The organism is Acinetobacter sp. 18QD2AZ41W, from assembly GCF_009829025.1.
GTDB lineage: Bacteria > Pseudomonadota > Gammaproteobacteria > Pseudomonadales > Moraxellaceae > Acinetobacter > Acinetobacter pseudolwoffii.
Genome location: NZ_WURP01000006.1, coordinates 114,445 through 172,115, shown reverse-complemented (window position 1 = coordinate 172,115; position 57,671 = coordinate 114,445). Strand labels below are relative to the sequence as shown.

Sequence of the window (57,671 nt, the reverse complement as noted above, 5' to 3'; positions counted from 1 at the left end):
AAACGATTTGAGACAGTTGTTGCTGGATTTCAAAATAATCATGTACATCGGTCAGGGAAACCGCCCACTGCAACACATCTTCCAGATCATGATGGAATTTTACCGCCAAGTTACACATACGATAATGGGTATCGCTGCGTTTGATCCGGCACTGGGTTTCAAAATTCTGATGCTGATCCAGCGCAGCATGCCATTGCCCCGAAAACAGCTTTAAGTCCTCGGCATGAATAAAACTCTGCCATGGTATATTGTCCGGTTGATTCAGATTGACACCAAGATAACTGGTCATGGCGGCGTTAAAATATTGCAGATGTGTTTTGGTACTGACCCATAGCGGCTGGGGTAAGGCATCAATCAGTTTTTGAAGCTGAATTAATTCAGACAGATGAACAGGGGTTGAACTCAGTGATGTTGCCAGCAGAGGTTCCGACTGGCTCACAGCTCCCTGTTCAAATTTATCATGCTTCATGCATTCACCAATACAACCCAAAAAATACCCAAAGGGCGACATAAGTTTCTTTTAATTAGAATAAACAATATGAAAATTACACTGTAATTAATTCACAATTAATCATGTTCAAATTACTTGCTTTTATGAAGATTAATTCATTCAGAATTAAAAAAATAGAGGATTTCTACATAAATTAATTTTTTATGCTTTATGTTTGCAATCTTGGAATCAAAACTGCTGGTGTTAGAATGAGATCAGAATTTAGTTTGAGCCAATAATAACATGTCAGATAGTCATATCCCGCTTCCAGAACGCTTAAGACCACGTGACCTTGCAGAGATTATCGGGCAGGAACATTTGCTGGGGGAACAGGCGCCCTTACGCCAGATGATTGATCAGGGTCATCTACCGTCGATTATTTTCTGGGGACCACCCGGCGTTGGAAAAACCACCATTGCCTTACTGTTGGCACAAGCGGTAGATCGGCCTTTTATCAGTCTGTCTGCCCTGAATACCGGAGTGAAAGAGCTGCGTGAAGTGATTGCCGATGGTGGTGATCTGCTGACGCCAGTGGTCTTTATTGATGAAATTCACCGCTTTAATAAATCCCAGCAGGATGCACTGTTAAATGCAGTCGAAAAAGGGAAAATTACCTTAATTGGTGCCACTACCGAAAACCCGTCTTTTGAAGTGAATAGTGCCTTATTGTCACGTTGTCAGGTGTATAGCCTGAATGCGTTGAGTGCGGAATCGATTCAGACTCTGCTCACACAAGCCTTGCAAAATGACCGTTTTTTGCAGGAACGACATATCCTGATTGAAGAATTTGATGCCTTGGTGCAGTTCGCAGCAGGTGATGCCCGTAAAGCATTGAATTTACTTGATCTGATTGCCAGTACTTTTGAACCGGATATGGAAAATATCATCACCAATGCAGGGGTGGTGAAAGTGGCACAGCAAAATATTGCCCGTTATGACAAGTCCGGTGAACAGCATTATGATCTGGTCTCGGCTTTTATAAAATCAATTCGCGGCAGTGATCCCGATGCAGCGCTGTACTGGATGGCACGCATGCTCAAAGGCGGTGAAGATCCGGTATTTATTGCCCGCCGTATGCTGATTGCAGCTTCTGAAGATATCGGTAATTCCAATCCGAATGCCTTATTGCTGGCGGGTGAATGTTTCCGTTCGGTGCAGGCCGTCGGCATGCCGGAATGCCGGATTATTTTAGGACAATGTGCGGTGTATTTAGCCACCAGTGCCAAAAGTAACAGCACCTATCTGGCAATTAACAAGGCAATGGAGCTTGCAGATAAAACCTCGAATTTGCCGGTGCCTTTGCATTTGAGAAATGCACCGACCAAGCTGATGAAAGAACAGGGCTACGGGGTGGATTATCTGTATCCGCATCATTATCCTGAGCATTTTGTGCTGCAAGACTATATGCCGCCAGAACTGAAGGATACCAAACTGTATGAGTCGGCACGCAATAAACGTGAAGTTGAAGGAGAGCGCTTACAGCAACGCCGTTGGCAACAACAGCAACAGCAGCAATAATATCAGTACACAAATAGATTAAACTCAGGCAAAAAAAAGCCCAATTCAAGGCGAATTGGGCAGAAATTAGGATGTTTTTTAAGGGAGAGAACATCCTAGAGGGTAGGCGATCAATCTGGTCGGCAAACCTTGAGTTAAATCAATCAGCTCACTGATTTGCCTGGTATGTGATGATATTAGACCATAGGCTTGCCAATGTAAAAGCGTTCATTTTTATCTGTAATATTTATTTTTTCGATTAAAGCTTAAAAGGTTAATCTGGCCCAGCCAAAAAATCAGGGATAAAAAAACCGAGCTGTTGAGCTCGGTTTTTTTGAAGCAATGGACTACACCATTAGATGTTGTCGAGGTTAATACCTAAACGGCCCGCAACTTCTTCATAGGCTTCAACCACACCGCCTAAACCTTGACGGAAACGGTCTTTGTCGAGTTTTTTCTTGGTGTCTTTGTCCCATAGACGGCAACCGTCTGGAGAGAATTCATCACCCAAAACGATACGGTCATGGAATACACCGAATTCAAGTTTGAAGTCGACCAGAATCATGTTACCGGCATCAAACAATGCTTTCAGCACGTCATTGACTTGGTAAGTCAATTCTTTCATTTTTTCCAGTTGCTCAGCAGTCGCCCAACCTAAAGCAATCGCTTGCGATTCATTGACCATTGGATCGCCAAGCGCATCGTCTTTAAAGAACAATTCGAATGTAGATGGAGTCAGTTCTTTACCTTCTTCAACACCTAAACGGCGGCATAAAGAACCTGCTGCATAGTTACGAATCACACATTCAACCGGGATCATATCCAGTTTTTTCACCAGCACTTCATTTGGAGTCAGCAGCTTTTCAAAGTGAGTTTCAATACCCGCTTCTGCCAGCTTTTCCATGATGAAGGCGTTAAAACGGTTGTTCACCTTGCCTTTACGATCTAGTTGCTCGATTTTTTCGCCATTGAATGCAGAGGCATCATCTCGAAAGACTAAAATCAGATGGTCTGAACTGTCTGTGGTGTAGACAGATTTCGCTTTACCAGTATAGAGCAAGGTTTGTTTTAACATGAGGGAACCTTTTACAAAAAAAAATGCCTAGAAATGTCTAGGCTGGCCAATTTTGGTAAATCTGGTTGAGCAGTTCTGCGGCTTTTTCACGGTCGGCAAAACTGTTATCGGCATTGAACACAGCGAGGTTATTACTTGAACCGACAGAAGATAATCTTAATACATAGGTTTGCTGGTCGACCCGAATCGTGACTTCGTAACGGTTTTTATTCTGCGCAACGATGCTATGATTCAGGCTGCTGAGGGTGGCAAGCGTATATTGCCAAATTGTAGCAGAATTTCCGTCAATTTTAAGCAGCGGATTAAGATTTCCGTCTGTGACCAACTGTGGTTTACCAACAGCATTGCTTTCAGTCAGCTCAGCTTGAGCGGTGTTCTCAGTCTGGGCCTGAGGGCGTGGCAAGGCAAAACGGTTGCCACGCTGGTTTTCAAGCTTCGGTGCATTTTCAATTGCAAGCGGATCGACTGTTGGAGCAGGATACAATGGCGTTGCAGGACGTACCATGGCGCCTTCAGGATATTGTAAAGCGTCCAGAGTTGTAGTTTCTTTATAGTCTAAAGTGCCGTTATTAAAGGCCATTGAACTACAACCTGCCAAACTGAATACTGAAAGTGTAAGGCTAAGTCCTAAACGTAATTGCATAATCTTGTGCTCTTTTATTTAATAACGCCCGCTTCGACCAGTGCTTCATGAAGCGGAGCGCGATATTGTTCTGCAAGTGGTGTTAATGGAAGGCGAATGCCAGTACCAATTAAGCCCATGTCATGGAGTGCCCATTTCACAGGAATTGGGTTTGATTCGCAAAATAAAATATTGTGTAAATTTGCAACCTGAGCATTTAACTGTTCAGCGTCTGTAGCATTACCTGTAATGGCAGCGGCACACACTTCACTCATGGCTTTCGGAGCCACATTCGCTGTGACCGAGATATTGCCTTTGGCGCCATGACCCATCAGCTGATATGCCGTTGCATCATCACCTGAGTAGACCACCATGTCTTTGTCTTTCAGACCTTGCAAGAGTTCAGCACCACGCGGTACATCACCCGTCGCATCTTTAATCCCGACGATTTGTGGAATATCGGCCAGACGAATCACGGTTTCATTCAGCATGTCGACACCGGTACGGCCAGGGACATTATACAGAATCTGCGGAAGATCGACCGCTTCAGCCACAGCTTTATAATGCTGGTACAAGCCTTCCTGGGTCGGTTTGTTATAATAAGGCGTCACCAGAAGAGCAGCATCGGCGCCGAGCTCTTTGGCTTCACGGGTAAGTTGGATGGCTTCACGGGTCGAGTTTGCGCCTGTGCCGGCAATAATAGGAATACGTTTGTTGGCCACACGAATGATTTCTTTGATCACCTGGGTGTGTTCACTCATGCTCAGGGTCGAGGCTTCGCCTGTCGTTCCAACGGCAACAATACTGTTGGTGCCCTCTGCAATATGCCATTCAACCAGCTTCTCGAGACCCTTCCAATCTACGCTGCCATCTTCAAACATAGGGGTGACGATTGCGACTATGGAACCTTGAATGGTCTGTGCTTGCTGAGTCATTTTAAAAAACTATCCTATTTGTCCATCCGAAAGGAATGAGAAAACATAAATTGGGATGGATTTGTATTTTGATTTATAGCAAATTCAATGGACTTGCGCTGAATTGAAGATTGCTTATGCAAATTATGACTGATCAAACGCATAAGAACAATATGCTTTAGTCAAAGCCACTCAATTCTTTATACAAAGCCTTTTGAAAACAATCAAGTAATAAATTAGATGATTTATCCGGCGAAATACTGTGGTCAAACTGCGACTTAAGTCCCGGCTCAGCAAGATATTATGGAATTTTGTCTGCAAAATTAGCTCGATTTGAGTAAAAATCTCGGCCAAGTCGTGAATTTCGTTGTTTTTAGCTGCTGAATTAATATTTTTATTGGATGAATCTATATGTAAAACATCTTTGTCTGGAGGCTAAGCTGATGTAAACAGGTTGAAAAATTGAATCTATTAATCTTTTTTTAATATCAATGAATTGCATAATATTTTTCTAATCGGTTGGTTTTTTAACTTGATGTATAAGTCTTAAAGCATAAATTGTGAATTTTAAAACTTTTTGATTAATTGCTTTTGCGACTTTATCTCAAGGTCTATTGCATGGAGCTGCTTCAGCTGCTGTGGGGATATCCAAGTAAAACGTTCAACTTATTGATAGTTATTTCTGCGCTCAGGCTCATAGATGATGGTCTTTCTTTTGTAACGCTGATTGAACAAGGATAATCCAATGGAAAAATCAGACAATAAGCATGCTATCGTCACGGTCGCCATCTGTTTTCTGATAGCGGTGATTGAAGGCTTGGATATTCAGGCTGCTGGTATTGCTGCAGCCGGTGTGCGTGAACACTTCGGTCTCGATAGTTCCCAGTTGGGTGTGTTTTTTAGTGCAGGGATTCTGGGTTTATTACCCGGTGCACTGATCGGCGGTCGATTTGCAGACCGTATCGGCCGTAAGAAAGTGTTGATCTGGTCGACAGCAACATTTGCCATATTCACTTTATGTACAGTTTGGGTCAATAGCTTTAACAGTCTGCTGGCAGTACGTTTTCTGGCCGGAGCAGGTCTGGGCGGTGCGATGCCGATTCTCATCACACTCGCTTCTGAAGCGGTATCGCCGCAAAATCGTGGTCGTGCAGTCGGCTTGATGTATTGCGGTATGCCTGTGGGTGCTGCGATTTTATCTTTAATTGCTGCGACTGAATTTGGTGCCAACTGGAAAAATGTTTTCTATCTGGGCGGCTTGTTACCGATTTTTGCAATTCCATTGATGATGCTATTTTTGCCTGAATCGAAGGAATATCTGAAAACACAGAACAAAACTGCAGCAGAACTTGCCGTTGCACCACAAGGTTCATTTAAGGACCTGTTTAATTCGGACAACCTGTTACGTACCATGTGCATCTGGATCAGCTACTTCTTTACGCTGATGGTGGTTTACATCATGTTGAGCTGGTTACCCTCATTGTTTATGGAACTTGGCTTTAGCCGTAAGGATGGTTCAACCGCACAGTTCTACTTCATGGTCACGGCGACGATTGGTACAATTATCCTGGGTATGCTGACCGATCGCTGGAAAAAAGCGTATGTGATCCTGTTGATGTACGGCGGTATTCTTGCAGGTCTATTGGCACTAAATGGTGCAAGCTCACTGAACCAGATGTATATGGCAGCAGCATTGGCAGGTGCCTTCGTAATTGGCTGTCAGGGTGTACTTTATGCCTTCGGTAGTATCGTGTATCCAACAGAAGTGCGCGGTACCGGTGTCGGTGTTGCTTCTGCAGTCGGTCGTATTGGTGCCATGCTAGGCCCAGTCATCGCAGGTCAGCTCCTGGTGGCAGGTTTTGGTGCCGCAGGGGTAATTACAGCCGCAATCCCATGTATCATCATCTCTGCACTGTGTATGCTATTCCTGGTGAACCGTACCAAAGTGTAATAGGCCAAGATTTGAAAAAGCCTGCTTTTGCAGGCTTTTTTGTGTTTAAAATTCAAGGAATCAGATCCGCAGTGCGGTTAAAAACAGGCAGAATCAGAATATGCAGTCACAGGGTTTTTAGCAGCCGCTCTAAAAATCCGATAACAATTTGCGCTATGCTTGGACATAAATCGAGATTTCAATGGATGAAAATACATGCAAAATAATATCGCATTGCTGGTCGTAGATGTACAAAGAGGATTTACCCCAGGGGGTAATCTGGCAGTGGCCAATGCTGACCAGATTATCCCCAATATCAATTTATTGGGGCAGTATTTTCAAAATATTATCCTGACGCAGGACTGGCATCCAGAAAACCATATTTCTTTTGCAGACAATCACCCCGCTAAAGCGGCTTATGACAGCATTCAGCTGGATTATGGCACTCAGGTTTTATGGCCAAAGCATTGTGTGCAGGGGACAGTAGATGCCGAGTTGCATCCGGATTTAAATTTACCGCAAGCGCAACTGATTATTCGCAAGGGTTTTGATTCCCGGATTGACAGTTATTCCGCCTTTATGGAAGCAGATCAGAAAACCACAACCGGTTTGGCCGGTTATCTGCGTGAACGTGGTATTGATACGGTATTTGTGGTTGGGATTGCTACTGATTTCTGTGTGGCTTGGACCGCCATCGATGCCTGCAAACTGGGCTTTAAGACCTTTGTCATTGCCGATGCCAGCAAGGGCATTGATCTCAATGGTTCCTTGCAACATGCTTGGCAAGATATGCTGGCGCATGGGGTAAAACGCATCTATACCAAAGATATCGTTCAGCCGGTTTAAAATTTTATCATGATGCGCTTCGGATATTTATTTGATCTTCGGCGCATTTAAATCTTCAGATTTCTGGTATTGAGAGATGCCTGTTTTATCTTGTTATTATTCTCCCTTTGTACCCCTGGATGAACCCCATGTCAGCCTTGCTCCAGTTTAGCCAATTTGTCCAAAAAACCTTTGCTTTATGGGTGCTGCTGTTTTCCGGCATTGCCTTAATGCTGCCCGAGGGCTTTGTCTGGTTACGCGCTTATATTGCATGGATGCTGGGCATCATCATGTTCGGTATGGGCATGACCATGACCGTAGGCGATTTTAAAAGTGTGCTACAAAGTCCGAAAGCTGTCGGGATTGGGGTCGTGGCCCAGTTTGTAGTGATGCCGGGTCTGGCTTTTCTCTTGTGTCAATTGTTCCAGTTGCCGCCGGAAATTGCGATCGGGGTGATACTGGTCGGTTGCTGTCCGGGTGGTACTGCCTCCAATGTCATTACCTATATGGCCAAAGGCAATACTGCTCTGTCTGTGGCCTGTACTTCCGTCTCAACCTTATTGGCTCCGATTCTGACCCCTGCGATTTTTTATCTCTTGGCCAGCCAATGGATCGAGATCAATGCCTTATCCATGCTGGTGTCGATTCTACAAGTGGTGCTATTTCCAATTCTTCTGGGCTTGATTGTACGGAGTCTGCTCAAGCAAAAAGTAAATGCCTATATTCAGGTGATGCCGCTGATTTCTGTGATTGCCATTGTCGCGATTGTGGCAGCAATTATTGCCGGCAGCAAAGCTCAGATTCTGCAATCCGGACTACTGATCTTGGGGATTGTGGCCTTGCATAATGGTCTCGGTTATTTGCTGGGTTATTGGGCCAGTCGTATCTTTAAGCTGGTGGAAATAGACTGTCGTGCGGTATCGATTGAGGTGGGAATGCAGAATTCAGGTCTGGGTGTGGCTTTGGCTGCGACCCATTTTGCAGCTTCTCCACTTACGGCTTTGCCCAGTGCGATCTTTAGCTTGTGGCACAATATTTCAGGGCCAGCTCTGGCCACCTATTGGGCAGCCAAAAGCAGGGTAACGACATTAGAGCCAAAGCAAAATCTGGATACAGACAGCTAGAATTTTAAAATGCGGCAGTGATTTTAATTGCTGCAAGGCGCTGAATAATAGAACTTGACGAGTAACAGCTTAAAAATTCTGCGCACAAAAAAGCCCGATTTAAAATCGGGCTTTGTACTGTACAACCTTTATGAGGCTTTGGACTGTTTGGATTTTAAAATCTCGGTTCTAAAAGTCTGTGCCAGTTCAGCCGTTTCTGCATCCATGCCATTCACTACAAAGGCATGACGGGTCAGGACATTGGTTGGATTCGGCATACTGACCAGCTGGAAATGTTCGCTCACATCTTTTAGCAAGCTATTCGGGACATGTAAGGCACTTTCTTTTGCGACCAGGTGCTGGCTAAGACGCTCAGAGGCCTGCACCGAGCTGAGCTGCATCTCCTCGACTTTAGACGCAATTGCACTACGGGTTTGTAGTACAAAACGTTTTTCTTCACGATAGCGTTTATACAGTACCTCCGAGAGTAACTGGAATACCGCACTGATCATGGTCAGGCAGGCCAAGGCATTTGGCTTGTCTGCCGCAATGCTGATAGTGGCACCTTTTTCATCAAATTTATGCACAGTACTAATATCACTGCCATTCAGTTTGTAGCGCTGCACACAGAGTTCAGTGGCTTTATTCAGGAAAATCTGACACAGGTTGAAATAAGGCACCGATACGGTTTTATTCACGCTATCGAGTAACTGTTTTGGATCATAGAACTGGATATTCAAGCTCAGGCTATCGCTTTCCAGTACAGCTGGCTTATGTTCTTTTTCTTTGGCTTTATTTTTTACTGCCTGCTGGGCTTGGGCAATGGCCAGCGCAGCATTGTGCTTTTCCTGTTCCAGAGCTTGGGTCAGGGTCTGAATCTCGAATTTTAAACGGGATTCATTGTTAATGCGTGCCAGATATTCGGTTCGGCTAGGACGCGCGATCGCGCGGTACGCCACCCAAATCAAAGCATGAATAATGAAAGAGAACAGAATCGCCAGCCATTGCGTCCGCAGAATTTCACCCATACTTGGCTCAATCAGGGTGATTTCAATCAGACCAACTTTTTTCTCGTTTTGCAGTGCATCACGGACAAAAACTTCACCATCGCGAGTTTTGGTCAGTCCGCCGGTTGCTAAAACCTGACCTTTCGCATCCAGAATTCGAATCGAAGCCACACTCGGGTTGGTCGCATAACGATTTGCCAGCAAAGCCAGAGAAACACGATTGGCCGGTTCCAGCTCGGACAGGCTGTCTGTCACCAGTTGACTGGTGATCAGCTGCCCCTGACTGGTGCGGTTTTCATTCAGTTGGTGAGTGGTTGCCAATACCAGTAAAAAGGTATGCAGAGCAAAACTTACAATCAATAGGCTAGCAAATAGCCCTTGTCTAGGCGCATTCAACGTAAACTTCCAAGGCAATTCTGTTCAATTTCGATTATGATTCTAACAATAGTTGTAGCTCAGACCCGAGTCAATTCATGCGAGAAATCATTCTTATATCATTTTTAGGACCTGACCAGCCTAATCAATTTACACGATTAATGCAGGTTTTGTCCGCCCATTCCCTACAGATTTTAGATGTGGGGCAAGCGGTTATTCATAATCAGTTAACCTTAGGTATTGTTGTAGCGTCTGATGACCAGACGGCGACAGCATTAGCCATGAAGGAAATCCTGATTCTAGCACATGATATCGGGTTAACTGTGCGCTTTAAACCGATCTCTGCGACTGAATATGATCAGTGGGTCAAAGAGGGTGGGCGCACACGTTATATCGTAACGGCATTGGCCCCTGAATTAAATGCCTCTCATTTGCAGGCCGTGACCCAGATTGTCTCGGCTCAGGGTTTTAATATTGAAACCGTAACCCGTCTGTCTGGCCGTCCGGCCCTGGATGGCAGCAGTACCGGTCCGAAACGTGCCTGTATCGAATTTGGTTTAAAAGGACAAATGCTGGATGCCGCAGCCATGCGTGCTGCCTGTTTGCGTTTGTCCAGTGAACTGAATGTCGATGTTGCGGTTCAGGAAGACAATGCCTATCGCCGTAACCGCCGTCTGGTCTGTTTTGATATGGACTCGACCCTGATCGAACAGGAAGTGATTGATGAACTGGCGATTGAAGCAGGGGTCGGTGCGCAGGTTGCTGAAATCACCGAACGCGCCATGCAAGGTGAACTTGATTTTCAGGCCAGTTTCCGTGCCCGTGTGGCTTTATTGAAAGGCATGGATGCATCGGTACTGCCGAAAATTGCCGAGCGCCTGACCATTACCGAGGGTGCTGAACGCCTGATTTCGACTTTAAAAGCATTGGGTTACCGTACTGCAATTCTGTCGGGTGGTTTTCAGTACTTTGCCGAATATCTGCAAGGCAAACTGGATATTGATGAAGTACATGCCAATGCGCTTGATGTTCAGGATGGCGTAGTCACGGGTGAAGTCAAAGGTCATATTGTCGATGGCGCGCGTAAAGCTTTATTGCTTGGCGAAATTGCCAAAGAGATGGGAATTTCCCTGGAACAGACCATTGCAGTCGGTGATGGTGCCAATGACTTGCCAATGTTATCGATTGCAGGACTCGGTGTGGCTTTCCGTGCCAAGCCACTGGTGCGTCAAAATGCCACGCAGGCGATTTCCAGTGTCGGTCTGGATGGCGTGCTGTATCTGCTCGGGGTACACGATAAAGACCTGAATCAGGCATAAACACTATTTTTGATAGAATAAACGCGACCTCAGGGTCGCGTTTTTTGATTGCCTTTGAACCAGGGTGACCAAGCCAGCAGAGAAGGTTGACTATAAAAACATCGATCATCTTAAACGGAAAAATAATTTTTTCAGTCAATAACAGCCCTGATAATTTTGTAATGACACGCCAACATTGACGCAGTCATTGATCCACAAAAATGCCAAAAGCAAAAAATGTAATGACAATATAATATCGCGACAAAGTATGTCGTGAGACCAGATCACAGGACTTTTTTTATGCAAAAAACTCAGCATAATGCAGGCATAGAGATACAAATCAACAGATTCCATTTTATTGATTGAACGAAATTCAATAGATAGAACCGTTGCAATATCAAACAGGCAAACTATCTATTTGGATGGAGGGGTTTATATGGTAACAGCGAATTTAGCAACGATCGTGGGCTTCAGTTTAGTCGCTGCAGCTGTAGTTGCTGTGTTCTTCTCGCCTTATCGTCGCTGGTTGAGTTTTATGGCAGCCGGGATGTTGGTCTGGGGCTTGATTGAGATGATTCGTGTAGGCACACAAGCCTGGTTTGATCTGCCAATGACCTATAGCTATCTGAGTGCATTGACAGCAGTCATGATGGTGGTCACTTTCTTATTATTGCGTGAAGACCGTCGTGCAGAGCGTGCCTTGGCAAAACGCCGTTGTATCGAACATACGCCAGTCTATGAAGATGATCAGCAGCAGCTTTCGAGCCGTTAAGTCTACAAATCGCAAAGAAAAAATGCACCCACGGGTGCATTTTTTAGCTTAGAAATATGATACAAACTGCTTAATCAACCTAGCCAAGAATTATGCTAGGATATTTGTCAATTTTCGTACAATTAGAATAGGCATCCTCCATGAAACTGTCGTCCATTCCTGTGTTAAAACTTCCTCTTATTGATATGAGTACAGATCCACTGGACTTGTTGGTCGCGGGTCTGGCTTTACGTATGAAGCAATTGGCACGTACCAGCCCAAAATTTATTGAACTGGTACATGAGCGTCAATTCCGGATCCAGATTGGCACAGATGAAGGTATGGCACGTCAGATCATTGTCAATAATGGCCAGATTGATACGGTTTCAGGTGATGCAGAGAAAGCAGATTTTGTATTGCAGTTTGCTGATAGTGAGCAGGGTGTAAAGACCTTGGTCAAAGGTGACCCGACAGCATTCATGACGGGTATGCAAAGTGGTACCATCAAAATGGAAGGTGACTTTGGCCTGCTGGTCTGGTTTAACCAGGTGGCGAAGATGATTCCACCCAAATTGCCCAAACCGGTCAAAGAAAAAATTAAATTTGCCCGGGCGTTTATTAAAGAAAAAACGGGTAAATAAAACTCTGCTCCTGACTTCCTCTCCTTTTTCAAGGAGGGCTGAGGGCAGGATTCAGCCAGTTTCAATCTGGGTAATGCCAGTCAGTTAGGGAGTTTAGATCTAAGCTCCTTAATTTTTTAAATCTTTTGCAGAAACAATTATTTTCTAATCTTGCGGTACAATACACCTGATGCCCCAGACCGTTGGGGATGAGGTTTCCAGCTACCCCATATCATTATGAATAACAATAATAAAAAACCAGACAGTTTCCTGCCTGATCTCGATTACTGAATCTGAGGGCTTTTTAATGTGGAAAATAATGTCGCTATTCAACTTCTAAATTAAAGGTCACCGGCCCATCATTGACCAAATGTACTTTCATATCCGCTGCAAAAATACCAGTTTGTACATGTTCAAATTGTGACTTTGCATAGTCAACCAGTTGCTCATACAGCTCTTTTGCAGCAGCAGGTGGCATGGCAGGGCCAAAATCTGGACGTAAACCTTTTTGGGTTTGCGCCATCAGGGTAAATTGCGAAACCAGCAGTAAACCACCTCCGGCCTGACCGACATTCCAGCCCATTTTGCCTTGTTCATCATCAAAGAATCGGTATTTCAATATCTTATCAATCAGCTTTTTACCTTTTTCCAGATTGTCGTCCTTGCTCAGACCCAGAAAAACCAGAATTCCTTTATTTATTTCACCAGTGGTTTCACCCTCGACCACGACTTTAGCTTCTAAAACTCTTTGTAATAAGGCACGCATTTTACATATTGACTGATAACGATAGATGGGCGTGATTGTAACAAGAATAAAACCTGAAGCAGTATCAGATGCTAATTTTTATGAGTTTTAAATATTTGAAAATCAATTGATTAATTTTTATAAATTCATTAAAACGATTGAAGTGATAAAAATAATCTGTTTTAACAATTTTTAGTTTTTATATATCTTAGCACCTGCAGGAAAGGTAATAAATTGAGAGATTTAGAAATGTTTAAGCGTTCATTACTGGTTGCAATGCTTGCAACTGTCACAGCCACACAAGCTGCTCCTCTAACTAAAGACAATGGTGCGCCAGTCGGTGATAACCAGAACTCAATCACAGCAGGCCCAAATGGTTCAGTCTTGCTTCAAGACGTTCAATTGGTACAAAAACTACAACGTTTTGGTCGTGAGCGTATTCCGGAGCGTGTGGTACATGCGCGTGGTACAGGGGCTTATGGTGAATTCGTTGCAACTAAAGACCTGTCTGACTTAACAATTGCTTCTCTATTCAAGACCGGTACTAAAACTCCAGTTTTTGTACGTATGTCTACGGTAATTCATGGTAAAGGTTCACCGGAAACCCTGCGTGACCCGCACGGTTTCGCGATCAAGTTCTATACTCAAGAAGGGAATTGGGATCTGGTCGGTAACCAGACACCGGTATTCTTCATCCGTGATGCGATCAAATTCCCGGACTTCATTCATGCAATGAAGCCAAGCCCGGTGACAAACGTACAAGATGCCAACCGTGTATTTGACTTCCTGTCGAGCCAGCCATGGGCTACCAACATGCTGACTTATGTGTACGGCAAACAAGGTGTGCCCACCAGCTACCGCGAACAGGACGGTTTCGGGGTACATGCTTACAAGCTATATAACGACAAGGGCGAATACAAATATGTGAAATTCAACTTCCGCTCGCAGCAAGGCGTGAAGGGTTTGAATGTGAAAGAAGCTGCCGTGCAACAGGGCAAAGACTTCAATCACTTGACCAATGATCTTTATAACAACATTTATGCCGGCAACTTCCCGAAATGGGATCTGCATATCCAGGTACTGGATCCAAAAGATCTCGGCAAATTTGATTTTGACCCACTTGATCCCACCAAGATCTGGCCAACTGACTTAGTTCCAGAAGTGAAAGTGGGGACATTGACCCTGAACCGCATGCCAAAGAACTTCTTCAATGAGACTGAACAGTCGGCATTTGCACCAGGTAATCTGGTTCCGGGTATTGAGCCATCGGAAGACCGTCTGCTACAAGGCCGTATCTTCTCTTACTCAGATACGCAAATGTACCGTCTGGGTGTGAATCACCAGCAAATTCCGGTGAACCGTCCAGTGGTTGCTGTAAATAACAACAACCAGGAAGGTTATATGAACGTGTCTGAGCGTGACTCGGATGTGAACTATGAGCCAAGCCGCAAAGAGCCAAAAGCTGCAACTGCAAAAGCACGTGCGGTACAAACACCATTATCGGGTCATGTACAGCAAATCGGTGTGAAAGAGCAGAACTTCAAGCAGGCAGGTGAGCTGTACCGCTCGTATACTGCCAAAGAGAAAGATGACCTGATTATGAACCTGGCTGCGGACTTAGGTGCAGTAAAAGATTCAGAAACCAAGCACATCATGTTGTCTTATTTCTACAAGGCAGATGCCGACTACGGTACACGTATGACCAAAGCGGTAAATGGCAACATCGCAATGGTCAAAGCCAAAGCAGCACAACTTAAAGACTGATTTCGATTGGTCGATCAGGATTGGTGACTAGGGTTTAAGAATTCACCTCCGCAAAGTCCTGTAGAACTCCAAACCTTTCCTGCACCCTAGGGGGAGTTCTACAGGCACTCCGTTTTACTCATCTTATCTAATCTGAATAGAATCATTTTCGATTCATGTCTCTATTTGATTTCTGTTGGAGTTCATCATGAAAGCTATGCAGCATGCAGTTTTAGCCAGTATTCTCGCGATAGGTTCCATGTTCGCAAACGTGGCCACCGCCAAGGAGATCTCCTCCCCCGCTAAAAATGTGGAAAATGTTCAGATGAGCTCACAACAGGAATTAGTTGCATTGTTTTTTGCCGCAGCCAAAACCGGCAATGACGAAGTGATTCATGAATTTCTAAAGTATGGTTTTCCGGTTGATGTACGCAATAGTGCCGGTTTTACCCCACTGATGATGGCGACCTATTATGGCCATCAAACTATTGTGACGACCTTGCTCAATCATGGGGCTGATCGCTGCGCCCGCGACAATAAAGGCAATACCGCATTGATGGGGGCACTGTTTAAAATGGAATTTGCGATTGCCAAACAGCTGCGTCAGGTCGACTGTGATGCCCAAGCCAAGCAGACCGGGCAAAAGACCACAGCCGAATTTGCCAAGGTGATTGGTCAGGAAAAACAGCTGCAGAAAATTATTCAAGAACAGGGGAAAACCCCAGGCCAGTTGCCGAAATAATACCCCTTATACTCTGATACTTTTGTCGCGAATTCAGCTAGCTGTACGTAAATCCTGCAATATTGCATAAAATTTTATGCTTTAATGTTGAGATAAGCACAGCGATATTTCCTTAGTTATGGCTCCAATTATCCGTTCCCTGTTAGATACTGACTTGTACAAATTCACCATGTTACAAGTGGTATTACACAAGTTTCCGCAAACGCATAGTGTCTACCATTTCCGTTGTCGTAATCTGGAAGATACAGTCTATCCACTGACGGATATTCTGGATGATCTCAATCATCAACTTGATCTGTTGTGTCAGCTCAACTTCAAAGAAGACGAGTTGCAATATTTAAGAAGTCTGCGTTTTATCAAGAGTGATTTCGTCGATTATCTGGAACTGTTTCAACTGAAACGCCGTTTTATTCAGGCCAGTATCGATAGCGAAGGTCGTTTAGATATCACCATTGAAGGCCCGATGGTTCAGGCGATGATGTTTGAAATCTTCGTACTGGCAATTGTCAATGAACTGTATTTTAGCCGGATCCGTAGTCCTGAAGTGCTGGCTGAAGGTGAGCGCCGTTTACAGGCGAAAATACAATTATTAAAAGAATACGATGCATCGCAACATCCACATGATCCGCCATTTTTAGTGTCGGATTTTGGGACACGTCGCCGTTATAGTTTCGAATGGCAAAAGCATGTGGTAGAAGAATTCAACAAGGCTGCACCACATGTCTTCCGTGGTACCAGTAATGTGTTATTGGCGAAAGAATTGGGAATTACCCCGATTGGCACCATGGCGCATGAATTCCTGCAAGCATTTCAGGCGCTTGACGTGCGTCTGCGTAATTTCCAGAAATCTGCGCTGGAAACCTGGGTACAGGAATATCGTGGTGATTTAGGTATTGCCCTGACTGATGTGGTCGGTATGGATGCTTTCCTGCGTGATTTTGACCTGTATTTTGCCAAACTGTTTGACGGCCTGCGTCATGACAGTGGTGATCCCTATGTTTGGGGTGACAAGGCCTATGCACATTATAAAAAACTGAAAATTGACAGCAAAACCAAAATGCTGACTTTCAGTGATGGTCTGAATCTGGAAAAAGCCTGGAAACTGCATCAATACTTTAAAGACCGTTTTCAGGTCAGTTTCGGGATTGGCACCAACCTGACCAACGACATGGGCCAAACCCCCTTAAATATCGTATTGAAACTGGTGGAATGTAACCGTCAGTCGGTGGCAAAAATTTCGGACAGTCCAGGCAAAACCATGACTGATAATGATACTTTCCTGGCTTATTTGCGTCAGGTTTTCGAGATCACTGAACCTGCTTAAGCACATTTTAGACATGAGTAATTTTAAAAACCGCTTCGCTACAGGGGCGGTTTTTTTATACAAGATGGCTTTTTAGCATGACTTATCTAAAATCCTGCTAATCATCTTAAAAGAAACCGCATAAGTGTAAAAATGAGCTGTGCTAAGATCAAAACAATTTGACCCATCATAGCCATGATAACGATGATAGCTTCAGCTTTTAATTTTGGTCTGCTGATCGAGGCAGAAGATTTAGTTCCCTATTTGGGCCATGAAAAACTTCGTATTGTCGACCTCAGCCGGGCTTCTGTGTATGAGCAGTTGCATATTCCACATGCCCTGCATTTACAACCCAAGCTGCTGGTTCGTCAGGAAGAGCATATGATGGGGCTATTGCCGGATGCAGAAGGCTTGCAGGTCCTCATTGCTTATCTGAATATTTCGCCTGAGCATCATGTGGTGGCCTATGATGATGAGGGCGGGGCATGGGCCGGGCGTTTACTCTGGAATCTGCATTGTCTGGGTTTTGAAAATACCAGCCTATTGAATGGCGGGATTCATGCCTGGCTGGGTGCAGGTTTGCCAACCTCGTCCGATCAGGAAATATTTAGCCCGGTGAGTCATTTAGTTCCTGTCAATCTCGAGCAAAAATCAGAGTTTCAGATTGGCTATGATGAATTACACCAGCTCATTGAAAGTGAACAAGTTCAACTGTGGGATTGCCGCACTGAAGATGAATATACTGGCCTGCGTCTGGCAGCGCGCCGCGGCGGTCATATTCCGGGAGCACGTCATTTTGAATGGAGTACTGCCCTTAACCGGCAAAATCATTTAAAATTGCAGCCTTTACCACGTACTCAGCAGCGTCTGGAACAACTGGGCTTTGATTTGACTCAGCCGGTTGTGGTGTACTGCCAGTCCCATCATCGCTCAGGTTTGGCCTATATTCTGGGCCGTTTACTGGGCTGGAAAATTCGAGCCTATGATGGTGCGTGGAGTGAATGGGGCAATCGCCTCAATAGTCCAATCGCTACAGGGGAGGTGCCATCTTGAGCATCACATCACGTTTAAAACAACAGTTTTTTATTAAAGCTCAACGATTAGTACCGCAACATCGCCTGTCTCGTGTGGTCGGCAAAATTGCTGCCAGCGAAAACCCGATTATCAAAACGGCTGTAATTACTGCCTTTAAGGCACAGTACGGCATTGATATGTCGATTGCTGAACAGGCCAATGCCTTGAAATTCAAATCATTTAATGAATTCTTTACCCGTGCCCTGAAACAAGGGATTCGTGCAGTTGATCCAGATGCCAGCAGCATTGTTTCACCTGCGGATGGGGCGATCTCCCAGCTGGGTAAAATTGAAAATGGCGATGTGTTTCAGGCCAAAGGTCAAAAATTTACTGTAGAAGCGCTGATTGCTGACCCGCAACTGGCTGAACCCTTCAAGAATGGTGAATTTGCGACAGTATATTTGTCACCACGTGATTATCACCGTGTGCATATGCCATTTGCAGGGACTTTGACTGAAACTTTATATGTACCGGGGGAACTGTTCTCGGTCAATCAGGTCACGGCAGAAAACATTCCGGGTCTGTTTGCCCGCAATGAACGCATGGTCTGCCTGTTTGATACTGAAATTGGCCGTATGGCCGTGGTCTTGGTGGGTGCAATGATTGTGGCTGGTATTGAAACGGTGGCTACTGGCAAGGTTAAACCTTCTGGTCGGATCGAGTTAAACCAGCATGATCTGTTCCTGGAAAAAGGTGCGGAACTGGGCCGGTTCTACCTTGGTTCAACTGCAGTGATTTTATTTGAAGAACATAAAATGCAGTGGGATGCCGCGTTCAAGGCCAATTCTTTGGTGAATATGGGTGAAGCATTGGGGCATACGGTTTAAAGATTTTAGCCTCTTGTATCCTCCCCCTTTTTCAAAGGGGGATCGAGGGGGATTAATCCTGAATGATATAAATCCTCCCTTGCGGAGCAATGCTCCTCACCCTTTTCCAAAGAGGGAAGGATACAAAAAAAGCGCCATCAGGCGCTTTTTCTCATTTAAATCTTTAGCGTTTCACCACAATCGAATCAATGCCACTGTGTTGCAAGGTCTGCTGGGCAATCAGTGCCGCATCAGCCGAGTCATAAGGGCCTGAGACCACGCGATACCAGACTTTGCCATTTTCTACGCTTCTGACCACATCAGCAGACAGGCCATTCAGAATAATTTCCGCACGGCGGGCATCGGCCTGATCCGGATCATCAAAGCTGCGTACTTGCAGAATATAGCTGACCGGAGCTGTAACCGGTGCTTCGCTGACTTCCAAGCCAGGTTCGGTGCTTGCTGCAGCTTCAGGAACTTCAGGTCGAGGTGCTTCTACAATCACCACAGTATCCTGTCTTTTAGCTTCAGGTACCGCCTGTTCAGGAATCGGAGTTACTTGTTGTTGTGGCAACAAATCGTAAAAACGGTAATCCTTATTGGTGTCTTCTTCCTGGACAGATGCTGCAGTCGTTTGAGTTTTAGGCTTAACCGGTTCCCATGGCTTCCACAACATCAGTGCCATTAAAAAACTCAACACGATTAAAATGATCACGAGTGTGCCGAGCCAGGTCGGAATCAGTGGCTTTTTAGGCTTATTCGGTCTTTCAGATACACCGCGTTGCGTTTTTCCAAACACTTGGGATTTCCTCTATATGGGGTTGCCTCATAGAAAAGGCATAACAGTGGTTATGCCTGACTATTATTTCATCCTATGTGATTAAGATCCAAATGTCATTATTTAGATCAAACTGCACACCAGATTTATACTTGAGCTATTTTTCAAATAGCTGGCAGAATCTAGCCAGGTATTTTTTGAACAGCTAAAACAACAGTTTTCGTTGTGGCCTCGAGTAGAGCTTTTGTCTTGCGAGCATGCAAAACAATCTATACATGCTTACTCAAGCGAAGCTTTCGCCTTGCGAGCATGCAAAGCGGTGCTTTGCTTACATGCTCTCAGGCGCAGACACACCTAAAAGTTCTAAGCCATTACGCAATACCTGACGTACGTTCACTGATAACAGTAAGCGCGCCTGAGTCAGTTCAGCATCATCACCGAGTACTTTATTGTCGTTGTACCAGCCGTGGAACAAGGCTGCCAGCTCTTTCAGGTAGTTGCCGATTTGATGTGGCTCATGGCTGTTTGCAGCACGCACCAGAATTTCTGGATAGGCAGCCAGTTTAGCCAGAACTTCAGTTTCAGCATCCAGCTCGAGTCGGGCCGCCAGAGTACGCGCTGCCGCAGCGTCAAAATTCACGCCTGTAGAGGCCGCTTTTTCTAACATACGGCAGATTCGGGCATGCGCATACTGGATGTAATATACAGCGTTGTCTTTGCTTTGCGACACCGCTAAGTCTAGATCGAAATCGATGTGTTGTTCAGATTTACGCATCACATAGTAGAAACGTGCAGCATCGTTGCCGACTTCTTTGCGCAGATCACGCAAGGTCACGAACTGACCTGAACGAGATGACATTTGTACCATCTCGCCACCGCGCCACAGGCTGACAAACTGAACCAGAAGCACCGTTAATTTCTTCGAGTCATAGCCCATCGCATCAATCGCTGCTTTCACACGTGCGATATAACCGTGGTGATCGGAACCCCAGATATCAATAATATCGGTATAGCCACGTTGTAATTTATTCAGGTGATAGGCAATGTCAGAGGCAAAGTAGGTGGTCTGGCCATTACGGCGTTTCACCACACGGTCTTTTTCATCACCAAATTCAGTCGACTTGAACCAGATATTGCCATCTTTTTCGTACAGGAAACCACGTTGATCTAAGGTCTGTAAGGCTTCTTCAATTTTGTCGGTTAATGATTCTTCGCTGAACCATTGGTTGAAAGTGACACCAAATTCGCCCAGGTCATCTTTAATATCGTCCAGAATCGCTTTGAGTGCTGCCTGTAGGAAGACACGATAGCCTGTACCAATCAACGCCTGAGAATTAAAGATCAAACCATCAATGTGCTTTTCTTTGTCGCCAGACACCACCACTTTGTTGCCATCTGCATCCAGTTCAGCTGCAAACTGTACATCTTCAGGCACGTCTTTATACACGTCAGCCACAGGACGTACATACGCATCGCCATCCTGATCAATAATGCTTTGTGCGATTTCTTTTACGTAGTCGCCCTGGTAGGCATTTTTCGGGAACACCAGTTCCTGACCGGTTAATTCTAAGTAACGCAGATAAGTCGAAGTCGCCAGAATGTCCATTTGACGGCCAGCATCGTTGACATAGTATTCGCGGTCTACTTTTGCACCAGTCGCTTCAAGCAAGTTCGCAACCGTCATACCATACGCAGCACCACGACCATGGCCCACATGCAGGCTGGAGGTCGGGTTGGCAGAAACGAATTCAACCTGAATACGTTTGTCTGCATTGACCTGGGTACGACCATAAGTCGCCTGTTGTGCCTGAATTTGATCGAGGACTGCAAAACGCTGGTCGGCATTCAGGAAGAAGTTAATAAAACCAGGACCGGCAATTTCTGCCTTGCTGATATCCGCCACTTCAGGCAGGGCAGCAAGAATTTTTTCCGCTAAATCACGTGGCTTCATACCCGCAGCTTTCGACGCGATCATGGCAATATTCGACGCAAAGTCACCATGGCTTCGGTCTTTGGTACGCGTCAAATTACTTGTATTGTTCCAGTCAGATGGGAGTACGCCTTGTGCCTGTAAAGTGTGCACTGCATGATCGAGAGCTGCTTGTATTGCCGTATTCATAATCAGTCGAAAATAGAGATCGCAGAAAAACAGCAAATATAGCAAATTTCAGGCTGTTTAGGTAAAAGCATTTCTAGGGAATAAAAAGTAGAGGGTCACTTCGTCAGAAGTTTTTGACTAAAGAAAGGGAAAATAAGCGGATTAATCTCATGAAAATAAAATCAGTTTTCAGCTCAACATTTCAGATGAAAAAAACAATGCTGCACCGTACAGAATTTGGCTTATATTAGTCATCTGAAAACAGTAAAAAGAGCATGTCGTGGCTGCATCACAACGTCCGACCATTATCGGTCATATTCCTAAACTTCCTGCAAAATGGGCATTGATTATTGTGCCTTTTATCCTGTCCTGCCTGATGAGTGGCATCATTTCCATGATCAATATGCTGCGCAATCTTGGCTGGATTGATGGATTTATGGCACTCTGGTTTCATAACTGGATGATTTCCTGGGCGATTGCTTTTCCGATTGTGGTGACCTTATTGCCTTTCGTGCGCAAATTCACTGGGCTATTGGTCGATATGTCCGGATCTCAGCCACCCAAATGATCATTTTTTAAATCTTAAATTCGATCTGCTGGAGTCAATTCTTGGATATTTTAAAAGTCGGGCTGTATAGGGCGAATAGTGTCATCTTTAAATTAAATGCTCTACCGCCGCCCGGATGATCCCGAGCACCAGACCGATACAGGCACCCACCACGACCCCATTGACCCGGATCATATGCAGGTCGCCGCCGACTTCATTTTCAATCTTGTCGATCATCTCGCTTGAATCCCATTCGTGAATCCGCTCGCTGATAAAGCGAATCACTTTTTCACTGTACTGGTCACTCAGGTCCACCGCGATTCCGCTGAGACGTTTATTCAGCAGCTCACGAACCGAGGCATTCGAGATGATATTTTCTCCGACCTGTTGAATGGCAATTCTGAGATTTTCCGCAATACCAGAATTAGGTTTTTGCAAGTCTTCCTTGATCGCATCACATAAAATTACCACGGCACCGCTGATAAAATTCAGCACCTGTGGGCTATCCAGTAAGACATCTTTGGTTTCATTCAGCCGCTGGCTGGCTTCACTATCGTTATCTGCCAGTTGTAACATCCAGTCATGCCCCATGTTCTCAATTTTAAGTCGCCACGGATGATCTGGATCGGCCAGCATGGCTTCAACGCGCCCGATCACGGAATCAATACTGCGTTGCTGCACGTCAATCCCGATCCAGCTAGCACCTTTGGCCAATTTCCACACGCCCATTTCCTTAAACAGGTTACGGGTCAGCTCGCGGGTTTGTTCAGGATGTAAGGTCATCCAGGCATGCACCACATCCAGTCCGCGCTGTAGCACATCCTGATGGAAATCATTGTCCAGTACTGCGCGTAGCATTTCACTGGCCAAGGTATTGATCTGGGTGTTTTTGACCCATTGCACGCTATTGCTCTGGATAAATCCGGCAATCTGTTCCTGCCCGACAAATTCAAAGATTTTAGGCACCGTTTGCTGAATGACCTGAGTCACTTGGGCATTATTTTGCGGATTGGCCAGCCAGCGTCCTGCAGCCAGACTCAGGTCGGTACTGTCCAGACTGCGCTGTACAATTTGCGGAGAAAGAAAATTTTCCTGCACAAAACGGCCCATCGACTCTGCAATACGGGCCTTGTTGCGTGGAATGATTTCGGTATGGTCGCGTAAAAACTTGGGAATGGGCAACCTGCCAAAAGGGTTACGAAACAGCACGGTAATCGCATACCAGTCCGCCAGACCACCGACCACACCCGCTTCTGCCGAGAGCATCAGAATATGAATGAGCCAGACATATTCAGGTAGCAGTTTGGCTGCAACCATCAATGCCAACCAGGTCAGTACGGCGACCACCAGCGCGATGGTCGCAAAACGTTTACTGCGTTGTAAGCTCGGTGAGATACGCTCTGTCTGCATAGATCATCCTGTCAAGAGGGATTGGCCGGTTGCGGTTGCAGCACTGCGCCGGATGGACTTAGACCATATTTAGCCCCAAGTGACTGTAAAATCAAGCGCGCATCGAAAGCATCACTGGGTGCCTGACCGGCTTTAAAGCATTCAATGGTATAGGCCACCTGAGCAGGATCCAGGGTGACAGTATAAGGACGGTCATAGAACGGGTCTGGCCAGAACCCCGGATAGCGACGGTAATAACCATATGGATAATAGCTCGGTGCCGGATAGACGATCGCCTGACGTGGTGGTTGCTGGGTACGATTACTTGGATCATTCAGCACTCTAAAGAACTGAAAGCCATTTTGCACAGTGGTCTGCGCGGCTTTGACCAGGGTAATTTCCTCAGCCGTGCCAAAGCTCATATTGGGCCGGGCCTGAAACCCAATCCGATAGGTGTTGTTGTTGAGTGGCGTGGTACTGTAGCGGCCCAACTGATCAAACGTTAATGGTTTTGAAGGCGTCGTGGCACAACCACTCAGGCTGATGGCAGCGATCACACTCAATCCCAGTAGCATATTTTTCATGTTCGATCTCCTGATGCAATGATCCAGTCCAAACAGCCGGTCTTAAAAAATCTTAAAAACTGCTGTCGGGCTGGGTCAGGAAGGTTAACTCTTCATCGGTCGAGTCACGACCCAGGGTCTGGTTGCGATGAGGGTAGCGCCCAAAGCGGTCGATAATCACCTTGTGCTTTTTCTCGAACTCCAGATTGGTCGGATTGCCCAGACGCTGGAACAGCTTTAATGCGAATTCATGGATCAGTTTAGACTCACTGTGCATGAAAGGCATATATAAAAAAGCGCGTTGTTCCGGGCTGAGCTGTTGATCCAGATCCAGGCTAATAGCTTCTTGCGCCAAGGCCAGTGCCAGACTGTCCTGAGCAAAAGCTTGCGGCGAATCACGGAATAAATTTCGTGAAAATTGGTCTAGAACGATAACTTCAGCCAGACGGCCTTCGGCGGTTTTACGCCAGGACCAGAGTTCAGCCTGGGCGGCCTGCTGATGCGTGCTCATGAACTGCCGCGCGATACTTTGGTCGAATTCATGACTCTGGCTAAACCACAACGGCTGGCTGTCAGCATGAAACCAGAAGTCTAAAATATCTTGATAATTCATAACATTTACAATTCATTAGCATTTATTTATTCATAAAATCACAAATTTCACATGTCTTATAGAGGAACTTTGTGTTAAAAAATTGCCAAATTAAAAATCAATGGTTTGCCTGAAAACTAGACAGCCTATCATGTGCCGGCCAGAAATCACGTTATACTGATTAAACTGATGATTTTAATTTAATAGTTTAGCCCCTTTAAGCGAGATTGTAATGAGTCAACCTGAACCGACTTCCCAAAATGTGTTACCGACCTGGGTAGAGTCGTCACTCATCAAAGGCATGCTGCGTGGTATTGAGCGTGAAAGCTTACGTATGCAGAGTGATGGTTTCCTGTCACAGGCAGGGCATCCGCGTGCCTTGGGTTCAGCCTTGACTCATCCACATATCACCACAGACTATTCTGAAGCCTTAATGGAGTTTATTACGCCGCCGCAGGACACGATCAAAAAAGCCTTGGACTATCTCACTGATATTCACGCGATTGTGCATCGTCATCTGGAAAATGAGGAAAAACTCTGGCCGATGTCAATGCCCTGCATGCTGGATAGCCGCGATGAAAGTATTCCGTTGGCGCAGTATGGCAGCTCGAATATCGGCTTATTTAAAACCTTGTATCGTCATGGCTTGGGGGTGCGTTATGGTCGCCGTATGCAGACCATTTCAGGGGTGCATTATAACCTGTCTTTCCCGGATCATCTGTTCGAAGCCTTACAGCAGCAGGAGCAGGATGAAGCACTCAAGGACTTAAGCCTGCAGGATTATCGCAGCCACCGCTATATGGGGCTGATCCGTAACTTTATTCGTCTGACCCCACTGGTGATGTTCCTGGTCGGTGCCAGTCCGGCAGTCTGCCAGTGCTTTATGACCGGTCGTGATCATCATCTATTGCCCTTGGTAAAAGGCACCCTGTATACCCCTTATGCGACAGCATTGCGTATGGGACGATTTGGCTACCAGAACTCAGCCCAGAAACAGCTCGGCATTCACTATAATAACTTGCAAGACTATCTAGAAGGACTGCAAAAAGCAGTCAAAACGCCGTATAAACCCTTTAGTCGTCTTGGACTAAATGCAGCAGATGGCCAGCCGACTCAGATCAATGATCATGTGCTGCAAATCGAAAATGAATATTACAGTCTGGTACGTCCGAAGCAGGTGCCACAAGAGGGTGAAACCCCATCTCAAGCGCTGGAAAATCGCGGGATTGCCTATGTCGAGCTGCGGGCAGTCGATGTCAATCCATATAGCCCGATTGGCATCAATGAAGACACCGCCGGCTTCCTGGAAGTGGTGGCCTTGTATTGTTTATTGCAGGACAGTCCAGCACTTTTCGGTGAGGAGCAGGAGATCATTGAGCAGAATCAGACCGAAGTGGTAAATCGTGGCCGTGCGCCGAATGCTGCAATTCTGGCAGATGGTCAATGCTATCCGATTGAAGACTGGTGTGCCATACATCTGCAACGCATGCAGCCTCTGGCCGAGCTGCTCAATCAGACCTATGCAACCGACCTGTATAGCAATGCCATGAAGATGATGCAGATCCGGGTCGATGAAGTTGATGCAACTTTATCTGCCCTGGTGGTGGGCGATACACGCACTCAAGGCAGTATGTGGCACTTTGGCCAGCATTTGGCTCAGCAACATAGCAGTGTTTATGAAGCACACCAGCTTAGCCCGGAAACACTGGCTTATTTTGAAGAAATGTCACAAAAGTCATTGCAGCAACAACAGCAACTCGAGCAAGATAGCAGCGTCAGTTTTGCTGATTATTTAGCCCAATATCGATAAAAAATAAGAGGATTCACCATGCAATGGGGTTATCGCTTCGTGAGTGGTATGTTATTTTTGGCTGCTGTCATTGGAATGGCATTTGCCTTATATCTTGAGCATGTACAGGGCCTGGCGCCTTGTCCACTCTGTGTGTTTCAGCGTGTGGGATTAATTGGACTGGGGATCATCTCACTCATCGCATGTCTGCATAACCCTAAATCCAATATCATGAAGCGGCTCTATGCCTTGCTAGGTTCGCTGAGTATTTTATGGTCTGTGGGCGTTGCTGCCCGGCATGTCTGGTTACAGAATCTGCCACCGGATCAGGTGCCGAGTTGTGGTCCTGGCCTGGAATACTGGCTGGAAACCTTGCCAATGCAGTCAGTGTTGCAACAGGTACTCAATGGTTCTGGCGAGTGTGCCACCATTGACTGGACTTTCTTGGGGCAATCTTTGCCGGTCTGGTCTCTGATCTTCTTTAGTATTTTATTGCTGGTCAGTCTATGGCAACTGCTGCGCAAATATAAAACTGCACCGGTTAAACGGCTCAGAGATAAATATTAATAAGTTCGCATTAACAAGCCCTCAATTGAGGGTTTTTTAATGCGCTGAAAGTTAAGTCAGGGCAATACCTTCCAGACTTTCCAGATCAATTGTATATTCACGAATTTGATCAAAGGCTTCATCTTCTACACTTGGATAGAACCAGCGTGCCACCTGTTCGGCGACCAGCGGATGATATTGAATCTCGAAATGGTTCAAGCCATAGAAAATAGCCTTGTGGGCATCCGGAACTTTGAGCTGGAAACGCGGATTGGGATGCTCGCCCAAAGCGCTTTTGATACTGACCAGATAGTCGCCAATCACGTGCAGGGTCTTGTTTTTGCGGTTTTCAAATTCGATCGTACCCGCGACCAGATAGGTGTCGATATGCGACGGAATCGGGGCAGGTTTACGGTTGTCATCCATAAAGCCGATCCGAAGCGCATTATGCTCCCAGTCATCATCACGGACGCTGCCATGGCGTAAATCCAGAATTCCATTACTGCGAATATTGACCAAATGACCAATCAGCCGGATCAGCGGGAAATGTCCAAGTTTGTCCTGCAAGCTAAACCCAAAACGTTCCAGTACAGCACCATGATGTGGTGAGCCGAGACAGACCAGATTCTCCACCATATTGATCCAGCCATACATATTCTGCTTGCCATAAAACAGCGCACTACGAGAGACCAGACCCCCCATGCTATGCCCGATCAGGTCAATACTGGTAATTCTCGGATTGCGAGCAACTAGATCCTGCAAGGTATTGGCCAGACTGCGGCCATTGGCTGAAATTCGCCGACCGGTATTGTAATTCAGATACAGCATGGTATTGCGGTCGCGCTGGGCCAGTAATTTTTCTCCAATCCCTTCATATTTGCGATTTGACCAGTCTAAATGGTTCATGCATAAGCCATGTACAAACAGGGTAATCCGTCCGCTCAGCTCACCATTTTGCAATGAGCCATAATGATCATAGATCACCATGGGCAAGGCCAAAGGGTTTTGATATTTCAGCAGATAATCCCCAATAATGCCATTTAAGGCACTGACCAGAAAATACAAGGAAGGCGTCAGCGGCTTATTATGCAGTTTGGGAAAACGTTCAATAATCTGGCGTAGACCGGGTGCAATCAGGGTATTGCCATAATGAAACAGCATGTCATAGGACATTTGATAGAGCCGGGCAATCGATGGAATATTCTGAATTTTTTGTGAATTATTCTCACTTAGACCAAAAATACTCATTAAAATTTCACGCTGAATACTCTTGATCAGTTCCTGAATCACGTCGTTAAAGCGCGTCGTCACCAGCTGCGCCAGACCTTCCAGTACATCGGCCTGACTCGGTGGGGTTCGGTCCCAGCGACAATAGGTTTCATGTAACGGTGTCAAACTTGGCATCTGATGCTGTCCTTTCAATGAGCCGCATGATTTGTCATCTTTCTTTTTAAAGAACTTCGCGGTATAAATTCTTTTTCTTGTCGAGTTTCCAGATATTGAGGCCTTCATTCTAAAATAGCGAGAATTACAGAATACTTCTGGCTTTTTTGTCAGACAATTTAAGTAATTAACGGGTCTTATAATGTAGTGTACTTCACATTTTTTAAATTAAATTTTGATGATGAATGGGTTTTTTGTTGGTAGTTCATGAATATCATTTATTTGCATGGCTTTAAAAGTAATGCCCACTCGATCAAGGGGACATTGCTGCAACACTACTGTGCAAAATACTCCGGGGTTCAGGTGCATTTGCCTGATTTAAATATGTCGCCACTGGCTGCGATTCAGCAGCTTTCCGAGCAGATTCAGTCAATGCAAGATGTGGCGCTGGTGGGCAGCAGTCTCGGCGGATTCTATGCGACATATCTGGTCGCACAGCATGCTGTGCCTGCTGTACTGATTAATCCGGCAATGCGACCATGGCAATTGTTTCGTGAACTGTTTGACGAGCAACTGCCTTTGCAGGTGCATCCGAACTGGTGTCTGGATGATGCAGATCTGCTGCAACTGCAACAATTGGCCCTGCCAGTTGCACAAGATGCAGACAAAATGCTGGTTCTGCTGCAACAAGGCGATGAAGTTTTGGATTATCGTGAAGCACATCGTTATTATAGTGCTGCGCGTCCCCCTGCAATGCTGATGACCGAAGCGAATGGCAGTCACGGGATGGATGATTTTGCGGAGAAAATTCCGCTGCTCTTACAGTTTTTGTTGGACTGCATAAAAAAGGAAACCGAATAACGTGTCTCAATATACGGCTCAATCTCTTGAAGTTTTATCTGGTCTGGATCCGGTACGTCGTCGTCCGGGCATGTATACCGATACCTCTCGTCCGAACCATCTGGCGCAGGAAGTGATTGATAATGCTGTCGATGAGGCCTTGGCCGGACATGCCAACAAGATTACCGTCACGGTCTGTAAAGATGGTTCATTATCTGTCGAAGATAACGGTCGTGGTATGCCAGTCGATATTCATCCCGAATATGGTCAAAGTGGTATTGAAATCATCATGACCAAACTGCATGCCGGTGGTAAGTTCAGCACCGATAACTACCAGTTTTCCGGTGGTTTGCATGGCGTGGGGATTTCAGTCGTTAATGCACTTTCGACCCGTGTAGAAGTTGAAGTTCAGCGTCAGGGCAACCTGTATAAAATGGCCTTTGAAAATGGTGAGCCGGTTGCACCTCTTGAAGTGCTGGCAGGCAAGGCGCCTAAACGTGCCTCGGGAACTACGGTACATTTCTGGCCTGAAACCAAATACTTCGATTCACCCAAATTTGCCTTAAAAGCTTTAAAGCATAATCTCAAAGCCAAAGCGGTTTTGGCTGCGGGCTTACAGATCAATTATATTGACCAGATCAATGACGAAAAGATCAGCTGGCAGTTTGAAAATGGTCTGGTCGACTATTTGATGGATGAGCTTGAGGATCGTGAAATCATTCCTGCACCGGCTTTTGTTGCAACAGGTGACGCTGAGCATGCTAGTGCCGAGTTTGCGATTTGCTGGAATGTAGAAGGCGGCGATAGCATTCAGGAGTCCTATGTCAACCTGATTCCGACCGCGCAGGGCGGTACCCATGTCAATGGTTTACGTTCAGGCGTGACCGATGCCATGCGTGAATTCTGTGAGCTGCGTAATCTGTTGCCGCGTAATATGAAACTCTCTGCGGAAGATGTCTGGGATGGTGTCAACTATATTCTGTCGCTGAAATTCCAGGAGCCGCAGTTCTCGGGACAAACCAAAGAGCGTCTGTCGAGTCGTGAAGCCTCAGGTACGGTGCAAAATATTGCCAAAGATGCATTTGCACTCTGGCTAAACCAGAATTCTGATATCGCGATGCAACTGGCTGAAATGGCCATTTCTAAAGCGGGTCGCCGTTTAAAAGCCGCGAAAAAAGTAGAACGTAAAAAAATTGTGGCCGGTCCAACCTTGCCGGGTAAATTATCCGACTGTGTTGGACATGATCTGGATCAGTCGGAACTGTTTATTGTGGAAGGCGATTCTGCGGGTGGTTCTGCCAAACAGGCGCGTGATAAAAACTTCCAGGCGATCATGCCCATTCGCGGTAAAATTCTAAACACTTGGGAAGTCTCTTCGGATGAAGTTTTGGCATCGCAAGAAGTACATAACATCGCGATTGCGATCGGTGTCGATCCGGGTTCAGATGACCTGTCCGAGCTACGTTATGGCAAAATCTGTATTCTGGCCGATGCCGATTCCGACGGTCTGCATATTGCAACTTTGCTCTGTGCCCTGTTCGTCAAGCATTTCCCGACCTTGGTGGAAGAAGGGCATTTATTCGTTGCCATGCCGCCCTTGTATCGGATTGATGACAACAAAGACGTGCACTATGCCCTGGATGATGACGAGCTCAATGGTATTTTGAAAAAATGCAAAAGCAAAAATCCGCAAATTACCCGATTCAAAGGTCTGGGCGAGATGAATGCCAGCCAGTTACGTGAAACGACCTTAGATCCAAATACACGCCGTTTGGTGCAGCTGGATTTGGATGATAGTCATTTTACCGCAGGTTTACTGGATAAGTTACTTGCGAAAAAACGTGCCAGTGACCGTAAGGAATGGTTAGAGCAAAAAGGCAATCTGGCAGATATTATTGTGTAATAGCACTCTTTTTTAGATCAAGAGCCCGCAACTGCGGGCTTTTTGCTGGCTTGAATCTAAGCCCTATTTTTTCGATCTGAGTGCTGATATTTTTATATCTGAAACCGATTAATTCTCTACTTTTAAGAAAACTCCTGCCGCTGAAACATTATGCCCAAAGCCACAACCTGAATCACCACTATTTTGCTTAAGCACTGCACGACTTCCGAGTTTGGCATCAAAGCCTAAAGAGATATCGATTTTGCAGTCTTCAGAGCGATATTGTGCCTGTGTTTTATTCAGTGGCATCGTGGTATTAAATCCACCTAGATTTGGTCCATAAATCAAACTGCGTAAGCCCATATAGAGACCTTCATATTCGATCGCATAATGTTGCTGCTGTTTGACAATTTTCAGCGTACTCCAGGCACCAAAACCGGCATGCTGTACATAAGTACCTGCAAGTTCAGTGTCCTTTTTAGGTGGAGGAAGCTGTTTTAAATTAAATTGACTACTTTTAGCATCGGGGTAAACGGAGAACCAGGCACGTGCCCATTGAGGCTTGCCAAGTTTGCTATAGCTTAAACCCACATTATTAAATGCTGTTGTAATGGCTTGTTCAGAGAAAGAGGTTTTAGCTTCATCCCGGTTCATTTCACAAAAAGATGACCAGGCAGCTTGTTGCTTAAATTGTGCTATGGCCTGTTGATAGTGTTTTTGATCATAGAATTTTTTGCCATTATTGGCGTAGCTCTTCACTTTACTGCAGCTTGTACGAAGTTCTTTTTCAAAATCTGAATCGGCAAAAGTTAGTGTACTTAAAGTTAAAATACCAATACAACATAGAGATTTATACATTGTTTTACTCTGGACGGCTTTGATCTGAATAAAACATAGCCAGCTTTGGAAGTAAATAGAGTGTCTGTTTCGATACCAGTTTAATAAAAGAGAAGCCGGTCTAAATAACAGGAGATTTAAAGAGCCGTTACTTCGGCCTGCTCCAAATTCAGTTGTAATAGCACCAGATCGCGCCATTGACCAAACTTTTGTCCAACTTGCGGCATATAAGCACTTTGCACAAAGCCCAGTTTTTCATGCAGGCGAATCGACGAGATATTTTCTGAATCAATCGCTGCGACCATGATATGCAATTGCTGTGCTTGAGCCTCTTCAATTAAATGCTTTAATAAGATAGAACCTAGACCTTGTCCTGCATAATCCGGATTTAGAAAAACTGAATGTTCTACCGTGTGTTGAAAGCCTTGAATACTACGAAACTGGTCATAGCAGGCATAGCCAGCAACACGCTGATCTTGTCTATCTTCAACCACAAAAACCGGGAAATTTTGATTCTTCAACTGCTTAAACCAGATTTTAAAATAGTTCAAATCAAAGGCTGTTCTGCTCCAGGTCGCAGTGCCATGTAGCACTTCTTGATTATAAATCTCGAGGATGGTTTCAAGATCATGCTCGGTGGCATGTCGAATTTGAAAATGATGCATATTTTTGTTCTAGTTTGGCTTGAATAAGGGATGAAAAAAAGCAGAACCGAAGTTCTGCCTTTGATCATACCTCAATTAGAAATGATACTTCACCAGTGCACTGACATCATGTTGGTCGATATTTGTACCGAACTTGTTATTCCAGACCGAATGCTCGATACCTAGATAAAGTTTAGTCTCGGGAGAAATGTGTTTACCCACATTCCATTTATATTGACTGGTCCAGTTGAGTTCACTTTTATGATCGGGACCTTCAGCAGTTGACCAATCCAGGAAAGCATCTGCCAGAAACTCTTCACTGCCAATTTTAAATGGTACCGCATAAGTGATCGTCATTTGATAATCATCTTTTTGCAGATCATTGTCGGCTTTATAGAAGTTGATGGTTGCATAGTTGGTATAAGGGATCGCTAAATTAAAACCAACACCATATAGGTAGTTGTTAAAATCACTACCCTTGGCACTGTTGCCTTCCCAAGTCGTTGCAATCAATATGTCTGTGATAGGGCCTAGTTCAAGTTTCTGGCCAGTTACCGCGCCAAGGCTTAAACGTGGTGCAACTTCAAAATAGGTTTCGTTACCATTTGGATCATTGTTGGTACGATCCGCAAAGGCAAAGAAATCGCCATATTTAAAACCGGCTGCATATTCAGCAGTAACTGTGCTTTGCTCAATTTTTTCATCTTGAGTTGAAAATGGTACTTTATAGTTTTCACCATAAAGGCCGGTCAGGCTAAAGTCTTGCCAGATTGGTTTTGCCTGGGTAAATGTTGCAGTGGTAGCCAATGCACAAAGTGCCGCGAGTTGTGTCAATTTCATTTAAATCTCTCCCCCAAGAAAGCAGAGTAAGCATACAGATTAATGCGTAAAAATAAAGTTAAAATTGATCGTTGACCTAAATATCTCCAAGTCTTCAGCATGAGGAAATATTTGATCTCATCGATAGACATTTCCGAAAATAAGAGATGAGTTTTTAAGTCATTATTATTAAAAAAAATTTAAATCAGGCAGTATAAAAACCAAGAAAGCTTTATTGAAATAATAAAGCTGAAACTCTCTTTAATCGAATTTAAATCTCACTGTTTTTTTAAGTGTTTTGAGTTTGCAAGATTGCCATCTCATCATTCATCAAAAAGAGAAAGCACAATAGCGATGTATTTTTAGGGCGAATATTTTGCTAAAAAGCATGAAAATGTTTGGCTCGATGAAGCTATTTGGCCGGTATTTAAGCGACTATAGCTGCCAGAATCTTTAAATTCCTGTTCATTTTGTGTAATAAATTCAAGCTTTAATCAAAGTTTTTTGTTTATTTATTAAACTGTTTGGCTTGTGGAGAAATCATCCTGACCGGTCATTTCCTGCATACAAAAAGCCATAAGAACATTGTGTTTAGGGGAAGATATAAGAATTTTTGAAAATCTTTAAGAAGAGTAGAAAACAATCACCAGCCTAGCAGAGGGAAGGATCATTGTAAGGCTTGTCACGCTTATATTTCCCAGAAAATCTACTTGATTATTGCTTCTGAGATTTTCAGATAAACTCTTCAGATTTTGCCATTATTTCAGCTCATGAATAGAGTGGTTTGGATGTTATTTGTACTTTTTTATAAGAATATTTCGCTATTAATTTTTGATGAAATCATATGAATGATAATGTAATTGAGAGAGGTCAATAACCCTATTTTAAGCTGAGTAAACAGTTGTCACAATCCATTATTCTTTTGCTAAAAAGCCAAAATAGGACTTGCATATTTTCAAGATAGGGCTGATATTCGAGATATAAGGACACGGTTCTGCAGACTCAAAAATGTGTTCATCATTCAAAGTGGAGGGTGTAATTCCAATCATTTGAAGAAGTGAAATGCGATGCGAAACAGCAAGCTACAAACGTGCCAAGATAAAAATTTTTGCACTCAAAAAGTTACAAAGATTGAGGATGGTAATTTATGAATATTGAACTTCGTACAGATAAACACATTCAGAATAGCGAGCGTTTAATTGATTATGTACGTGAAGAATTAAATCAAGAATTCCAGCGCCATAGTGAGCGTATTACTCATTTTTCAGTCCATCTCAGTGATGAAAATGGCGCCAAAGGCGGTGATGATGATATTCGCTGCATGATAGAAGCGCGTCCTGCAGGGTTAAAACCCGTGGTCGTCAATCATCGCGCTCACAATGTGGATACTGCCATTCGTGGTGCGATTGACCGGCTAAAACGCAGTCTGGAACATGTGATTGAGAAAAAAGACAATGTTCGTCCTGGTGCCTTAGCACTGGCAGATACAGATACTGCAGCAGAGATTGACGAGTAATGCTGACCGATTTTAAAAAGCCCTGCGGGGCTTTTTTTGTATGAAATAAAAATATAATAGTGAGAAGCGCAACAAAGCCGCACGTTATTCGGCATAATAGTCGAAAACGAATGAAAGTGAGCTCCATCATGTTAACTGCGCAACAACAGCTTTTTGTGCAAGCACTCGAAGAATTAAATCTGGATCAGGTAAAGCAGCTTTTGGCAGATGGACTCAATCCAAATTTTATTGATCATGACAAAGGCCCGGTAATTTCGGTCTGGTCAGATGGTTTATTTAAATGGTGGGAAGAGGTATGCGAGTTATATGAAGCCGGCACCCCACTTTCAGCTGAAGAAAAACAGGCAAGATTGGCTGTACATTTACAAATTCTGGAAGAATTGATCCAGGCCAAAGTGAATTTGCATCTCTGGGATGCAGAAGAAATTTATGGCCCATTATGGGATGCTGCAAGTGCCGCATGTGCACCTGCCGTGCAGCGTTTACTCGATGAAAAAGTTGATCCAAATAGCAAAGATGAAGATGGCATGACCATTTTATCTTCGATCAGTGACCTGTTCTTCGATTGTGATTTTGATGAAATTAACTGGTCAGAAGCCTTGGATGAAGAAAAACAGACGCTAGAACTCCTGCGTAGTCATGGCGCAAAAATGAGCAAAGAACTGGGTTAAATTTTAATAAAGAGCACCAAGATGACAATATTAAAAACTTTGGGTTTAATTGCACTGACTGGTTGCAGTGCATCACTTTTCGCAGCAGATTTTGAATTTGATCGACCAGGTGAAGGTCTGAGTACAGGCATTACCCCGGTCGGAAATGTTGCCTGGGAGCAAGGTTTGCCCACAGCCCGCTACAGCAAGTCGGGCGAGAAAACGGTAACGACACTGAATGCAGATATGTTGTTACGTACCGGACTTAGTGATGGTCTGGAGTTGCGTCTGGGCTGGGAAGGCCCTGTCTGGTCACAAGTCAAATCCAACGGTCAGACGAATGAAAATGATGGTCTGGGCGATGTCAGTATTGGTCTGAAAAAAGCCATTGATCTGGATGATGACAAACTGAGTCTGGCCTTGCTGGCCGAAGCAGTTATTGCGACAGGCAATGCCGGTTTCAGTAATGAAGAAGATATTTACAGCCTGGGTTCTGTCGTATCGTACCAATATAATGACTTGGTCAGTACCGCATTGACTATGCGTTATGAATGGCAGGACAGCAATTGGGCCATAGCTGCGATTCCATCGATCGGCTACCAGATCACCGATCGCTGGTCAGGCTATTCGGAACTGATTTACCGTAAAGCTGAAAGCATCGATAATGAATACGCGCTTGGCACTGGGGTAATGTATGCACTTAATGACCGGGTTCAGCTGGATGCCAGTGTGGGAGTTGATCTGGACGGTGCAGAGCGAAGCTACTTTTCAGGTTTAGGCGTATCCTTCTTATTCTAGGACACTCCAGTTTCGTGATGATCAGAAACCCGCAATTTCAGAGCTGGGGCAAAATACTTGCCCCGGTCATCTTGGGAAGCTTCGTGTTTAGCAGTCCAGCTCAGGCCGAAACAGCGCTCTTGTCTGCCGAGCAGGCTTTTCCTGTTCATGTGATTTCTACCAGTCAGCAACAGGCTGAACTGAGCTGGCAGATTCCGGATAACTATTATCTGTATCAGCATAAAATTGAAGTGCGGCAGGGCAATCAGCCTGTATTGCTTGAATTACCGCCTGCTAAAGATCTGTATGATGACAACTATGGGCATACCCAGGTGTATTATCAGCAGTTAAGGTTTCAGATTCCGACGCAGGCCAACCAGTCCTATCAGGTGAGCTGGCAGGGCTGTGCCAAAGACCGAATCTGTTATCCGCCGCAAAGTATTCAGTTCAAGACAGATCTGTCAGGTCTGGTGCAATTTGAAGCTGCCGGCCCAGGAAGCAAGCGCTTACTTGATCTAAACGGGTCATCACTGCAACACAATACCCTGTTTAATACAGCGGATTCCTCAGAATCTACAGCAGATGCATTTTCTGCATCCCCTAGCGGGCAACCCGCAGTCGGTGCGGCACAAGACCAAAAATGGTCAGCTCAATTGCTTGAACGCTCTTTGGGTTATGGACTGTTACTGTTCTTTGGCTTAGGAATCTTGCTGGCTTTTACCCCATGTTCCTTGCCGATGCTGCCGATCCTGACCTCGCTGATTGTACGGGACAGCAAAGGTGTCAAAGCCTGGATGATCGCCCTGACTTTTGTCAGCAGTATGGCCGCGGTCTATGCGGTGCTGGGTTTAATTGCGTCTTCGGCCGGCCTGAATTTCCAGCGTTGGTTGCAGCAACCCGGTACCCTGATCGCGTTTAGTGTGTTGTTTGTCCTGTTTGCCCTGAATCTGTTTGGACTGTTTGAGATTAAACTGCCACAACGTCTGGTTCAGCGTCTGGATCGGGCTCAGGCCATGCAGCAGGGCGGTAGTTTGGTCAGTGCTGGAGTCATGGGCATGATCTCGGCGCTGCTGGTCGGGCCATGCATGACCGCACCGTTGGCGGGTGCACTCTTGTTTATTTCCCAGACCCAAAGCCAGTGGCAGGGTGCCTTGCTGCTGTTTACCCTCGGTTTTGGCATGGGCACACCTTTACTGCTGGCCAGTATTTTGGGTGCACGGGTACTACCTAAAGCCGGGCACTGGATGAATCAGATCAAAGTGCTCTTTGCCTTTATCATGCTGGCGCTGGCACTGTATTTTATTCGCCCACTGATTTCAGAAGCGACTTTACAGTGGTTATCCTTAGGCTTGGGCATGGCCTTTGTGGCCTATGTACTGTTCCGGATTTTCTGGCATCGTACTGGCTTGAGGTGGTTGTATATCCTGTGTCTGATGATAGCGCTGCCTTATATCAGTTATAGCCAATATCAGCATAGTCAGCGGTTTTTTGTTGAGCAGTCCAGTACAGAAGCCCAGTGGCATGTGGCACGCAGCGCAGCAGAATTTCAGCAGATTTTGAATACAGCACCGCAAGGGCAAAAGATCGTGATTGATGTCTATGCCGACTGGTGTGTCGCTTGTCAGCCGATTGAACATCGTATTTTAAAATCTGCACAGGTACAGCAGGCTCTGGCACCTTATTTCCTGATCAAGCTGGATTTAAGCCAATACAATGCCTCGCATCAAATGCTGTTAAATCAATGGGAAATTCTGGGACCACCAACCTATTTATTTCTGAATGAGCAGCAGCAGGAAATTCGCGGTTTACGTTTGACCGGTGCTTTTAGCGAAGCAGAATTGCTGGCCCAGCTGCAACGTCTGGCTCAAAGCTCAACCCTATAATATTCATAATCATCGAAAAAGCTGAACCCGTTTAAGAAACCTGCATCTGTGCAGTCACCGGCTCAACATAGGCTTTGACCCGATTACGTCCACCGGCTTTGGCCTGATAAAGCGCCTGATCGGCCTGACTGAGTAGCTGTTGTGGGCGTAACTCGGCTTTGGAAATAGCAATTCCGAAACTGGCAGTCACCGGAATCGGCTCACCTTCATCACTCATCATCTGTAATTGCTGAATCGCGCTGCGGCAGCGTTCTGCTACTTGTTTGGCTTTTTCCAGACTGGTATTTTTCAGCACCAAAATGAACTCTTCACCGCCAAAGCGGCCCACTACATCACTTTCGCGTAACTGTTGGCTTAATACAGCACTGACTTCAACCAAGGTTTCATCGCCCTTATGATGACCATACAGATCATTAATTTTCTTAAAGTGATCCAGATCTAAGAGAACCAGGGCGTAATGGGGTACAGCCGTAGCATTGAGCTGATCCAGACATTGATTGATACTGCGCCGGTTAAACAGGTTGGTGAGCGGATCAATCTGACTGAGCTGCTTGATGAGTTCTTCACGATGACGCCATTGGCTGAGTAAAATTTCAAATAACACCATGCATACAGCTAAAATTGGGACAATGAAATACAGCATTGAAAACAGCCAGAAAGCATTATAAAAATGCTTGTCCTGAATGTTGAATAAAGGAGAATAAGGCAATTGCTGACTGAAGCTCAAATAAGCGCAACCGCCTAAAAAGAGCGAGGCTGGAATCAGCATGCTATAAACCAGCCTGCGATGAAACAGCACCAGTCCCACCATAATTAAACAGACATAGGATGTGGTGGCCACAGGACTGATCACCCCCACGACATAGGCATCACGGCACAGCGAAATTACAAAAGTACCAACTGCCAGATAGGGCAAATAACGTTCCACCAGAGGATTGCCCTGAAATTTATAACAGGGATAAATCAGTGCCAATAAAATCACTAAAAAGCTGCTGTTCAGGATAACTTGGGTATGAACCCGTTCTAACTGAACATATTGCCAATACTCTGGATTGAATAAAACAAAGATATCCCAACCGAGCCAGGTCAGATGTACGCCGCAGCCCAAAGCCAGCATCAGGATGCACTTTTTGAGAATACTCCAGTTCATCACGACTTCATCTTCGACCAGATATTTCGTGATTCTGTGTTTGATTATTTTTTGTAATACAGGCGATATTCGCTTCATGTTGTCGGTCTGACTTAAATTATTATGGCAACTTTTTAAGATTTATTGACTATTTATAGCTTTATTTACATAAGATAACATAAGTTTTAACGCTTGATAAACCACAATATTTAAGGAGTCTGCAAAATAGGAATTTCTAATATTAAAGCTGGTTTTGTTCTAAATTCAGAATGATGTGTTTTATCTGTGCTAATTATTTCATGCAACCTAAGCCTTAAAATGGCTGCATTAGTTAGATAGCCCCATAGATGAGAGCGAAGCCATGAAAGTTTTACAGATTGATTCCAGTATTTTAGGCGATGCCTCTATTTCGCGTCAGCTGACTCAGGCGTTGGTGAGTCAGTTACAACAAAAACATGCCCAGGCCATCGAGCTTGAATATCTCGATCTTGCTGCACAGCCGATTCCACATCTCACGGCTGAAATTTTAATGGGTCAGAATGCAGAACAGACTGCATTAGGCGAAGACATCCTGCAGCAGTATTTACAGGCAGATATCGTGGTGATTGGCGCGGCCATGTATAACTTCGGTTTGCCATCGACGTTGAAAGCCTGGATTGACCGGATCTGTGTGGCGGGACGTACGTTTAAATATACCGAACAAGGCCCTGTCGGTCTGGCTGGCAATAAAAAAGTATATATTGCCAGCAGCCGTGGCGGAGTTTATGGGGAGCAAAGTCCTGCCGATTTTCAGGAAGCTTTTTTGAAAACCGTGTTTAACTTTACCGGCGTAACCGATATTGAAGTGATTCGTGCTGAAGGCGTGAACATGGGCGAAACGATCAAGGCACAAGCCTTAGAGACGGCACTGCAGCAGGTTCAAGCCATCTAAATATCCAAAAACAACTCAAAAGGTCAGCCTATGCTGGCCTTTTTTATATGGATGAACAGTAATTAATCTCGATCCAGACGGTGCGCGAAGGCTGCCAGATCGCTCAGCGCCTGTTGGGCTTCCTCAAACCAGGCACTGAACATCTGAAAGTTATGCCACATGCCGGTATACAGTTTAAATTCCACATCGACACCCGCCTGTTCGGCTTTTTCCTTAAAACGACTGGCATCATCCAGTAGAATTTCCTTGGAACCGACCTGAATATGAGTTGGGGGCAAGCCGCTTAAATCGGCGAAAAAGGGCGAAACTTCCGGATCACCCCGATCGATGGCACGCGGGACATAATATTCAATGCCAGTTTCAACTGTTTCCAGAGACAGCAGGGCATCATGTTTCTGGTTATAGCGCAACGATTCACTGGTCAGGGTCAAATCCAGCAAAGGAGACAACAGAATCAAACCACTCACTTGTGGGAGGTTTTCTTTTTGTAATTTGAGCGCCAAGGCCAGCGCCAGATTGGCCCCACAAGAATCACCGGACAGGATGATATCTTTGGCCTGAACGCCTTGATCGAGCAATAAGTTATACACATCAAACAAGGCTTCCAAGGCCTCTGGATAGGCAGATTCCGGTGACAGCGGATAATCTACATGCAGTACCTGCATCTGGGTTCGAGCCGCAATTTGAGTCATAAAGGCACGATGGGTATTTAAAGAGCCTAAATAAAATGCCCCGCCATGAATATGAAAAATCAGCTGAGTCGACTCTTGCTGCGGCTTAATTTCCTCTGCGCGCAGACCCGCCAGACGTAGCGAACGAATTTGTACGGTTTTGTCTTGTGGAAAGAGTTTGCACATCTGCTCCAGTGCAATGCGCATTGAACTCGGTGGAAGATTGAATCTGCTCGGGGCACGAATGACTGTCTTTAAGATGCTTTCTGTAATTAATTGTTTTGTTAACGGGCTTATCTTCATTTTCCTTCCATCTTTTTGTGCTTTTATTGATCATGTAGATTATTTACCAACCATATTTACAAGGTTACACTAAATAGTCACAGCTAAAAATTGAAAAATTGTTGTGACTTTTTAATACTACAGAGGTCTATTTTCAGACTAAGGAAATGAAGAAAAATGAAAAAAATAGCGCTTATGTTAGGACTACTAGGCTTATCTGTACTGGCAAATGCCGCAGATCCTTTAAATGGCACGGTTTGGAAAACCATTGATGATAAAACCAAGCAGCCTAAGGCCATGGTTAAATTTACTGAACAAAAGAACGGTACGTTGTCAGCAAGTATTCAATCTGTGTTAACACCAGGTGAAGAAAATGCCTGTACCAAGTGTGAAGGTCCGTACAAGAACAAGTCACTCAAAGGCTTGACCATTGTGAAAGGTCTTAAGAATTCAGGTGGTACCAGCTATGACAGTGGTTCAATTCTGGATCCGCAATCTGGTAAAACTTACAAACTAAAAGGCCAACTGGCAGATGGTGGCAAGAAACTTGAGCTTCGTGGCTTTATTGGTGTGGCAGCATTAGGCCGTAACCAGACTTGGGTTCGTGCAAACTAATCCAGTTCGAGAGAAAGATAAAAGCCTGACTGCTGTCAGGCTTTTTTGTATGGATTATTTAGAATAATAATTAATTACTTAAGGTGCGATAAGCCGCGTCATCAAAACCGGCAATAAAACCTGTGGGCGTGGCCAAGATCGGACGTTTAATTAAACTGGTATGAGTGCTTAATGCGGCAATTAAAGCATCTTCACTGGACAGCGCCGTTTGCTGCTGTTCTTCAGTCAGTTTGCGCCATGTGGTTCCTTTTTTATTTAATACCACATCCTGACCCAGCGCATTCAGCCAGACTTTAATGGTATCAGCATCGATGCCCTGTTTCTTATAGTCATGAAATTCATAGCTCAACCCCAGCTCAGTCAGTAGGTCAAAAGCTTTTTTCATCGAATTGCAGTTTTTAATCCCGTAAATTTTTAACATATTCGCCATCTAACACATCTTAAATCATGGCCTAGCTTAACCAAATTCGCAGCAGTCGACCATGCAAAATAGAGTGAGAAGAAAATAATTTAAAATAGGGAGGTAGAATCGTCATCAAAATGACATCAATGCGCTTTAAAATGATTAACCAGAAAAACAACAATAAAAAAAATAATAATTTTAGGCAGTGGAAATAGAAAACCCGCATTTAATCATCCTGATCATGCGGGTCTCAATTCAACGTCCATTGTCACATCCATGAAAAACAAGCTAAATGTTCTAGTTTGTTTTATTTTCTTCCTACGGCGTCCTGTCCTTATATTGTCATCCTGACATGTCCCTGTGCCGTGAGGCTATAATGCTCTGTTATGACATCGAGATAAACCCAAAAAATACGTCATGTCATGTAAGCAATAAGCCTTAATTGAGTGAACAGGTGTGCACTCAATTGATAGGTATTTTTTTATAGTTTGTAGTCGATGATCACTGGGGCATGATCGCTAAACCATTGTTCCTTATACACCCAGGCATTGACGGTACGCTCTTTCCAGTCTGGTGAGCAGGCCTGATAATCAATGCGCCAACCGACGTTCTTGGCTCGGGCTTGTCCGCGGTTTGACCACCAGGAATACAGTTCTGCTTCTTTGCGTACTTCGCGAAACGTATCGACATAACCGAGTTCATCATAGATATGATCTAGCCAGGCGCGCTCATGTGGTAAACAGCCGGAAGCTTTCTGGTTGCCGGACCAGTTTTTAATATCAATCCGTTTATGCACGATGTTGTAATCACCGCAGACAATCACCGATTTATTTTCATCGCGCCATTGTTTCAGGATTTTGGCATATTCTTCCAGAAAGTGATCTTTACGCGCTTGTGCTTCATCGCCTGATGAGCCGGAAGGTAGATACAATGAACAGATATGGGCCGTTTGCTCCAAACCTAAATCAAATTCGGCTGCAATAAAACGGCCTTGCGAATCTGCCAGTTCAAAGCCCAGACCATCGGTTAAAGAGACGAAGGGCAGGCGGCTATAAATCGCGGTACCGGCATAACCTGGCCGTTCGGCAGGGAATAGATGGGTATACCAGCCTTCCGGTTTAAATTTATCGGTCCACTGCACATGGGTGATCCGGCTTTCCTGCATACAGATCACATCGGCATCCGACTGTTCCATCCATTCCAATAGCCCTTTGCTCACCGATGAGCGTAAGCCGTTGACATTAATTGAAACGACACGAAGAATTTTTTGATCACCTGGATAGCTACTCTTTGGTATCATGCGCAAGTCTTACCTTAATTAATGGATTTAGGAGCACCTCATGCCAACGCCAGCTCAGTTTAACCCGCAAGCTTTTATCGAACTCGCATTATCACGCGGTGTGCTTAAATTTGGTGAGTTTACTTTAAAATCGGGACGTGTGAGTCCCTATTTTTTTAATGCGGGTCTGCTGAATGATGGTGAAGCCTTGACATTGCTGGCTTCTGGCTATGCAGCAAAATTAACGGCATGTGACCATGTGGAAGTGGTTTTTGGTCCTGCATATAAAGGTATTCCTTTTGTGGCAGCGACTGCTGTGGCGCTATCACAAAATCATGGGGTGAGTGTGCCTTGGGGTTTTAACCGCAAAGAAGCCAAAGATCATGGCGAGGGTGGCGTACTAGTCGGTGCTTCTGTAGCAGGTAAAAAAGTCTGGATCATTGATGACGTGATCACGGCAGGAACAGCGATTCGTGAAGTCGTGACAATCTTGAAAAATGCCGGTGCACAAATCGCAGGTGTTTTGGTTGCACTTGACCGTCAGGAAAAAGGTCAGGGCGATTTATCTGCCATTCAGGAAGTGCAGCAAGAGCTCGAGATTCCTGTACATGCCTTAATTACCATGAAAGATTTGATGGACTATCTGGAAACCAAGGGCGATCAAGAAGCTTTAGCTAAAATGGAAGATTATCGAGTTAAATACGGGATCTAAGCGGTGATCCTTATCGTAAAGGAAGCTACAGCTTCCTTTTTTGTTTTAAAGTTCAATTGATGTAGAAATTAAGCATTCAAATACAGGGTGAATACTTAAAAAACTAAGTCAAAGTGCTGTAATTAAAAGATTTTTAATATTAAAGACTTTCAATCTTGATGTAGATGAATACAGTTTAAAATACTGGAAATTGACAATAATATTCAGTGATTCTGTACGCATTTGCTTACATGAGTTCAAGCCGTTTGCGTCTATACGCGCTGTGCTGTATTGCCTATGATGAATTCATCAAGAACAGGATGTTCCATAAAAGAATAACAAGAGATAAATACAAGGAAAGTAAGGTAAGACAGGAGTCATACCCAGCGAACCAACACGAAAATCCCCCGGCAGGATGCTGGGGAATTTTCATTTTTAGCGATTCATGCAGGCTCAGATGTAACAGGCTTAGGCGCGGGGAGAATAAATAAGGTGAGTTATTGGTTTAAATGACTGGAATAGGTTTAGAGAGCATCACCAACCGATCACTTTTGAAGATTGTTAATCTTTAGAGCCAAAAAAAGCACCTTAAGGTGCTTTTTTTATTGCTGGGCTAAATTATAGCGCAACGATATTGATCGCGTTCGGGCCTTTTTGACCTTCAACTACGCTGAAAGAAACGCGTTGGCCTTCAAACAATGTTTTGAAGCCAGAACTGCTAATTTCTTTAAAATGAGCAAAAACGTCAGGACCTGATTCTTGTTGAATAAAACCAAAACCTTTAGTTTCGTTAAACCATTTCACTGTACCGGTAACTGTAGTAGACATAATATAACCTATCAAATTTTTAATAATTTTAGCCATTGAAATGACTATGGATAACTTTGAAAAACAACAAGAATTGAAATAAAGATCTGAAAAAACTGAGGATTATAAAATAACACTGCGGTACTTAAAGAAGTTTAACTAAACAACACTTTTTTCTAGTTGAGTACAGCATAACCTAAATCAGCAAATATTCAAGTTTTTTATATTTATTATTTATTTTTCTTATAAATATACGTGGATCTTTCTTTTTAAATATGTGCTGGTCAATTTTTTTAGTATGACTGACTGTATAAAAGATTTACTCAAGCAAAACAACAAACATACATTTTACTTACGTTACTTTATGTTAATCAAACTGAACCAGTACGCGGCAATATTTTTCTAAGTGAATGTATTTTATAACATTGGGTAAATTTGTAGCTGGCTTGTTTAAGATAGTTCTGGTCATTGTTCAGCTATTCAAAGGCCCCTATATTAAAAACACATGGAAAAATTAACTATAAGAATTTCTTAATTTTAATTTAAAACCAGAATAAGAGTGAGTCTCATGGATTACTGGAATTGTGTTTTATTAATCTCCATTATTGCAGTTGTAGGCCTAACGATTATTATCCTGCTAGTCGGCTGTAAAATCTGGAAAAACCTGATCGTCACTTTACTGATTTCGACCATAATGAGTTTTTTGATTATCTATGCCATCAACTTTATCTTTGGAAAGAGTCTGCATTTCCTTTGGGGTCACCGGGAAGTCGGGAATCTTGACTTTATGCTTGAAATTGGGCTGATGAGTCTGGTGATTGGTGGGGTAATCACCTTTATGATTATGTTAGGCACCTTGATTGCCAAAAGTAATGAGAAACAGAGTGAGGAATAGAAACAGAGAGCAGGCAGTAGCAATGCTTTCTCTGGACAATACACAGCCTCCTTCTCTTGAGTCAATTTAATAACAGCCGACGAAGTATGAATGGATTTTTCATACTTCGTCGTGGTCTTACCTTTTATCTTAAAAATGATAATCCGTCCTTAAAACATCATTTTAAGTCCTAAAGCATAGATCCAGCCCTGGTCAGAGCCGGATGCCTGCTGCCAGGCAGTCTGTTTGTTTCCTTTGCTATATTCATAGCCAACCTGCAGATAAGGCATGACTTTTTTACTGATCTCATAACGGGTTTCTAGTCCTAATGTCGCATGACTCAGACCAGATTTTTTCGCACTCGCAGCTTGATCATTGAAAATGATATCCAGTTCAATAAAGGGCTGCATAATCAGTTTCTGAGTCAGCAACAGGTCACGTTCTGTTTCCAGTTTGAATCCGACAAAATCATCTTCACCGACATAGAGATAGGCATCGGTTTCAAAAAAATAAGGGGCCAGGCCATGCAGTCCAAGCACTGCATCGAAACGTTCATTTTGTAGGGAAGCTGTATGCTGGCTTATATTTTCCTGACGGTAGCGCAAACCGGTTTGTACATCCCAGAAATCGGAAATATTACGGCTATACAGGATTTCGGCCGCATAGTCAGCCTGACTCGATTCAGATTTATCTGCCTGCAGCTTGAGAAAAACCTTGTTTTCATCAGTACCAATTCTGGCTTCATTCTCTGATTTAAAAGCGCCATTTCCAGCTGAATTGATTTGCCATTTCTGGTCCAGAATGACTTGGCTATAAATCTGTGCACCATGTTCTTTCCGATGGTCATGCTCAGCAGTAGCGCCAACAGGTTTTTCGTGCCCTACAGATTCTTGATCAGATAAAGATCGAGCTTGTTGGGTATGTGAGCGTAGATCCGGCACTGCAATAGGAGCGCTATGATGTACTGCGGTTTTGCTAGGATGATGATCCTGATGATCCTGATGATCCTGATGATCCTGATGATCCTGATGATCCTGATGATCCTGATGATCCTGATGATCCGCTGCCAATATACCGAAACTCGCCACGAACAGTGTACTGCTTAATACCGATTTTAAAAAGAGCTTAGTGATGTGCATGGCTTTCTCCTTGCTCCACTGCTGGCTTTGACGGCATTTGTTGCGGCGAAGCATGAGAAGTTTGATCGTCATTCACATGTGCCACAATCAGCTTATTCATCATGCCGGCACTCATGTGATAGAGCAGATGGCAGTGAATTGCCCATTCTCCCAGTTCATCTGCCGTTAATAAGGTTGTGAGCGTTTTTCCAGGTGGCACAATCACGGTGTGTTTATTTGGCATCTGTGCAGCAGATTGACCATTTTCCAGCTGCATAAACATGCCATGTAAATGCATCGGATGCGCCATCATGCTGTCATTGATAAATTTCAAACGGATCCGTTCGCCATATTGCACCTGCAATGGTTCGGCATCACTGAATTTTTTACCATTGATGGTCCAGATATAACGTTCCATGGTTCCACCCAGACGAATCACCAGTTCACGTTCTGCGGCTCGGGTATCGGTTTGTGGCGTCAGGGCTTTGAGGTCTTGATATTGCAATACTTTATGCCCTGCAGGCGTAGACATATTAGCCCAACCCTCAACCGGTGGATGAGACGGATTTGTCTCGGGTATAGCACTGTGACCTGCGTGCTGGGCATGCTCATCATGTTTAGGCGTATCTGTTGCAGATTGCGTGGTCTGACTGCTGTGTGCGGTATGAGACATGTCATGCTGTTCGCCATGTCCCATATCTTCCATGGTCAATAAGGCACGTGGACGTGGCGTCGGTAATTGAATCGGATGCGTAGCTGGATCAGCCTCATTGTGCAAGCTGCCAATGGCAAAGCCTGAACGGTCGATCGATTCGGCTTCAATCTGGTAATGAGGTGCAGTTGGTTCCACAATCACATCATACGTTTCAGCAGTTCCGATACGGAATTCATCTACAGCGACTGGCTGTACAGCTTGTCCATCGGCGCTAACCACGGTCATTTTAAGCTGGGGAATACGTACATCGAAAAACGACATGGCCGAGGTATTAATGAATCGCAGGCGGACCTTTTCATTCGGTTTAAATTGGCCGCTCCAGTTCTGTTGCGGGGTTTTGCCATTGATCAAAAAGGTATAACCGCTGACATCAGACAGGTCGGTTTTCAACATGCGCATCTGGTTCCACATTTTGCGATCTGACCAGGTGGCCTTGAGGCCGTCATGTTTTACTTGCTGGAGTACATCGCCTACGGTTTCACGCTGATTCTGATAATATTCGGCCGATTTTTTTAAATTATTCTGAATCTGTTGGCTGCCCTGTTCATGAAAATCCGACAGCATCACCACATAATCCCGCTCGGTTTTTTCATGCTCAGGCACCGGTGTTTGTGCTTTAGGATAAATCACCAAGGCACCATATAAACCGTCCTGTTCCTGACCTTTGGAATGCGCATGATACCAATAGGTACCGTTTTGACGAACCTTGAAACGATAAGTAAAAGACTGCTTCGGTTTGATACCCTGAAAACCATTAAATCCAGGGACACCATCCATTAGGCCGGGCAGGAGCAGGCCATGCCAGTGCAGCGAGGTATCTTGATTTTTCAGGTTGTTTTGCACATGAATCACCGCATCATCACCTTCTTCAAATTCCAGCAAGGGGGCAGGGAATTTTCCGTTTACGGTAATCCGTTTGACCGTCTTGCCGGTGAGATTGAGCGGGCTTTCATCAATGACCAGATGATATTCTTTAACAGCTGCAAAAACTGCAGACGATGACATCAGGCAAATGCCCAGACATAGGCATTGGGGAATTTTAATTAACATCACTTAATCCTTAATTAATAAAAAATTGAATATTCAGGATTAAGTTTTGGGTGGGCGCAGGATTTCCTGCCAATAACCGGCAAGGTGTTTGGCATGATAAGTTGGGAGGAGGGTTCTTTCTAGAGAATGATGGTCGAATACTGTCAGTTCAGGAACGGAAATTTGCAAGCCGCTCATCTGGCTTTGACAGGCCATCGTACTGCAATCCAGACAGTCTTGTGAGTGCTGTGGCATATCCGGAAAACAGTCAGCCTGTGTCAGGTCTTGATCTGAGTTATGCGCAGATTCATGCATAGCATGAGAGGTGGAGGCTTTTACCATGTCCAGACAATGGCTGCTCATCTGTTCAGACGACATGACCAAATGCATGGTTGTTGCAGAAGCAACAGACACACTGCTCCAGCCTATGGCAAAAACCATAAGCATCACCAACCAGATCTGTTTGACGAGCCGTGTGAGCAAAGTCCACCCTGAAAAAAACGCTGCATGTTTGAGCAATAAAAGCATAAACGCAGTGACTGCAATTAGCAAATCCTGTGCGAGATTATTTTTAGTCAGCTACATCACACTTTTATAGGTTCAGGTTTCAGTTTCGCACTTTTCACATTTTTTACAGTCCAGCAGCATGCCAAGCTTTTCTTTGCGACCTTGCTCGGTCATCACCCAGGGCCGATTTTGCCACGGCGGGGTATGCCGTACATGTTGGCCATGTCCGCAGGTCAGCTCTGCAACCCAATGCTGTTCTTCATCCAAATGAAAACCGATAATTGCCTGTTGCATGGCAAACCTCCTTTTGAGCTCAATCTGCCTCAGTACTTATCTAAAAATCTATACAGAACAAGTCATGCAAAATCACCATAAACAAAAGAATCCACACAAGCTATACTCCTTGCTAAGTCATTTTTTGAAAAAGAGCAGAGACACATGCGCGTACTTGTTGTGATGGATCCCATCGAAAATGTAAACCTGAAGAAAGACTCGACCATGGCCATGCTTTGGGCAGCAGCACGCCGTGGGCATGAGCTTGGTTATGCATTACAACAAGATTTATATATTGAGCAGGGCAAAGCTTTTGGTTTGATAGCGCCGCTACAGGTGTTTGAAGACTATGATCACTATTATGAACTCGGTGAAAAAAAGAAAGAATCCATCGCTGCTTATGATGTGGTGTTGATGCGTAAAGATCCACCTTTTGATATGAATTTTGTCTACACCACTTATATTCTGGAGCAGGCAGAACGCGAAGGTGCATGGATTATTAACAAGCCACAAAGCCTGCGTGACTGTAATGAAAAACTGTTTGCGACCCAGTTCCCGCATCTGCAAGTTCCGACACTGGTGACTTCGCAGCAAAGCCTGATTCGTGAGTTTCTCAAAGAACAGGTCGATGTGATTGTGAAACCGCTGGATGGCATGGGGGGTACTGGAATTTTCCGCCTGTATCAGGATGGCATCAATATTGGTTCAACCATTGAAATGCTGACCAATAACGGTACCCAGCCGATTATGGCACAGCGTTATATTCCTGAAATTGTCGAAGGTGATAAACGTATCCTGATGATTAATGGCGAGCCAGTACCATATTGCTTGGCCCGTATTCCACAAAATGGTGAAGTGCGCGGCAATCTGGCGGCAGGCGGTCTGGGAGAAGCACGTCCACTGACTGAAAATGACCGCGCCATTGCGGCAAAAGTAGGCCCTTATCTTAGAGAAAAAGGTCTGGTTTTTGTAGGACTGGATGTGATTGGTAATTATGTCACTGAAATTAATGTAACCAGCCCAACCTGTATTCGTGAAATTGATGACCAGTTTGGAACCTCAATTGCCGATGATCTGTTTGCTGTATTAGAGGCAGGCCGTTCGCAGCAGGTTTAAACCAGACAGAAAAAGAGCCTCATCTGAGGTAATGCTGATCAGTTAAGGAGTTTAGAAGTAGACTCTTTAACTTTTTAGTCGTTCACGACGGAGTCTTAACTTTATAAATCAAATGCTTGAAAATAATTTGTTACTTTGGTTTCGCCCAAATGAGAAGCGAAGCTTCGCAAGGAAGGCATCTTGCGGAGCAACACTCCTCACCGCAAAACTCGGCAGCCACCATCGACTAGTAAATTTGTCGCAGAAACAATCATTTTTAAATCTAGTCCTGCCTCAAACAGTTGCGGATGACTTTTCTACTTGTCAAATATGATCATGAATTTAAAAAAGAAAATGCTAGTCAATTTCTTAACTGACTGGCATTACTCATCTGAGGCTCTTTTTTATTGAGCATAACGCTTAAATAAAAGCAGCGTCATCAATATCCCTAAGATAGAAAGACAGGCTGTGACTGTCGCGATATGGGCCCATTGTTGTGTCGTGGATACCAGTGCCGCACTCAGAGGAGGTACAAAGAATTGCGCACAGGCTGAAACCTGTAAAACCAGACCGACACTGGCGGCTGCGGCATTGGCACGCGGTGCATAGCGCAGGGTAATCGCAAAGATCGTGGTCGGAATCATTCCGCCAATGAGTGAAAACAGTACGGCACTCACAAACTGTAATTCAAATGACAGCCAAGAGCTTGCCGCAAAAGTCAGCAAGCTGCTGCACAGCATGGCGATAAATCCTGTGCTTAACAGGGTTTTGGGTTTCCAGCCACCTTGCAGCAACATACCTGCGCCAAAGGTACCGCCTAAATTAGCAAGCACCACCATCGAGACCAGAGCCCCTGCGACTTTTAAATCAATCCCATGTTCGACATACAGGGTAGGCAAGAATCCAGTCACGGTTATCCACTGACTGGTATAACAGGCAAAAATAATGGCCAAACACAAAATCGGTGGGTGAGTCAGGGTCACTTTAATAATTTGCCAGAAGGAGGTATTTTCTGTGCCGGCTTGCGGGCGATTCGGCTGTACCGGTGTGACCGCTTCAATATATAAATACCGTTTAATCATCACTGCAATGAGCAGACAGAGACTCCCTAAAATGGCCCAAATACTTTGCCAACTCAGGTATTCAAGCAGCATGGGAATGGTAAAAACAGCAAGACTGACACCAACCCCCATATAGGAACTCCAGAGTCCCATTTTAAAATTGAGTGTTTCAGCTCGGCTGATACGTTTGAGAATGGCAGGGGCACATAAGGAGATAGTTAAAAATCCGATCCCTTCAGTAAAACGGAAGAAATACAACGCCGCGACATGCTGAATCCAGAGGCCTGCCATACTGCTGAGGCCTAAAATGATCAACGCCAAGATCAGACAGCGTTTTAAACCGACTTTTTCTGACAATGCACCAATACACAAGGCAAACAGCATCCCCGCGCCTTGAACCAGAGACAGGGAAAAACCGGCTTGCGTAAAGCTGAGACCTAAATCCTGTTGTAAAATGGGAATAACCGCAGAAAGTTTCCCGACATGAATAGCCGCCAAATAGCCGGCCAAAATAATCCATAGGTCACGAATTGATATTTTTGACATTTATAATGATTTAATCCATTCAATCAATGCGCTAATACAGCTAAAAAAGTATATAGCGATATGGATAACATAAAATTTTATTAAGATTTATATGATTTAGGCATAAGTTAATAGAGCAATTAAACTGGTGAATGAATAGAAATTGCTGAGAAAATCCCGAAAAACAAATAGATCTAACAAATACAGTGAGGGAAAGATTAAATGAAAGAGGGTTAAAATTGTGTTTATATGTCACTTAAGTCTAAGGAAAAATGCCTGCCTGATAACAAAACTAGTTTAAACTTTAAAATCGTATGAAAAAAACAATTAATGCCTTGTTGAAATAAAGTAAATAAACTTTCAAGGCCCTACAATTGTGATTACAATTGACCACTTAAATCAGATTTCCTGTTCCATTTTTTAAATTGAAGAATTAGACCGTGACCGACGCTCAGCAAAAACAGCCTAAACATGTCATGATGATGGCCGCAGGTACGGGTGGACATGTGTTTCCAGCGTTAGCCGTTGCAAAAAATTTACAACAACAAGGGATTGAAGTGTCTTGGCTGGCTACGCCTGCAGGCATGGAAAATCGTTTATTAAAAAATCAGAATATTCCTGTTTATCAAATTGATATTCAGGGTGTGCGTGGTAATGGTTTTGTACGTAAGGCCTTGGCCCCTTTTAAAATTATGAAAGCGACTTTTAGTGCCATGAAATACATGAAGCAGCTAAAAGTCGATGCCGTAGCCGGCTTTGGTGGTTATGTGGCAGGGCCGGGTGGTCTGGCTGCGCGTATCCTAGGCATTCCGGTGCTGGTTCATGAGCAGAATGCGGTGGCCGGTTTTACCAATAGCCAATTGTCGCGTGTTGCCAAGACGGTGTGTCAGGCGTTTCCGGACACCTTTCCCGCACAGGATAAAATCGTGACCACGGGCAATCCGGTGCGCCAAGAAATTAGTGACATTTTAAATCCGTCCTGGCGTTATCAGGAGCGTGAAAAAGCAGGATTACCCTTACGCATTTTAATCGTGGGCGGATCTTTGGGGGCGCAGGCCTTAAATGAACGGGTGCCTGAAGCCTTAAAACAGTTCAATGTGCCTTTAAATGTCTATCATCAGTGTGGTCAAAACCATGCTGAGGCGACGCGTGCATGTTATGCCAATGCTCCGGCAAATCTGCACGTCGAAGTCCAGCCTTTTATTGAAGATATGGCCAAAGCCTATAGTGATGCCGATGTGGTGATCTGTCGTGCTGGCGCATTGACGGTGACCGAAATTGCGACGGCAGGTGTGGCTGCGATTTTTGTACCGCTTCCAAGTGCGGTGGATGATCACCAGACTGCCAATGCCGGTTTTCTTGCCAAGATTAATGCGGCAAAAATCTGCCCACAGGCCAGCATGACCCCGGAAAGTTTAAAAACCTTATTAGAGCCGATGCTGAATCGCCAGCTATTAATGGAAATGGCGGTAAAAGCACGTCGACAGGCTCAACCCGATGCGACTCAACATGTGGTCCGTTTAATTCAAGAATTATCATTCGAGTAAACTATGTCTCCAGTAACCCCAGCTGAACAAGCGAAAAAATTAATTAAAGTGCCGGAAATGCGCCGTATCAAACACATTCATTTTGTGGGCATTGGCGGTGCAGGCATGTGTGGTATTGCCGAAGTATTGAAAAATCAGGGCTATAAAGTTTCCGGTTCAGATATCAAGGCATCCAATACCACGGCGCAGCTGGAAGAAAATGGGATCAAGGTTTATATCGGGCACACTGCAAATAATATTAAAGGGGCCAATGTGATCGTGGTGTCTACTGCGATTGACAAGGAAAACCCGGAAATTAAAACCGCGATTGAAAGTCGTATTCCCGTGGTTCGCCGTGCAGAAATGCTGGGTGAGCTGATGCGTTACCGTCATGGTATTGCGGTTGCCGGTACTCATGGCAAAACCACGACCACCAGTCTGCTTACCTGTATGCTGGCAGAAGAAAACATGGATCCAACCTATGTGATCGGCGGTTTGCTGAACCGTACCGGTATGAATGCTGCTCTGGGTGCCAGCCGTTATATCGTGGCAGAAGCCGATGAATCGGATGCCTCTTTCCTGCACTTGGAACCTATGGCTGCTGTAGTGACCAATATCGATGCCGACCATATGGACACTTATGGCGGTAGCTTCGATGTGCTGAAAGATACCTTTATCCAGTTCCTGCAAAAACTGCCATTTTATGGCCTGGCCGTGGTCTGTGGTGATGATGCCAATATTCGTGAAATCATGCCACGAATTGCACGTCCGGTGCTGACCTATGGTTTTAATGAAGACAATGACATCCGCGCAGTAGATGTTGATCAGGATGGCATGCAAACCCACTTTACCGTATTGCGTAAAGAGCGTGAGCCATTACGTGTGACCGTGAATCAGCCAGGCTTACATAATGTCCTGAATGCCTTGGCTGCGATTGGTGTCGCGACCGATGAAGGTGTGTCTGATGCTTCTATTTGCCGTGCACTGGAAGGTTTCAGTGGGGTAGGCCGTCGCTTCGAAGTTCAGGGCGAATTTGAAATTGATGGTGGTAATGTAAAACTGGTGGATGATTATGGTCATCATCCAAAAGAAGTCGAAGCCACCATTAAAGCCGCGCGTCAGAGTCATCCGGATCGTCGTCTGGTGATGATGTTCCAGCCACACCGTTATAGCCGTACCCGTGACTGTTTTGATGATTTTGTGGAAGTACTTTCTACTGTAGACCAGTTATTGTTATTGGATGTTTATCCTGCCGGTGAAAAACCGATTGTCGGGGCGGACAGCCGTACTTTAGCCCGCAGCATTCGCTTACGTGGCGAAGTTGAGCCAATTCTGGTCGATGCGGTGGACGGTAATCTGAATCAGATCATGAGAAAAGTATTGCAAGCAAATGACTTGTTATTAACCCAGGGCGCAGGTAATGTTGGAGCAATCTCAGTCGAACTTGCGCAAAATCACTTATACATAAAATAGTCATCTTGCATGACTGAATTGAATTGACCAGATTGAAAAAAGTTTAAGGATATAAACGTGTCAAATGCTTCAAAATTCGGAAAAGTTGCCGTGTTGCTTGGTGGTAAATCTGCAGAGCGTGAGGTTTCTCTAGACAGTGGTACGGCGGTACTTGAGGCATTAGTGCGTTCAGGGGTCAATGCGGAAGCTTTTGACCCGCAGCAACGTAGTGTCACAGAACTGGTAAATTATGACCGTGCTTTCATTGTATTGCATGGTCGTGGTGGTGAAGATGGTCAGATTCAGGGTGTACTGGAATGGCTAAATGTGCCCTATACCGGTACGGGGGTACAAGGCTCTGCAATCGGCATGGACAAGGTCAAGACCAAGCAGGTCTGGCAGGGTTCGGAATTGCCGACAGCGCCTTACCGTATTGTTACCAAAGATTCCGATGCGGCTGATATCGTCAATTCTTTAGGCCTGCCTTTGATTATCAAACCGGTACATGAAGGTTCGAGTATCGGCATGAGCAAGGTCGAAAAAATTGAAGACTTTGCAGAAGCAATTGCCAAGGCAACTGAACATGATGCCGTGGTGATGGCAGAACAATGGATTACCGGCCGTGAATTCACCATTGTGGTTTTAAATGGTCAGGCGCTGCCTGTGATTCGTCTTGAACCACCTCAAGATGTTGCTTTCTATGATTATGAAGCCAAATATAACCGTAATGATGTGCAATATGGCATTCCATGTGGTTTGACCGAAGCTGAAGAGCAACAGTTAAAAGCCCTGAGTCTGCGTGCATTTCAGGCAGTCGGTGCCAGCGGTTGGGGCCGGATTGATGCCATGCAGGATGAACAGGGCAACTTCTGGCTGCTGGAAGTGAATACCGTACCGGGCATGACCAGTCATTCTTTGGTGCCAAAAGCGGCAGCTGCAGTCGGTTATAGTTTTGATGACCTGTGTGTTGCGATTCTGGAACAGACCCTGACCGGGTCGGCACACTAAATATGGCTCAACTTCCTGTTTCCATGCGCCGTAAACGTGCTGCGATTACCTCAATTCACGACAAGCCGCCGACACGCAAAGAAAAGCTGTCCAATTTTGGTGGCTGGTTATTGTTGTGTATTGCAGTGCTGGTGCTGGCCTTTGGAATATTGGGCTTATATAAAGTCATGACCAATACTGAAGTGGCAGAGCTGGGCGTGTTAGGTACCCGCTCGGCTGCTGAACAGCGTCAGGTCATGCAATATGTGTCACCGGTTGTGACCGAAAACTATTTTACTTCGGATCTGGAAGCGATCCGCGATCGTACCCTGGAGCTGTCCTGGGTGGATCGGGTGGTGGTTTCCCGAGCCTGGCCAAATGGCATTCGGGTACGGATCATGCCACATCATGCGATTGCACGTTGGGGCACAGGACGTTTATTGAGTGACAGTGGTGTCATTTTCACTGAAGTCACACCCAAGAATTATGAGGCATTACCGTTACTACATGGGCCAGCGAGCCATGCAGAAACCATGATGCGTCGTTATAATGAAATTAATCAGTTATTTTTGCCACACGGCATTCGTCTAAAAGAACTCTATCTCACCGAGCGAATGACCTGGTTTATGCAGTTTGATTCGGGTTTAAGAATAATTGTTGATAAAGATCAGACCATGAGCAAATTACAGCGCTTGAGCCATCTGTCTCAAAGCGACTTAAAGCCGGTCTGGTCTAAAATTTCGGCCATCGACCTGCGTTATCGCAATGGATTGTCGATACAGTGGAAAAATTCAATTCCGCCTAAAATTGTAAATGGGCATTTTATTGTAACCATTGATGACACGGGCGTTGAGAATAATGTAACAGTAAAGCCATAATGATCGGCTTTAAAAAATAGAGGCATTCAAGCCATAAATCTAACAAACATGTAATGGTAGTAGTGAATAATGAGTGAAGCTGTTCCCTCGGTTGTGGCGATTGACATTGGGACACACAAAGTTTCAGTTTTGATTGGCAAGGTACACGCGCCAGACAATATCCAAGTGATTGGTATGGCTACCGCTCGTAACCGAGGCATGAGTAAAGGGAAAATTGTCAGTCTCGATAAAGTTATTACCGCAATTAAAAATGCCGTTCAAGAAGCAGAAGATATGGCGGAGTGTCGGGTGCATTCTGCTTGGGTTTCTATTCCAAGTGCCGAATTAAAAAGCTTTTATGCTTCAGGTCGAACCTCGATCGACAATAGCG

56 protein-coding genes (2 of these 56 only partly in view) are annotated in these 57,671 nt (G+C 44.8%); 31 read left to right on the top strand and 25 right to left on the bottom strand.

Going from position 1 to position 57,671, the window contains the following annotated elements; genetic code table 11:
* A protein-coding gene (locus GVV58_RS10625) for an EAL domain-containing protein (RefSeq protein ID WP_159516506.1) crosses the window boundary here: on the bottom strand, positions 1 to 469 show its start. Its footprint begins 1,676 nt before the window's first position; only the first 469 of its 2,145 coding nucleotides appear in the window; it begins with the start codon at positions 467 to 469; its stop codon lies off the left edge, out of view.
* A 264-nt stretch (positions 470 to 733) separates the two neighbouring features.
* Between GVV58_RS10625 and GVV58_RS10620 the strand changes: the two genes are divergently transcribed.
* Entirely contained in the window at positions 734 to 2,008 is a 1,275-nt protein-coding gene (locus tag GVV58_RS10620; protein ID WP_005173345.1) for a replication-associated recombination protein A, read from the top strand.
* 334 nt (positions 2,009 to 2,342) lie between these two features.
* Here the strand turns inward: GVV58_RS10620 and purC are convergent, their stop codons facing one another.
* From purC to dapA, 3 genes are read right to left on the bottom strand one after another with little or no spacing between them, the layout of a single operon-like run.
* Positions 2,343 to 3,062: a phosphoribosylaminoimidazolesuccinocarboxamide synthase gene (gene purC / locus GVV58_RS10615; protein WP_005173343.1), complete on the bottom strand. Its 720-nt coding sequence runs from the start codon at positions 3,060 to 3,062 to the stop codon at positions 2,343 to 2,345.
* Positions 3,063 to 3,099: 37 nt separating this feature from the next.
* Entirely contained in the window at positions 3,100 to 3,705 is a 606-nt protein-coding gene (locus GVV58_RS10610) for a lipoprotein-34 precursor (NlpB) (protein ID WP_100329542.1), read from the bottom strand.
* Positions 3,706 to 3,719: 14 nt separating this feature from the next.
* Complete coding sequence (dapA, locus tag GVV58_RS10605) at positions 3,720 to 4,619, bottom strand: 4-hydroxy-tetrahydrodipicolinate synthase (protein WP_005173340.1); 900 nt, start codon at positions 4,617 to 4,619, stop codon at positions 3,720 to 3,722.
* Between the two features lie 724 nt (positions 4,620 to 5,343).
* Here dapA and mhpT point away from each other — a divergent pair.
* The 3 genes from mhpT (at position 5,344) to GVV58_RS10590 (ending at position 8,477) form a co-directional block, all read left to right on the top strand.
* Entirely contained in the window at positions 5,344 to 6,549 is a 1,206-nt protein-coding gene (gene mhpT, locus GVV58_RS10600; protein WP_005173339.1) for a 3-(3-hydroxy-phenyl)propionate transporter MhpT, read from the top strand.
* A 195-nt stretch (positions 6,550 to 6,744) separates the two neighbouring features.
* Positions 6,745 to 7,374, top strand: coding sequence for a bifunctional nicotinamidase/pyrazinamidase (gene pncA / locus GVV58_RS10595; RefSeq protein WP_100329540.1), 630 nt, complete (start codon positions 6,745 to 6,747; stop codon positions 7,372 to 7,374).
* A gap of 128 nt (positions 7,375 to 7,502) precedes the next feature.
* Positions 7,503 to 8,477, top strand: coding sequence for a bile acid:sodium symporter family protein (locus tag GVV58_RS10590; RefSeq protein ID WP_159516505.1), 975 nt, complete (start codon positions 7,503 to 7,505; stop codon positions 8,475 to 8,477).
* A 128-nt stretch (positions 8,478 to 8,605) separates the two neighbouring features.
* Here the strand turns inward: GVV58_RS10590 and GVV58_RS10585 are convergent, their stop codons facing one another.
* Complete coding sequence (locus GVV58_RS10585; protein WP_005173336.1) at positions 8,606 to 9,859, bottom strand: hypothetical protein; 1,254 nt, start codon at positions 9,857 to 9,859, stop codon at positions 8,606 to 8,608.
* Between the two features lie 77 nt (positions 9,860 to 9,936).
* On the opposite strand from GVV58_RS10585, the gene serB reads away from it, so the two are divergent.
* The 3 genes from serB (at position 9,937) to GVV58_RS10570 (ending at position 12,528) form a co-directional block, all read left to right on the top strand.
* Positions 9,937 to 11,157, top strand: a complete 1,221-nt coding sequence (gene serB, locus GVV58_RS10580) for a phosphoserine phosphatase SerB (protein WP_074383828.1) — start codon at positions 9,937 to 9,939, stop codon at positions 11,155 to 11,157.
* Between the two features lie 415 nt (positions 11,158 to 11,572).
* Positions 11,573 to 11,908, top strand: a complete 336-nt coding sequence (gene aciT, locus GVV58_RS10575) for a ciprofloxacin tolerance protein AciT (protein ID WP_074383829.1) — start codon at positions 11,573 to 11,575, stop codon at positions 11,906 to 11,908.
* A gap of 140 nt (positions 11,909 to 12,048) precedes the next feature.
* Positions 12,049 to 12,528, top strand: coding sequence for an SCP2 sterol-binding domain-containing protein (locus GVV58_RS10570; protein WP_100329538.1), 480 nt, complete (start codon positions 12,049 to 12,051; stop codon positions 12,526 to 12,528).
* A gap of 304 nt (positions 12,529 to 12,832) precedes the next feature.
* Here the strand turns inward: GVV58_RS10570 and dtd are convergent, their stop codons facing one another.
* The gene (gene dtd, locus GVV58_RS10565) at positions 12,833 to 13,273 is read right to left on the bottom strand and encodes a D-aminoacyl-tRNA deacylase (RefSeq protein WP_074383830.1); all 441 of its coding nucleotides are present in this window, start codon (positions 13,271 to 13,273) and stop codon (positions 12,833 to 12,835) included.
* 228 nt (positions 13,274 to 13,501) lie between these two features.
* Here dtd and GVV58_RS10560 point away from each other — a divergent pair, with 228 nt between their 5' ends.
* The 5 genes from GVV58_RS10560 (at position 13,502) to asd (ending at position 18,941) form a co-directional block, all read left to right on the top strand.
* Positions 13,502 to 15,016 carry a catalase gene (locus tag GVV58_RS10560; RefSeq protein WP_159516520.1) on the top strand — a complete coding sequence of 505 codons (1,515 nt, stop codon included), beginning with the start codon at positions 13,502 to 13,504 and terminating at the stop codon, positions 15,014 to 15,016.
* A gap of 187 nt (positions 15,017 to 15,203) precedes the next feature.
* Positions 15,204 to 15,737, top strand: a complete 534-nt coding sequence (locus GVV58_RS10555) for an ankyrin repeat domain-containing protein (RefSeq protein WP_159516504.1) — start codon at positions 15,204 to 15,206, stop codon at positions 15,735 to 15,737.
* Positions 15,738 to 15,855: 118 nt separating this feature from the next.
* Positions 15,856 to 17,061 (top strand): nicotinate phosphoribosyltransferase, encoded by a 1,206-nt coding sequence (pncB, locus tag GVV58_RS10550; protein WP_100357001.1) that lies wholly within the window; start codon positions 15,856 to 15,858, stop codon positions 17,059 to 17,061.
* 183 nt (positions 17,062 to 17,244) lie between these two features.
* Positions 17,245 to 18,093, top strand: coding sequence for a rhodanese-like domain-containing protein (locus GVV58_RS10545; RefSeq protein ID WP_159516503.1), 849 nt, complete (start codon positions 17,245 to 17,247; stop codon positions 18,091 to 18,093).
* The gene (gene asd, locus GVV58_RS10540; RefSeq protein ID WP_005173321.1) at positions 18,090 to 18,941 is read left to right on the top strand and encodes an archaetidylserine decarboxylase; all 852 of its coding nucleotides are present in this window, start codon (positions 18,090 to 18,092) and stop codon (positions 18,939 to 18,941) included. Before GVV58_RS10545 ends, asd begins: the two co-directional genes overlap by 4 nt.
* Before the next feature lie 163 nt (positions 18,942 to 19,104).
* Here asd and GVV58_RS10535 read toward each other — a convergent pair whose 3' ends face one another.
* The gene (locus tag GVV58_RS10535; RefSeq protein WP_074383835.1) at positions 19,105 to 19,719 is read right to left on the bottom strand and encodes an SPOR domain-containing protein; all 615 of its coding nucleotides are present in this window, start codon (positions 19,717 to 19,719) and stop codon (positions 19,105 to 19,107) included.
* Positions 19,720 to 20,026: 307 nt separating this feature from the next.
* A complete protein-coding gene (argS, locus tag GVV58_RS10530) occupies positions 20,027 to 21,817 on the bottom strand; it encodes an arginine--tRNA ligase (protein WP_159516502.1) in 1,791 nt (596 codons plus the stop codon).
* 259 nt (positions 21,818 to 22,076) lie between these two features.
* On the opposite strand from argS, the gene GVV58_RS10525 reads away from it, so the two are divergent.
* Complete coding sequence (locus tag GVV58_RS10525; RefSeq protein WP_044108798.1) at positions 22,077 to 22,364, top strand: DUF2798 domain-containing protein; 288 nt, start codon at positions 22,077 to 22,079, stop codon at positions 22,362 to 22,364.
* Positions 22,365 to 22,451: 87 nt separating this feature from the next.
* Here the strand turns inward: GVV58_RS10525 and GVV58_RS10520 are convergent, their stop codons facing one another.
* From GVV58_RS10520 to GVV58_RS10510, 3 genes are read right to left on the bottom strand one after another with little or no spacing between them, the layout of a single operon-like run.
* On the bottom strand, positions 22,452 to 23,753 hold the full coding sequence (locus tag GVV58_RS10520) for a DUF445 domain-containing protein (protein WP_159516501.1): 1,302 nt from the start codon (positions 23,751 to 23,753) through the stop codon (positions 22,452 to 22,454).
* A gap of 11 nt (positions 23,754 to 23,764) precedes the next feature.
* Positions 23,765 to 24,316, bottom strand: coding sequence for a hypothetical protein (locus tag GVV58_RS10515; RefSeq protein WP_005173315.1), 552 nt, complete (start codon positions 24,314 to 24,316; stop codon positions 23,765 to 23,767).
* A gap of 52 nt (positions 24,317 to 24,368) precedes the next feature.
* Positions 24,369 to 24,908 (bottom strand): DUF924 family protein, encoded by a 540-nt coding sequence (locus GVV58_RS10510; RefSeq protein ID WP_005173312.1) that lies wholly within the window; start codon positions 24,906 to 24,908, stop codon positions 24,369 to 24,371.
* A 211-nt stretch (positions 24,909 to 25,119) separates the two neighbouring features.
* Here GVV58_RS10510 and gshA point away from each other — a divergent pair, with 211 nt between their 5' ends.
* Together gshA and GVV58_RS10500 are read left to right on the top strand one after the other, a co-directional pair.
* Positions 25,120 to 26,697: a glutamate--cysteine ligase gene (gene gshA, locus GVV58_RS10505; RefSeq protein WP_074383841.1), complete on the top strand. Its 1,578-nt coding sequence runs from the start codon at positions 25,120 to 25,122 to the stop codon at positions 26,695 to 26,697.
* Positions 26,698 to 26,715: 18 nt separating this feature from the next.
* The gene (locus tag GVV58_RS10500; RefSeq protein ID WP_005094960.1) at positions 26,716 to 27,243 is read left to right on the top strand and encodes a disulfide bond formation protein B; all 528 of its coding nucleotides are present in this window, start codon (positions 26,716 to 26,718) and stop codon (positions 27,241 to 27,243) included.
* A 51-nt stretch (positions 27,244 to 27,294) separates the two neighbouring features.
* Here the strand turns inward: GVV58_RS10500 and GVV58_RS10495 are convergent, their stop codons facing one another.
* A complete protein-coding gene (locus GVV58_RS10495) occupies positions 27,295 to 28,626 on the bottom strand; it encodes a hypothetical protein (RefSeq protein WP_100329526.1) in 1,332 nt (443 codons plus the stop codon).
* 246 nt (positions 28,627 to 28,872) lie between these two features.
* Between GVV58_RS10495 and GVV58_RS10490 the strand changes: the two genes are divergently transcribed.
* Together GVV58_RS10490 and parE are read left to right on the top strand one after the other, a co-directional pair.
* Positions 28,873 to 29,466, top strand: coding sequence for a YqiA/YcfP family alpha/beta fold hydrolase (locus tag GVV58_RS10490; protein WP_005094963.1), 594 nt, complete (start codon positions 28,873 to 28,875; stop codon positions 29,464 to 29,466).
* Between the two features lies 1 nt (position 29,467).
* A complete protein-coding gene (gene parE, locus GVV58_RS10485; protein ID WP_159516500.1) occupies positions 29,468 to 31,348 on the top strand; it encodes a DNA topoisomerase IV subunit B in 1,881 nt (626 codons plus the stop codon).
* A 108-nt stretch (positions 31,349 to 31,456) separates the two neighbouring features.
* Here the strand turns inward: parE and GVV58_RS10480 are convergent, their stop codons facing one another.
* From GVV58_RS10480 to GVV58_RS10470, 3 genes are all read right to left on the bottom strand, one after another.
* On the bottom strand, positions 31,457 to 32,185 hold the full coding sequence (locus tag GVV58_RS10480; protein WP_074383844.1) for a hypothetical protein: 729 nt from the start codon (positions 32,183 to 32,185) through the stop codon (positions 31,457 to 31,459).
* A 116-nt stretch (positions 32,186 to 32,301) separates the two neighbouring features.
* The gene (locus GVV58_RS10475; protein ID WP_159516499.1) at positions 32,302 to 32,829 is read right to left on the bottom strand and encodes a GNAT family N-acetyltransferase; all 528 of its coding nucleotides are present in this window, start codon (positions 32,827 to 32,829) and stop codon (positions 32,302 to 32,304) included.
* Positions 32,830 to 32,904: 75 nt separating this feature from the next.
* Entirely contained in the window at positions 32,905 to 33,648 is a 744-nt protein-coding gene (locus GVV58_RS10470; protein WP_005094972.1) for an outer membrane protein OmpK, read from the bottom strand.
* 1,126 nt (positions 33,649 to 34,774) lie between these two features.
* Between GVV58_RS10470 and GVV58_RS10465 the strand changes: the two genes are divergently transcribed.
* The 4 genes from GVV58_RS10465 (at position 34,775) to dsbD (ending at position 38,453) form a co-directional block, all read left to right on the top strand.
* On the top strand, positions 34,775 to 35,143 hold the full coding sequence (locus GVV58_RS10465; RefSeq protein ID WP_005094974.1) for an HPF/RaiA family ribosome-associated protein: 369 nt from the start codon (positions 34,775 to 34,777) through the stop codon (positions 35,141 to 35,143).
* A gap of 128 nt (positions 35,144 to 35,271) precedes the next feature.
* Entirely contained in the window at positions 35,272 to 35,814 is a 543-nt protein-coding gene (locus GVV58_RS10460) for a hypothetical protein (protein WP_005094976.1), read from the top strand.
* A gap of 21 nt (positions 35,815 to 35,835) precedes the next feature.
* Positions 35,836 to 36,591: a transporter gene (locus GVV58_RS10455; RefSeq protein WP_159516498.1), complete on the top strand. Its 756-nt coding sequence runs from the start codon at positions 35,836 to 35,838 to the stop codon at positions 36,589 to 36,591.
* Positions 36,592 to 36,611: 20 nt separating this feature from the next.
* Positions 36,612 to 38,453, top strand: a complete 1,842-nt coding sequence (gene dsbD / locus GVV58_RS10450; RefSeq protein WP_171502644.1) for a protein-disulfide reductase DsbD — start codon at positions 36,612 to 36,614, stop codon at positions 38,451 to 38,453.
* Positions 38,454 to 38,484: 31 nt separating this feature from the next.
* Here the strand turns inward: dsbD and GVV58_RS10445 are convergent, their stop codons facing one another.
* The gene (locus GVV58_RS10445; RefSeq protein WP_159516497.1) at positions 38,485 to 39,681 is read right to left on the bottom strand and encodes a GGDEF domain-containing protein; all 1,197 of its coding nucleotides are present in this window, start codon (positions 39,679 to 39,681) and stop codon (positions 38,485 to 38,487) included.
* 262 nt (positions 39,682 to 39,943) lie between these two features.
* Here GVV58_RS10445 and GVV58_RS10440 point away from each other — a divergent pair, with 262 nt between their 5' ends.
* Entirely contained in the window at positions 39,944 to 40,513 is a 570-nt protein-coding gene (locus GVV58_RS10440) for an FMN-dependent NADH-azoreductase (protein WP_005094985.1), read from the top strand.
* 62 nt (positions 40,514 to 40,575) lie between these two features.
* Here GVV58_RS10440 and GVV58_RS10435 read toward each other — a convergent pair whose 3' ends face one another.
* Entirely contained in the window at positions 40,576 to 41,487 is a 912-nt protein-coding gene (locus GVV58_RS10435; RefSeq protein WP_005173280.1) for an alpha/beta hydrolase, read from the bottom strand.
* A gap of 156 nt (positions 41,488 to 41,643) precedes the next feature.
* Here GVV58_RS10435 and GVV58_RS10430 point away from each other — a divergent pair, with 156 nt between their 5' ends.
* Positions 41,644 to 42,081 carry a DUF2147 domain-containing protein gene (locus GVV58_RS10430; protein ID WP_005173279.1) on the top strand — a complete coding sequence of 146 codons (438 nt, stop codon included), beginning with the start codon at positions 41,644 to 41,646 and terminating at the stop codon, positions 42,079 to 42,081.
* A 70-nt stretch (positions 42,082 to 42,151) separates the two neighbouring features.
* On the opposite strand, the gene GVV58_RS10425 is transcribed toward GVV58_RS10430, so the two are convergent.
* On the bottom strand, positions 42,152 to 42,502 hold the full coding sequence (locus tag GVV58_RS10425; RefSeq protein ID WP_034609159.1) for a Spx/MgsR family RNA polymerase-binding regulatory protein: 351 nt from the start codon (positions 42,500 to 42,502) through the stop codon (positions 42,152 to 42,154).
* 463 nt (positions 42,503 to 42,965) lie between these two features.
* Positions 42,966 to 43,784, bottom strand: coding sequence for an exodeoxyribonuclease III (locus GVV58_RS10420; RefSeq protein WP_005094995.1), 819 nt, complete (start codon positions 43,782 to 43,784; stop codon positions 42,966 to 42,968).
* 40 nt (positions 43,785 to 43,824) lie between these two features.
* Between GVV58_RS10420 and pyrE the strand changes: the two genes are divergently transcribed.
* A complete protein-coding gene (gene pyrE / locus GVV58_RS10415) occupies positions 43,825 to 44,475 on the top strand; it encodes an orotate phosphoribosyltransferase (protein ID WP_005094997.1) in 651 nt (216 codons plus the stop codon).
* Between the two features lie 597 nt (positions 44,476 to 45,072).
* Here the strand turns inward: pyrE and GVV58_RS10410 are convergent.
* On the bottom strand, positions 45,073 to 45,282 hold the full coding sequence (locus tag GVV58_RS10410) for a cold-shock protein (protein ID WP_005094999.1): 210 nt from the start codon (positions 45,280 to 45,282) through the stop codon (positions 45,073 to 45,075).
* A 547-nt stretch (positions 45,283 to 45,829) separates the two neighbouring features.
* On the opposite strand from GVV58_RS10410, the gene GVV58_RS10405 reads away from it, so the two are divergent.
* Positions 45,830 to 46,156, top strand: coding sequence for a hypothetical protein (locus GVV58_RS10405; protein ID WP_159516496.1), 327 nt, complete (start codon positions 45,830 to 45,832; stop codon positions 46,154 to 46,156).
* A gap of 149 nt (positions 46,157 to 46,305) precedes the next feature.
* Here GVV58_RS10405 and GVV58_RS10400 read toward each other — a convergent pair whose 3' ends face one another.
* The 4 genes from GVV58_RS10400 to GVV58_RS10385 form a co-directional block, all read right to left on the bottom strand.
* Entirely contained in the window at positions 46,306 to 47,274 is a 969-nt protein-coding gene (locus GVV58_RS10400) for a copper resistance protein B (RefSeq protein ID WP_159516495.1), read from the bottom strand.
* Positions 47,261 to 49,018 carry a copper resistance system multicopper oxidase gene (locus GVV58_RS10395; RefSeq protein ID WP_159516494.1) on the bottom strand — a complete coding sequence of 586 codons (1,758 nt, stop codon included), beginning with the start codon at positions 49,016 to 49,018 and terminating at the stop codon, positions 47,261 to 47,263. Before GVV58_RS10395 ends, GVV58_RS10400 begins: the two co-directional genes overlap by 14 nt.
* Before the next feature lie 39 nt (positions 49,019 to 49,057).
* Complete coding sequence (locus GVV58_RS10390) at positions 49,058 to 49,438, bottom strand: hypothetical protein (RefSeq protein WP_252721266.1); 381 nt, start codon at positions 49,436 to 49,438, stop codon at positions 49,058 to 49,060.
* A gap of 159 nt (positions 49,439 to 49,597) precedes the next feature.
* Complete coding sequence (locus GVV58_RS10385; protein ID WP_159516492.1) at positions 49,598 to 49,798, bottom strand: DUF3565 domain-containing protein; 201 nt, start codon at positions 49,796 to 49,798, stop codon at positions 49,598 to 49,600.
* 144 nt (positions 49,799 to 49,942) lie between these two features.
* Between GVV58_RS10385 and gshB the strand changes: the two genes are divergently transcribed.
* Entirely contained in the window at positions 49,943 to 50,893 is a 951-nt protein-coding gene (gene gshB, locus GVV58_RS10380; RefSeq protein WP_005095009.1) for a glutathione synthase, read from the top strand.
* A 383-nt stretch (positions 50,894 to 51,276) separates the two neighbouring features.
* On the opposite strand, the gene GVV58_RS10375 is transcribed toward gshB, so the two are convergent.
* A complete protein-coding gene (locus tag GVV58_RS10375) occupies positions 51,277 to 52,479 on the bottom strand; it encodes an MFS transporter (RefSeq protein ID WP_159516491.1) in 1,203 nt (400 codons plus the stop codon).
* Positions 52,480 to 52,898: 419 nt separating this feature from the next.
* Between GVV58_RS10375 and murG the strand changes: the two genes are divergently transcribed.
* The 5 genes from murG to ftsA form a co-directional block, all read left to right on the top strand.
* Positions 52,899 to 54,005 (top strand): undecaprenyldiphospho-muramoylpentapeptide beta-N-acetylglucosaminyltransferase, encoded by a 1,107-nt coding sequence (gene murG / locus GVV58_RS10370; RefSeq protein ID WP_100534533.1) that lies wholly within the window; start codon positions 52,899 to 52,901, stop codon positions 54,003 to 54,005.
* A gap of 3 nt (positions 54,006 to 54,008) precedes the next feature.
* On the top strand, positions 54,009 to 55,457 hold the full coding sequence (gene murC / locus GVV58_RS10365) for a UDP-N-acetylmuramate--L-alanine ligase (protein WP_159516490.1): 1,449 nt from the start codon (positions 54,009 to 54,011) through the stop codon (positions 55,455 to 55,457).
* Between the two features lie 57 nt (positions 55,458 to 55,514).
* Positions 55,515 to 56,444, top strand: a complete 930-nt coding sequence (locus tag GVV58_RS10360) for a D-alanine--D-alanine ligase (protein WP_005173261.1) — start codon at positions 55,515 to 55,517, stop codon at positions 56,442 to 56,444.
* Positions 56,445 to 56,446: 2 nt separating this feature from the next.
* Positions 56,447 to 57,301, top strand: a complete 855-nt coding sequence (locus tag GVV58_RS10355) for a cell division protein FtsQ/DivIB (RefSeq protein ID WP_074383860.1) — start codon at positions 56,447 to 56,449, stop codon at positions 57,299 to 57,301.
* Between the two features lie 69 nt (positions 57,302 to 57,370).
* A protein-coding gene (gene ftsA, locus GVV58_RS10350; protein WP_005173256.1) for a cell division protein FtsA crosses the window boundary here: on the top strand, positions 57,371 to 57,671 show its 5' portion. It continues 962 nt past the right edge of the window; the window shows 301 of its 1,263 coding nt (coding positions 1–301); its start codon is at positions 57,371 to 57,373; its stop codon lies beyond the right edge, outside the window.

Excerpts from the sequence above, each read along its gene's own strand:
- GVV58_RS10620 (WP_005173345.1), top strand. The coding sequence starts at position 734 with ATGTCAGATAGTCATATCCCGCTTCCAGAACGCTTAAGACCACGTGAC.
- purC (WP_005173343.1), bottom strand. The coding sequence starts at position 3,062 with ATGTTAAAACAAACCTTGCTCTATACTGGTAAAGCGAAATCTGTCTAC.
- GVV58_RS10610 (WP_100329542.1), bottom strand. The coding sequence starts at position 3,705 with ATGCAATTACGTTTAGGACTTAGCCTTACACTTTCAGTATTCAGTTTG.
- dapA (WP_005173340.1), bottom strand. The coding sequence starts at position 4,619 with ATGACTCAGCAAGCACAGACCATTCAAGGTTCCATAGTCGCAATCGTC.
- mhpT (WP_005173339.1), top strand. The coding sequence starts at position 5,344 with ATGGAAAAATCAGACAATAAGCATGCTATCGTCACGGTCGCCATCTGT.
- pncA (WP_100329540.1), top strand. The coding sequence starts at position 6,745 with ATGCAAAATAATATCGCATTGCTGGTCGTAGATGTACAAAGAGGATTT.
- GVV58_RS10590 (WP_159516505.1), top strand. The coding sequence starts at position 7,503 with ATGTCAGCCTTGCTCCAGTTTAGCCAATTTGTCCAAAAAACCTTTGCT.
- serB (WP_074383828.1), top strand. The coding sequence starts at position 9,937 with ATGCGAGAAATCATTCTTATATCATTTTTAGGACCTGACCAGCCTAAT.
- aciT (WP_074383829.1), top strand. The coding sequence starts at position 11,573 with ATGGTAACAGCGAATTTAGCAACGATCGTGGGCTTCAGTTTAGTCGCT.
- GVV58_RS10570 (WP_100329538.1), top strand. The coding sequence starts at position 12,049 with ATGAAACTGTCGTCCATTCCTGTGTTAAAACTTCCTCTTATTGATATG.
- dtd (WP_074383830.1), bottom strand. The coding sequence starts at position 13,273 with ATGCGTGCCTTATTACAAAGAGTTTTAGAAGCTAAAGTCGTGGTCGAG.
- GVV58_RS10560 (WP_159516520.1), top strand. The coding sequence starts at position 13,502 with ATGTTTAAGCGTTCATTACTGGTTGCAATGCTTGCAACTGTCACAGCC.
- GVV58_RS10555 (WP_159516504.1), top strand. The coding sequence starts at position 15,204 with ATGAAAGCTATGCAGCATGCAGTTTTAGCCAGTATTCTCGCGATAGGT.
- pncB (WP_100357001.1), top strand. The coding sequence starts at position 15,856 with ATGGCTCCAATTATCCGTTCCCTGTTAGATACTGACTTGTACAAATTC.
- GVV58_RS10545 (WP_159516503.1), top strand. The coding sequence starts at position 17,245 with ATGATAGCTTCAGCTTTTAATTTTGGTCTGCTGATCGAGGCAGAAGAT.
- argS (WP_159516502.1), bottom strand. The coding sequence starts at position 21,817 with ATGAATACGGCAATACAAGCAGCTCTCGATCATGCAGTGCACACTTTA.
- GVV58_RS10520 (WP_159516501.1), bottom strand. The coding sequence starts at position 23,753 with ATGCAGACAGAGCGTATCTCACCGAGCTTACAACGCAGTAAACGTTTT.
- GVV58_RS10515 (WP_005173315.1), bottom strand. The coding sequence starts at position 24,316 with ATGAAAAATATGCTACTGGGATTGAGTGTGATCGCTGCCATCAGCCTG.
- GVV58_RS10510 (WP_005173312.1), bottom strand. The coding sequence starts at position 24,908 with ATGAATTATCAAGATATTTTAGACTTCTGGTTTCATGCTGACAGCCAG.
- gshA (WP_074383841.1), top strand. The coding sequence starts at position 25,120 with ATGAGTCAACCTGAACCGACTTCCCAAAATGTGTTACCGACCTGGGTA.
- GVV58_RS10500 (WP_005094960.1), top strand. The coding sequence starts at position 26,716 with ATGCAATGGGGTTATCGCTTCGTGAGTGGTATGTTATTTTTGGCTGCT.
- GVV58_RS10495 (WP_100329526.1), bottom strand. The coding sequence starts at position 28,626 with ATGCCAAGTTTGACACCGTTACATGAAACCTATTGTCGCTGGGACCGA.
- GVV58_RS10490 (WP_005094963.1), top strand. The coding sequence starts at position 28,873 with ATGAATATCATTTATTTGCATGGCTTTAAAAGTAATGCCCACTCGATC.
- GVV58_RS10480 (WP_074383844.1), bottom strand. The coding sequence starts at position 32,185 with ATGTATAAATCTCTATGTTGTATTGGTATTTTAACTTTAAGTACACTA.
- GVV58_RS10475 (WP_159516499.1), bottom strand. The coding sequence starts at position 32,829 with ATGCATCATTTTCAAATTCGACATGCCACCGAGCATGATCTTGAAACC.
- GVV58_RS10470 (WP_005094972.1), bottom strand. The coding sequence starts at position 33,648 with ATGAAATTGACACAACTCGCGGCACTTTGTGCATTGGCTACCACTGCA.
- GVV58_RS10465 (WP_005094974.1), top strand. The coding sequence starts at position 34,775 with ATGAATATTGAACTTCGTACAGATAAACACATTCAGAATAGCGAGCGT.
- GVV58_RS10460 (WP_005094976.1), top strand. The coding sequence starts at position 35,272 with ATGTTAACTGCGCAACAACAGCTTTTTGTGCAAGCACTCGAAGAATTA.
- GVV58_RS10455 (WP_159516498.1), top strand. The coding sequence starts at position 35,836 with ATGACAATATTAAAAACTTTGGGTTTAATTGCACTGACTGGTTGCAGT.
- GVV58_RS10445 (WP_159516497.1), bottom strand. The coding sequence starts at position 39,681 with ATGAAGCGAATATCGCCTGTATTACAAAAAATAATCAAACACAGAATC.
- GVV58_RS10440 (WP_005094985.1), top strand. The coding sequence starts at position 39,944 with ATGAAAGTTTTACAGATTGATTCCAGTATTTTAGGCGATGCCTCTATT.
- GVV58_RS10435 (WP_005173280.1), bottom strand. The coding sequence starts at position 41,487 with ATGAAGATAAGCCCGTTAACAAAACAATTAATTACAGAAAGCATCTTA.
- GVV58_RS10430 (WP_005173279.1), top strand. The coding sequence starts at position 41,644 with ATGAAAAAAATAGCGCTTATGTTAGGACTACTAGGCTTATCTGTACTG.
- GVV58_RS10425 (WP_034609159.1), bottom strand. The coding sequence starts at position 42,502 with ATGTTAAAAATTTACGGGATTAAAAACTGCAATTCGATGAAAAAAGCT.
- GVV58_RS10420 (WP_005094995.1), bottom strand. The coding sequence starts at position 43,784 with ATGATACCAAAGAGTAGCTATCCAGGTGATCAAAAAATTCTTCGTGTC.
- pyrE (WP_005094997.1), top strand. The coding sequence starts at position 43,825 with ATGCCAACGCCAGCTCAGTTTAACCCGCAAGCTTTTATCGAACTCGCA.
- GVV58_RS10410 (WP_005094999.1), bottom strand. The coding sequence starts at position 45,282 with ATGTCTACTACAGTTACCGGTACAGTGAAATGGTTTAACGAAACTAAA.
- GVV58_RS10405 (WP_159516496.1), top strand. The coding sequence starts at position 45,830 with ATGGATTACTGGAATTGTGTTTTATTAATCTCCATTATTGCAGTTGTA.
- GVV58_RS10400 (WP_159516495.1), bottom strand. The coding sequence starts at position 47,274 with ATGCACATCACTAAGCTCTTTTTAAAATCGGTATTAAGCAGTACACTG.
- GVV58_RS10395 (WP_159516494.1), bottom strand. The coding sequence starts at position 49,018 with ATGTTAATTAAAATTCCCCAATGCCTATGTCTGGGCATTTGCCTGATG.
- GVV58_RS10390 (WP_252721266.1), bottom strand. The coding sequence starts at position 49,438 with ATGGTTTTTGCCATAGGCTGGAGCAGTGTGTCTGTTGCTTCTGCAACA.
- GVV58_RS10385 (WP_159516492.1), bottom strand. The coding sequence starts at position 49,798 with ATGCAACAGGCAATTATCGGTTTTCATTTGGATGAAGAACAGCATTGG.
- gshB (WP_005095009.1), top strand. The coding sequence starts at position 49,943 with ATGCGCGTACTTGTTGTGATGGATCCCATCGAAAATGTAAACCTGAAG.
- GVV58_RS10375 (WP_159516491.1), bottom strand. The coding sequence starts at position 52,479 with ATGTCAAAAATATCAATTCGTGACCTATGGATTATTTTGGCCGGCTAT.
- murC (WP_159516490.1), top strand. The coding sequence starts at position 54,009 with ATGTCTCCAGTAACCCCAGCTGAACAAGCGAAAAAATTAATTAAAGTG.
- GVV58_RS10355 (WP_074383860.1), top strand. The coding sequence starts at position 56,447 with ATGGCTCAACTTCCTGTTTCCATGCGCCGTAAACGTGCTGCGATTACC.